Origin of the sequence: Caldisphaera sp. (assembly GCF_049974385.1) — an archaeon.
Classification (GTDB): domain Archaea; phylum Thermoproteota; class Thermoprotei_A; order Sulfolobales; family Acidilobaceae; genus Caldisphaera.
Genome location: NZ_JBMFIW010000015.1, coordinates 1 through 41,802, shown reverse-complemented (window position 1 = coordinate 41,802; position 41,802 = coordinate 1). Strand labels below are relative to the sequence as shown.

Sequence of the window (41,802 nt, the reverse complement as noted above, 5' to 3'; positions counted from 1 at the left end):
AGCTTTCTTTTATTTCTACTCCTGATTTCTTTACTGTTACATACACAGGGCATGTATTTTTTGCCATTTCGAAAATAATGTTTGCGTCCTCAATTTTTAATCCTTTGACCTTCATCATTATGTTAATATATTTAAGTCCTGTTCCCCATTCGAAGCTTCCTTCTATTTCACATGAAATTTCAGGTATTACATCGAGCATATTTTTTGATATAGCTTTAAATGTTATTGTCTCGCATGCTGCAAGACTTGATATAAAAGCTTCAAGAGGTGTTGGAAATCCAATATCACTTTAGTTTCTTTCGCCTATTTTCATGCTAAATTTGTTGTTCATTATGTTTACTATCATACCTTCTTTGCTATTACTATTTTTAATCATGGTCTCTAAAGTAAGGGTTAAAGTAAAGTCAAACTTTAACGGTAAGCTATCTAAGATAATTGCAAATAAAGGGGCAAAAGTTAAACCAGGAGATCCATTAGCAGAAATTGAGTAAATATTATAATGTTAAAAGAAGTTGGCATAATAGTAAATCCAAATTCAGGTACAGATGCAAGAAGGTTAACATCTAATGCCCAATTTATGGATAATATACAAAAACTTAGAATACTAAAAAGCATTGTTATGGGCTTAATAGGGTCAGGTATAACGCAAATAGAAATTATGCCAGACTATTTGGGTATAGCTAGTAATTTAGTAAATGACATCAAAGGAAATAGAGTAGATATTTCTATGATAGATATCGATCCTGAAGGAGATTTAAATGATACAAAGAGGGCAGTTGAACATTTTAAAAAAGATAACGTATCATTGATAATTTTGCTTGGAGGAGATGGAACCTTACGAGCTGCTGCTGAACAATTTGCAGATATACCATATTTACCAGTATCCACGGGAACTAATAATACAATTCCATATTTGGTCGAGGGGACAGTTGCTGGACTGGCTTCAGGCTATTTTGTAAACTATAAATTAAATGAAGGTTTATGTAATTTAAATAAAATTGATGTTTATATAAACAATGATCTTACAAATATAGGATTAGTTGAAGTCTCTACAACTAACTATAAATTTAAGGGAACAGGAATAATTGATTTATCTATGATAATTGATTCCGTTGTTATATTTGGAAAACCAACATCTATTGGGGTTGCATCAATTGGAAAGTTAATAAAGCAAATGGATTGCAATTCTAAGAAATTTGTTTATATTAATTTTAAGGGTAAAAACTATAAATTAAAATCAGTAGAATCTCCAGGGGTCATAAAAGATATTTATATAAATGACTATAAGATAATTGATGTTGGAAACAAAGTGAAAATGGAAAAATCATACTTTATAGAAATTGACGGTGAAAGATCAATATCTGTCGATGAAAATGATAATGTAGAAGTATACGTTAATCCTAATGGACCAAAATTATTGGATATAAACAAAATAATGGAAATAGTTTCTGAAAGGGGTTTATTTAAAGAAAATCTATAGAAAAACTTAATTAGATATAAATTATTTAATTTTATTGTGGTAAATATGAATGATGTCGTGTTATCAACCCTTAAATTAAATGAAAACATGATTTCTATGCTGAAATTAAACAATATAGACCTTATTATGCCTCCAGATAGAATAGCAAATAGAGAATGGATAGAAAAAAATATAGATAATGCAACTTCAGTTCTTTTGACATTTATTAAATTTGATAAAGAGTTAATAGATAAAGCAAACAACCTAAAAGTTATTATCGCTACAAGCAGTGGTTATGATCATATAGATGTAAAATATGCGGAAAGTAAAGGGATATGTGTAGCTAATCAACCAGAAGCTATAGCCCATTCAGTTGCTGAGCATGCAATTGGAATGACTATATCTTTAACTAAAAGGATAATTCAAGGAGATAGGTACATATGGAATAAAGAATGGAATGATTTCCCATATTTTTTAACGGGTAACTTGCTTAAGGATAAAATCATAGCTATTATTGGAATGGGTAGAATAGGCGTATTAATATCATATTATTTAAGAAACTTTAAAATAGGGAAGATCCTTTATTATTCGAGAAAAAGAAAACCAGAGCTAGAAATTTTATTAAAAGCCGAGCCGTCTAGTCTTAATAGAATATTTAGTGAAGCGGATATAATTTATTTAACTTTGCCTTACAGCGAAGAAACTCAAGGATTGATAAATAGAGATTTGCTAATGAAAATGAAGGAGGGTTCTATTCTTATCAGCTTAGGAAGAGGTAAATTATTAAAAATTGAAGATATAATTTATTTATTAAACAATAGAAAAGATATAATGTTAGGTTTGGATGTGTTTGAAAACGAACCGTTGCCTCACAACTCTCCTCTTTTAAATGATAAATTTAAGCCTCAATTACTTTTAACGCCTCACATTTCCGGACCAAGCAAAGAAACGAGTCAGATAACAATATATATGGCTTTAAAACAATTAATTAATTTTTATAAAACAGGAAGTGTGTGGAATCCAGTTAATAATTCATGTAAGGAATGTCATGATATAAAAGACTATTGGGAATTTTTTAAATAATTCTTAATATAATATGTTATGTTTTATTGTTATGTATGGTATAGTTGTATATTTTAAATTCTATATAAATTTTTTCTTTTAGTATATAATAGAATTTAGTATTTGTAAAATAAAAAATTATAATATGAAATATTAATATAAAAACTTAAACTGATAAATTAGAAGAATTTTTGGTAAGTAGATATGAGCAACGAAACTGTTAAGACAATATTAAATCATAGATCAATAAGAAAGTTTAAATCTGGAGTAAATATACCAGAGGAAGATTTAAGATTAATTATGGAATCCGCTAGAAGAGCACCTACAGATGCATCATTACATTTATGGTCAGCGATTAGAGTGACTGACAAAAATAAGAGAAAAGAAATAGCAAGTCTTATAAAACAGAAACATGTTGAAGATGCTCAGGAGTTTTTTATATTTCTAGCAGATTTATATAGAAACTCAAAAATTATGGAGTACATTAAAATCGATAGAGCAAAGGATGATTTTGTTCCTTTAATATTTTCTACTATAGATGCCGCTTTAGCCGCAGATAGAATGGCAGTTGCGGCAGAATCCATGGGTTACGGAATATGCTTTATAGGCGGTGTTCAAGATGCGTCAAAGAAAATAATAGAATTGTTTAATTTGCCAGAAAGAACTTATCCGCTTTTTGGGCTAGTAATAGGAATACCGGATGAAGATCCTCAAATAAGAAAAAGAATTCCAATAAATTACTTAATTCATGAAAATGAATATCATAATTATACAAATGACGAAATTGCTTATTTATTAAGTTATATGAAAGACATAGGTAAAGGAGGATTTGAAGGACTTCTAATGAAATATATGAGCAATAATGGTAAGTTTGGTTTAAGAAACAACGAGTTCATGGATATCATAAAAAATTTGGGTTTAAACCTAAAAATAAATTCTAAATAAAACGTAATATTAAAAAATATAAACCTTAATATATATGATAAATATAATGGGAAAGTTGATGCAAAAAATCAATCAAATTTTAACATATAATAATGGCTTCAAAGACATATTTAATCAGGTAGAAAGAGGGGGTTTAATACTAATAGCAGGTAATCCAGGAACTGGAAAAACAATAATGGCTTCAAAATTTATTTATGAAGAAATCGCTAACAATAATGGCATTGCTTTATATGTTAGCCTTACTGAAAGTAAAAGCGAATTCTTAAAAAATTTGAAAAATTTAGGTATAGATTTTGAAAAGTTTGAAAATGAAAGAAAGTTTTATTATTTAGAAGTCATAACATTAACTAAGAAAGAATATATTAATGATTTATTGGATCAAATCATATCATATGCTGAAAAATATAATGCGAGTATAGTAGTTATAGATAGTATTTCCCCAATATTTCAAGCATTTAGTAATAAAATTGAAGTCAGAGAGTTGATACATAATCTATTTTACAGATTGTCAAAATTAAGTAAAAGAAAACTTGTAATAACTGAAGAAGTCCCATACGGAACCCAAAATTTTGGTTTTGGTGTAGAGGAGTTTATCGTTGATGCAATTATTTATCTCAAAGCATTTAATATAAAAGGTAGGATAGTAAGATTAGCGGAAATTAAAAAATTTAGAGGTAGCGATTTGTCTTTAATGGATATCCCATTTAGGATTAAGCCAATAGAATTGATTTCAATGCCACGAATTATAAATTATGGCCAAAGAACATCAAAAGAATTAATAATTGTTAATTTGGGTAAACTTAAATATGAATTTTATAAAGGATCTCAAAATTTAATCCTAGTTAATCCAAGTATATGTAAAGATGCTTTAACAATTGTTGGCATGTTAGGTGCTATAGTAGGAACTCCTTATTTAAGAACCGGATCAGGAAAAACTATAATAAGAATTCAAAGTCATTTAGTTGACGATTTTAAGCAAAATATAGAAAAATGCTTTTCCAGTTTACAATTTGAAAAAAATATGATTGAAATTATATTAAGCAATATATTTATAATACCCGTTAATATAACTAAATTATCAATGGTGGATTATTTTGATGAAATAAATGAGCAAGAAGAAAAAATAAAACCCTCCATAATAATAGATCTAACTCTTGACTCTGCATATGGTTTGATTTCAGATAAAGAGATTTTCAGTTATCTTCAGCTCAATTTAATTAATAGAAGAAGTTCTAATAATATCACAGGCATATATTTGATTAATGGGTTATATAAAGATTTGTCCAAGTTTCCATTATATTTTATGTATGATAACATAGTATATGTAAGAAGTTACAAAAATAAAGGATTAATAATTAAGCCAATCAAAATTAGGTTTAGCTTGCTTCCTAAGAGCAAGTCTATATTATATGCAGATAATTTAAATGTATGTAACATATAAACCCTTCATAAATGATGAGGCATGTCACGTTGTTTTTAAGTCATGTCTATAATAATCGATTTAAATGTTTATAAATTTTAGCCATATATTATTAATGGGATAATTATGAGACTAATAGATATGCATGAGGATTTCGGATATTCAGCATCTATGGGCAAAGATCTTGTTAATGGGAATTATCAATCAGATTTAAATCAATTAAAAGCAATAGGCGATGTAACAATATTTTCTGTTGTTTTTCCTGCTCAAGAAACTTTGTCAGGATATTCAAATATGTATTTTCAATCTCTTATAAATCAAGTTAAGATTTATTATAAGCTGGATAATGAAAAAATAGTTAGTTTAGTTAGAAAAAAAGAAGACCTTGACAAACAAGGAATTAAGTTTCTCATAAGTTTAGAAGGAACTGATGTTTTAACTGATCCTTCAGATATTTATTTATTGAAAGAACTTAATTTTAAGGCTATAGGTTTAACATGGAATTATGATACAAAGTTTGCATCTTCTTGTATGTCCAAAAAAGATTATGGATTAACTGGTCAAGGAGAAGAATTAGTTAAGCTTGCTAATGATCTTGGTATAATTATTGATTTAGCTCACGCTTCTAAACAGACTGTATTAGATGTTTCTCAGATTTCAAAGAAACCTGTTATAATATCTCATACAGCATATAAAAAACTAAAGGATCATCCAAGAAATGTGGATGATGAAGAAATAGAAGCAGTAATAAAAAACAAAGGCGTTATAGGTATAATGGCATGGCATAAAGTATTACCTGAACCAACATTAGATGGTTACTTAAATGTAATTAAAGAGTTAGGAGATTCTTATGGCTGGGATTATATAGGTATAGGCACTGATTTTCTAGGTATAGAAGAAACCATTAAGGGATTTGAAAAAATATCTGAGATAAATAAAATAAAAGAAGTGTTAAACGAGAATGCGGAAAAAGTTTTGTGGAAAAATGCATATAGGGTTATAAGAGAAAATTTAAACGATTAAATTTGAAATACCTTTTATGTAAGAAAAACAATTTAATAGGACGATTTTAGGTAATATTTGTATTAAGGGGTTAAAAAGTTGGGAGAAGAAAAAATAGCTGTAAGCGAGAGCGAATATTATATTTTAAAAGCATTAAATGACAAAGGAATAAAAAAATTCAATTTGGAAGAAGGAGAAAAATTAATTGGAATTGAAAAAAGTAAACTGGCTAGTCTTCTAAAGCTATTGGAATCAAAAAATTTAATAAAAATTAATGAAAAAAGAATTAGGGTTATAAAACTCACTGATAAAGGTAGAAAGGTGCTTGAAGAAGGGTTACCAGAAGAAAAATTAATTGATATATTAAATGGTAAGGAAATAATTAATATAAAAGAGGTTAAAGAATTATTAGGTGAAGATGCTAATATAGCTATTGGGCAAGCTAAAAAATTAAAAATTATAGATATAAAAGAAGGTAAAGTACTTTTAATCATGAATTATAATGATGCAAAAAACTTGCTAAATAAAATTAAAAACATGCTCGTAAATTTGAATTTTGATTCAAATACAGAAAAGGATATGCTATCTAGAGGTTTAATAAAATACGATTATGTAACTGAAACAACAGTTATTGTCGAAGAAAATGCAATTAGTAAAGTTGAGATATTGGCATCTAGATTAACTCATGAGATATTGGCAAAAAGATTATGGAAAAATTTGAAATTAAGAGAGTATGATATAGCCTCGGAACCCCCAACTGTTTATCCTGCAAGAAAACATTATTTTATAGAATTTATTGAGGAACTTAAGGACATAATGAAGGAACTTGGATTTAAAGAAACGGATGGACCTTTAGTAGAGATAGAGCTTTTTAATTTTGATATGTTGTTTCAACCACAAGATCATCCAGCAAGAGAAATTCATGATACACTTTGGATTAAGGATCCAAGAAACTATGATATAAATGAAATGAAAGATTTGATTGACAGAGTCTCAAGAGTACATGAAAGAGGATGGAGGTATAAATTTAATCAAGAAATATCATCAAGATATGTTTTGAGAAGCCAAACAACATCAGTATCAGCAAGACTATTATTAAACAAATTTAATCCTCCAATAAGATACTTTACTATAGGTAAAGTTTATAGAAGCGATGTTATTGATGCATCTCATTTACCCGAATTTCACCAGCTAGATGGCATAATGGGAGATCATAACTATACTTTTAAGGACCTCCTAGGTATTTTAAAAGAATTTGGAGAAAGACTAGGTATTGAAATCAAGTTTAAACCTGGATATTTCCCGTTCACAGAACCAAGCGTTGAGGGATATGCTAAGATTAATAATAAATGGATAGAATTATTTGGGGCAGGTTTGTTTAGGCCAGAAGTCTTAGAAATGGCAGGCATTGATTATAGAGTAGGAGCCTGGGGTATGGGTGTAGAAAGACTAATTATGGCAAGGCTTGGCCTTAATGATATAAGACAATTATATGAAACTAACTACGATTTTTTGAGATCTTTTAAATTGAGGTGAAGCAAATGCCAGTTTTGAAATTTAAACCTGAAAGAATATTAAACTTAACAGGTTTAGGAATTAATACACTAGAAGATGCATTGTTCTCTTTAAAGTGCGAAGCATCTATAAATAATGAAAATCAACTAGAAGTTGAAATTAATCCCGATAGACCTGATATGTATATAGGAGAAGGAATAGCTAGAGCAATAAGAGGTATAACAAATAATGAATTAGGATTCAAAGAATATGATTATGAAAATTCTAAATTTAAGTTGATAAACGAGATTCCTTACATTAGGCCAATAATTTCAGCAGCAGTGATTTATAATGTTAATTTAGATAATGATTTTTTAGTAGAACTTATACAGTTCCAAGAAAAACTACATGAAGGAATAGGAAGAAAAAGAAGAAAAGTAGCTATAGGGATTCACGATTTAAATAAGGTTCCATCGAATGAGCTAAAATATAAGAATGTAAGCATTGATGATAAGATGATGCCTCTAGGATCTAATAAGTATGTTTCCATAAGGGAAATACTTAAAAATACTGATCAGGGAATAAAATATGGAAATATTAGTCTTATTAACGATTCGCATCCTGCATTTATATCCGGTGATGAAATAATATCTCTCCCTCCAGTTATCAATTCGAACATAACTAGGTTAGATGAAAATACAAGAGACTTATTGATTGATGTTACAGGTACAGATAGTTATTATGTAAACAAAACATTAGATATAATTGTTTCTAATTTAGCAGAAAGGAAAAATACTAAAATAGGCAAAGTAGAAATTATTGAAAATAATAGTAGAAAATACACTCCACTTATGGAAAAAAGCGAGGAAGTCATTGATTCTAGTTATGTTAATGAGATTCTGGGAGAAAAATTAAGTAATGATGAAATAGCTTTTCATTTGATGAGAATGAGACATAATGTTTTACTTAACGATAATGAAATAAGAGTAGTGATTCCTCCATTTAGGGCTGACATTATAAGCAATATAGATTTAGTAGAGGATATAGTTATGTCAATAGGATATAATAATATAGCGCCAAATAAGCCCAAAGTTATGCTAAGAGGTTCTTTAACAAACATTACTATACTTAAAAGAAAAATAAGGGATATAATGATTGGATTAGGTTTTACGGAAATACAATCATTAACTTTGGTCAGTTCTAGAATCTTAAAAGATTTAGACGAACAAAATTATATAGAAGTTTTAAATCCTATAACTAACGATTTCGATTCGTTAAGGCCAAATCTTTTTGTTTCTATGATAATGGCCATGAAAAATAATATTATGGCAAGCAAACCAGTAAAACTCTTTGAAATAGGGAAAATTGTTGAAAAAGTATTAGGAAAACCTGTCGATAAGGAAAGAATTTCTATCGCTATAATGGATGAGAGCCTTTCTTACGAAGATATTCAATCCGTTGTATATTCTTTGCTTAAAATGTTAAACATAGAATTTAAGGTATTAAGTTCTTCAAATAAATTTTTAATTAAAGGAAGATCAGCTGATTTAATTGTAAATAATAAGATAATTGGTTATTTTGGTGAGGTTAGCCCCTACATACTAGAGAAGTTTAGTTTGGAATATCCTATAGTATATGGAGAGCTAGATTTAGGGTGAGTATGTTGGAAATTCAGGATACTAAGCCCGATTATACAATACCAATAAATAGGGTTGGTTTTAAAGGATTATGGAGAAGAGTTTTAATAGACTCGCCTTTAGGCGTTGTACCTTTAGATTTAGAAATTAATGCATATGTAGAAATTCCTGAAAATAAGAAAGGGGCTCACTTATCAAGAAATGTTGAAGCATTACCTGAAGATATAGAATTTCCAATGGAAGCAAATAGTATTGAATATTATCTTGAAAAAGTTCATAAATCATTATTAAAGCTACATACATATGCAAAGAGTGCCAGAGTTGAAGCAAAAACTAAATATGGTGTTGAAATACAATTTAATGGATTAAAAGAATTAGAACCTGTAGAAGTTCTAGTTAGCATTGATGGAAATTCAGAAAGAAAAAGGTGGTCAATAACAGTTGGAGTTTATGGTATGACAGTTTGTCCTAGTGCGCAGAAGACAATATCTAATATAATAAGTTCTGATAATTTATCTCCAAGTCATAGCCAAAAAGTTTTGTTATATGGAACTATAGAAACAGAAGAAAACCATATAGTTAGGATAGAAGATATTGCTAGGTGTTTATCTAATGCTTTTTCGGCTCCATCATTTACCTTGCTAAAAAGAATGCAGGAAGCTAATTTAGTTATTAGCGCCCATAAAAACCCCAAATTTGTAGAAGATGTGGTAAGAGATGCTATAAGAGGTCTAAGATGTTTATCTATATCTTTACCTGAAAGTACAGTAATAAGAGCTGAAGCAATAAGCTTAGAAAGCATACACCCACATAATGTTTATGCTTATACCGAAGGGAATATAAAATCTTTCCCAGCATACAATTGTGAAGATCTTTGTAAATAAATTTATATATTTGTAAAATGAGTTATGATAAATTGAATTTCAGGCCCCTCTTTTATTTTCGATAAAACAGTTTTATTTAACTTGATAGACCATGAAAGAAGGCGTTATGAATTATTAATTGAACTATAAATTGTAATCGGATTTAATAAGATATTAAAAATAATGTTAGATTCAATGAAAAAGCTGCAAAAATTATAGTAAGAAATTAAAGTCGCCAATATCTTATATGGTATTTAACAACATAGTGACAAAATGAACGACAAGCCTCGCCCCTTCTAGGGGCAAGGTAAAGCTTTTAAATAGAGCTTTTAAACTTTGAAATTCATCAAAGCATTGTGAAAACAATAAGGTGTGTGGGGAAGCCCATAATGGGCATACCATGTGTGTAGTGTCCCCACACCCTTGCCACATATTCCTGAGTCCCTAGGATCTGGGAGCAGAGGGCAACTCCCAGTGAGGGATAGGGGTAATGGGCTGAAGGCTCAGCCATTGGTCTACCGCTGGATGAACGGAGCGGGGTGGATAATTCCCACTAGCTATGAGGTGATGAAAATGAAGGTGGTAAACCACAAACCTGTGAGCCGCCCTGGGGAACCCTCATCCTTCAGGGCGGGGAGGAGGTCAGACTCATAAAAGGGTATAATCTTTAAATTTTCAGGAGATTTCTTTTTCTTTGGGGTTAGATAAGATGAGAACAGGTTTTCTTAGTAATGGAGAAATGGCGGCTTTATACGACTCTAATTTTTACATAAAATCAATATATTATCCTTATTTAGGTCAACAATATAACCAATCTTTGAATGGAATGTTTAAAGTAGGAGTCTGGAAGGATGGATATTTTGAATGGCTGGAATCATGGGATAAAACTATAAGCATGAATGGGCTAAGCATAACCATGAAAGCCAATAAAGAAGATACATCAATAGAATTCAAAGATGTTATATCAATGTCTCATCCAGCCATAATAAGAAAGGTTAAAATAAATGGTAAAGGATTATATAGAATAATATTTTATAATGACTTCAGATTAAATGGTAATGAAGTAGGTGATACAGCTCTATATGATCCAATAACAGACTCTCTAATTCATTATAAACAAAATACTTGGTTTATCATATCGTCTTCACAGCAGTTATATGAATATACAACAGGGAGAAGAGATCAAGGGACAGTTATAAATGATTGTAACGATGGAATATTATCAAAGAATCCAATCTCTCAGGGTTCAGTGGATTCTGCATTTTCAATAGCATCTATGGAGTTCTTCGTTTATATCATAGCAGGTAATAGTTATAATGATATAGTTAAAAAACTCAATATAATAAAAAGTAAAGGTAGTGTGCAAATGGAAAGAGATACAAGATATTGGAAAGATATAATAGATCCTTTTGGTAATAAGTTAGCGAAACAAAGCGTAGCTATAATAATAGGGCATATAGGTAAAAATGGAGAAATACCAGCGTCTTTAGATACAAGTATATTAAAGTTTAACTTAGACACATATGCATATGTTTGGCCTAGAGATGCATCTCTAACGGCGCTATCTCTAGATATTGCAGGCTATTATTCTTTTACTAATAAGTATTATGATTTTCTATTTAATAGATTATTCAACGATGAAGGATATTTATATCAAAAATATAATTCTGATGGTACTTATGGTAGCACTTGGCATCCTTGGACCGTAAAAACAAAGCAATCTCTTAATATACAAGAGGATGAAACTGCTACATCGCTATTTTCTTATTATAATCATTTTATAATAACTAAAGATTATAGCTCTCTTAGAGACTACTATGATACTATTGAAAAAGCTGCAGATTTTTTAGTAAATTTTACAGATGAAAAATTAAAATTGCCTTTGATGTCATATGATTTATGGGAAGAGAAACTAGGAGTTCATACTTATACAGTTTCATCTGTAATAGCAGGTCTTAGATCAGCATCATCGCTTGCTAGGTTTTTAGGAGATTGGAATAATGAAGAAAAATGGGGGAGGATTGCAAAGGATATGACTAAATCATTAAAGGAATACATGTTTGATAAGGAAAGAAAAACATACTATAAAAGCATCGTAATCGATAATGGTAAAGTTATTGATTATGATAAGTCTATAGAATCTAGCATATTGGGTTTATCCTTATTTGATGTATTGGATGCAAACGATGAAACTTTGATGTCTAGTATTGAAAAAATAAAAGAAAAACTCTGGGTAAAAACTACAGGAGGATTAGCTAGATATGAAAATGATTATTATCAAAGAGTACAAGAAGATTATAACGATATACCGGGTAATCCATGGATTATAACAACAATGTGGTTAGCACAACACTATATTAAATCCAATAACTTAGAAGAGGCTGCCAAATTAATTAAATGGGTTGAAGGTATTTCTACTCCTACTGGTTTAATACCAGAGCAAATTAATCCCTTCGATGGCTCTCCCTTGTCTGTTACGCCATTGTTATGGAGCCATGCAGAGTTTCTTAAAACTTATATCTATTTAAGTTCTAAAAATAAAGATATTTAATTAAAAAATAAATATTAAATATATTTTAAATTCATATAAAAGGTAAGATTCCAATGTTTTGCAAAAATTTTATCATTTATTGTTTATATTAGTTTATAATCTCAGCATGACTACATATTTTTGGTGTAAAATTTGGAAATGAAGATATCAGTGATTGTTGCGATTGTAATAATAGCTGTAGTTGCATCGTTAGGCGTTTATTATTACGGAGTTATGAATAAACAAAAAACAACTTCTTTAAGTCCTTCACTATATCCTGGATATGTTTCTACAGATAAAATAAACAATATATTTGGCGGCACATGGCTCATTATAAGTAATGTCTCAGGCTATATTTCTATCAATCATAACAATAATACTATAAAGATTAGCTTTGTAAATGGTACAACAGTTGAGAATCCAGCATCTAATTATCCTAATATTTATAGTAATAGTTTCTATAATTATACGATATTAGAAAGTGTTACAGAATATTATCAAAAATCTAATTCAAGCAATATGCTAGCAATAGAAGTAGTAGAAGCAAATGTTAGTGGAGAACCTTTATTAAACCAAGATATTCAATATATAGCAAGTCTATATGGTTATTCAATTAATAGTATGGGTAACATCAGTTATGTTCAAGCTGGTAACTCAATTATAGCAATTTATAAAAACTATTTAATTTTATTAGCATCTACGCAAAATTATGGGAATAAAATGTTAATCCTGTTGAACGAAACAACAAAGACATTTAAATAAACTTTATAAAAACTATTTTTTATTAATAGATGTGGTGTAGTCATTTGTGAAATGCTTTTCAGAATTAATTAAATATATAGACAACCAGCAATGGAGACTTAATTGTAGTTCTTTTGATAGCGATTGTATTAGCAATGGAGACTTAATTTATATCAAAGAAGAAGGATGCAATGAAATATTATTTGCTCCATTATTATATAAAAGAGATAGTCTGATCTTAGCTGAAGAAAATATAGAGTTTATCAACAATTTAATTTACAATAAGGTAAAATCGTTTAATTCTGATTGTAAAACTGATATAGGGAAAATAGTTAATATTAAACCAATTACTTATGGGAACAGATCTGTAATATATGAAATTTTTAATGAATACAATAATAAATATTTATTAAAGGTAATGAAAAGATTAGAGATTGACAACATAGAAGATAAAGTTATAAAATACTTAACTAACGCAGGATATAGAAATATACCTAGGTATTATTGTTCAATAAGATATAAAGATTATTATTATGGATTAATTACAGAAATCATAGAAGGAGAACCGGCAGCAACATATTATATAAATTCAGCTGTTAGATTTATCAAAAAGTTGGGAAATTATGAATCTATTGGAAATAATATTGGCATCAGCTTGGCTAATTTACATAATATATTGAAGGAATGCAGAGAAGATTTTTGTTATACCGAAGTTGTAAGTGAAAAAGTGCTGGAAAGTTGGATGAATAGAATTCAATACAGAGAAAAATGGATAAAGAATAACCTAGATAATTTACAATATCAGGAAGACAGAAATATGGCTATAGAGGCTTTAGATTCTATAGATGAGATGTTAAATATTATAAGGCCAAATTTAAAAAATTTAATAGGAAAAAATTTGATGAGAATTCACGGAGATCTGCATTTATATCAAATTTTAGTTTCAGATAAGAACATTTATTTTACAGATTTTGAAGGAGAGCCTTACAAGTTTCCAGGAAATAAACTGGAAAAAGAAATGCCAGAAAGGGATTTGGCTGCACTCATAAGAAGTATAGATTATACTGCAATAATGGCATTGCAATTAATATATGGCTCTAGCGTAAAAGATTCTTTGGACTTGTTAAATAATGATATTCTTGAGTGGGAATATAATTCGTCAACACAGATTTTAAACGAATATATAAAGACAATTTCAGAGCCAATAAGGGAGAATATGGACCAACTAGATATATCATTATCATTTTGGTTATTAGAAAGAGCTACATATGAAACAGTATATGAAATTATTGCAAAGACAGGTTATCATACAATACCTATGAACGCGTTAATAAGAATGAAAGAAGGTAAAGACAAATTCTTTAAAACATAAGAATTTATATTCTATTTCCTTTTTCATCAAATATTTTTATTTTATCTGGCTTAACAAAAAGATTCATATCGGTTCCTGCTTCTATATGTCTTTCTGTATTAACATTAAGCTCTATAGATTCATCATCTATTGGGCTAACAACTACTTTGAACGTACCTGCAACGTAACTTGAAACTTTTATTTTTACTTTTCCTACATTAACAAAACCAGAAATCTCATTAGTCTCTGATATTTTGATATCTTCGGGTCTTATACCTATGTTAACCTCTTCTTTGTCTAATTTTCTATTTATAGGTATCAAGATATTACCAAACTTAATATAATTATCCTTTATTTGTGCTTTTACTATATTAATATCTCCTAATAGTTTGGAAACTGTTTCATTTATTGGATTATCATAAATTTCTGATGCATTACCTTTTTGTACGAGCATCCCATTAACAATTATCCCTGCCTCTTCTGTTATGGCAAATATGTCTGCAGGATCATGAGATACTACAATTGTTGTAAGCTTTAATTCTCTCTGAATCTTTCTAACTAATGCTCTTGCGCTATCTCTAATTTGAGCATCTAAATTGCTAAATGGTTCATCTAAAAGAAGGATTTTAGGATTTTTTACTAATGCTCTAGCTAAAGCAGTTCTTTGCATTTGCCCTCCTGAAACCTCTCTAGGATAATGATCAAGTATATGTTTTATATTTAATATTTCTGCAACTTCTTTAACTTTCTTATCTATATCTGATTTAGAAACTTTCATGTTTCTAAGGGGGAACGCAATGTTATCATATATGGTCATATTTGGGTAGAGAGCCCAGTTTTGGAAGACCATTGCAATACCTCTATCTGCAGGATCAACAATTATCCTGTTTGGAGCTGAAACCATTTTGTCATCAAAATATATATATCCATCAGTGGGTAATTCTAAACCTGCAATAAGTCTTAAAAGAGTAGTTTTACCTCCGCCACTTGGGCCTAATATGCCAAACGATCTTCCATCGTTAACCTCTAAGTTTATTTTGTTAGAAGCATAAATTAGGTTTTTTCCTTTTTTAAATACTTTTGTTAATTCTTTGAGTACTACTTTTGCCATAATGGTTACCTCTTTTTTGTCATTTTTTTAATATCAATTCAGGTTTAAAGACTTTAATAAAAAAATTATTTTTTAATAATTAAAGTAATTTATTAAATATTAAAAAATTTAATATAGTTTTTCTAATTTATTAAATATTAAAAAATTAATTTTCAATAATATTTGCGCCATCATTGCTTTCAACTATATTATAGAATGACTTATATTCAAATACTTTAATATATTCTTTATGTACGGATTCTGCAATTTTTTCTGCTTTATCTCTTAAAGCAAGTATTATAGCAGATCCTCCAAATCCAGCTCCTGTTAATCTTGCTCCTAAAGCGCCGTATTTCATCGAAGTTTCTACTATGAAATCTAATTCTTTACTGCTAACTTCATAGTTTTTAGCAATATCGTTATGAGATTCTATTAGAAGTTTTCCCAAAAGTTCTAAATTATTTTTCTTTAGCGCTTCTTTGGCATTAATAACTCTGTTGTTTTCTCTAATTATGTATCCCATTCTTTTTCTATATAATGGATCTAGTTTTTCCAAGTCTTTTTCTATAATTTCTTTCGAGGAATTCTTATTAAGTATTCTTAAGCTATCTTCAACAATTTTTTTCCTATCAGCATATCCAGTTTTAGCTAGTTCTCTTTTTACGCCTGTATTGTATACTATAACAGAGATATCTTTCGGAAAAGGTATGTATTCATATGATAGAGTCTCTGTATCTAGAAAAATAGCAAAACCTTTTTTCCCAAAAGTAACAGCAAATTGGTCTAATATTCCTGAAGGAACACCTACAAAATCATTTTCTGCTTTTTTCCCTATTAATGCTAGCTGTAATTTGTTTAATTTTAAATTATAGGAATTATTTAACGCAACTAATATAGCGAGTTCTAAGCTTGCGCTAGAGCTAAGACCAGAACTTATTGGTAGGTTCCCATAAATCCTACCTTTAATTCCTCCAGGTTTTAAATTTAATTCAAACAAAGCATTATAAACACCTAAAATATAATCAATCCACTTGTTTTGTTTTTTATTAATCATACTTAAATCAAGTTCTATTTCTTCATTATAAGCGTCTGAACGTAAGCTAATTTTATCATAAGGTACGTATTCCAAATAATTTCCTAAATTTATAGCCATAGGCATTACATATCCATAAGAATAATCAGTGTGTTCACCTATTATGTTTATTCTTCCAGGAGAAAAGATTTTTGACATTCTATCACCTCATTCTATGCAAATCCCTCTATAGGATTTATTAACCTTTTTGCAAACATCTTTTAACTTTTTTGCATTCTCCTCTGGAATACCATCATAAGTAAAATCCCATGTGCTCATTTCTATCCCAGCTGCGTACTTAATTTTATCTTTATCCCTTAATATCGGATAAATTTCAAGATGAATATGGAATATATTTGAAAAATTACCTTTTAATGGAGCTTGAATTAGAGCAAAAGAATATGGCATCTCTCTATCGAATAAATTATTTAGAGAATTAAGACTAAGCTTTATTGCATCAGCAAAATCTAAAATTTGATCTTTATTGAATTGTGTTATGTATTGTAAATGATTCTTTGGATATATATGTATTTCAAATGGCCAATTCGAATAATATGGAAGAAATACTACGAAGTTTTGATTTTCATATATAACTCTATCTTTGCTTTTTATTTCTTCTTTAATAATTCTACAAAAAATACATTCATTGTATCTTTTAAAGTAGTTTCTTGAATTTTGTATCATGTTTCTTATTTTTAAAGGGATAAAAGGCATGGCATAATATTGTCCATGTGGATGAGTTAAGCTAACTCCTATTTCCTCTCCTTTATTTCTGAAGATCATTAAGTATGCTATTCTCTTATCATTTATGTACTTGTTAGTCACGTTTATCCATTGCTTAATGACCTTAACTAATTGATCTATAGGTAATTCATCTAAGTCCTTTACGTCGTGAATAGGAGTCTCTATTATAACTCCGCATTCTCCCATAGATTTTGCTTTTCTATAAAATCCTTCACTTTTTACATTTTCAGAATCAAAGCTTAGTACAGCATATTTGTTTGGTAATACTAATGTATCCCAATTATATCCCGTTTCTTCACTTCCTGGGCAAAATGGGCAAAAATTTTGAGGTCTCCATCTTCTTTCTTTTCTTATCGAAGAAACCATTATCCACTGGCCTGTTAATGGATTATAGCGTAACTCTCTCATCTAAGACCGCCATTATTGTTTTATCTTATTAACCAATTATATATTAATTTTAAAAATCATTAATATATAGGGATATATTTGAGGATTGAACTTGATGGGTCTAAAATAAAGATTAACGAAAATGTATGTTGTGATATCAAATTAAGTAAAAAAGAAATAAAAGTCGAAGGAAAATTTCCATATAATGTTATTATAAAGCTCGGTTATAATGGCTATAGGATAATTCAGGATAATATTGAAGTTGGTAGAGGCAAAGGATTTAATGTTATATATAAAGGTAATTCAGTGAAACCTAATGTTAGTAAAGAACAGGTTTCATTAAACTTAATAAATGGCAAAGAAATTAATTTTATTGATAGTAATAATATGATTATTGGAAAGTTAAAGTTTGATAATGGAAAATTGATAGGGGATTTCGATGCTGACTATGCTATATTTGGAATAATTTATATGTCTTATCTTTTTGGAGTTATGAATAAAACAATTAATGCATATAGATCAGGAGAAGGTTTAAATAAGCCGCTTGTATCACTAAGAATTAGTTCATCTTACATAAAAATATCATTATTAATTTTTGTTTTATTACTTATTTCTATAGTTTTTATATCATCTTTTTCAGTTTTGCTGGCATATATTATATCTTTATTCTTATTATTGGTTCCTATTATAGCTAGGGCAGCCAGTGCTAATGAATATATAAATTTTTATGATGATCATTTAGAAATTTATAAAAGGCCATCATACAATAAAACAATAATTTTTTATTCTGATGTGAAAGAAATTAAACCAAGAAAAAGAGGATTTATAATGTCACTAAACAAGCGTATTTTAAATAAAGATTTAATATATATACCTTATGATCCTAAGATAGAAGGAAATAAGAATTTATCGAATTTTATACAAGAAAAAATAAGTAACTGATATTTTATAAAGTATATTTCATAAATCAATAGTTTTTATAATCACATAATAAAATTTTATTTAAGAGAAATATTTAAAATTATTAATAAAATTTTTGGAAATGATTATTGAGAATAAATTAAATTTTTACTAATAGCTTTCCTATGATCTCATTATTCTCCATTATTTTGTGGCCATCTATTACTTCTTCGAGGCTAAGTTTTCTTGATATATATGGCTCGATCTCATTATTCTCAACATATTTAATAGCATTTTTTAATTCTAATTTAGATGCATTATGAATACCGTAAATTCTCAGATTTTTTAAATAAAATTTTTGCCAGTTTATGGGAAAGACGTTACCTCCTAAAAATCCAAATACTATAATCTTTCCATTAGTTTTTGCAACATCTAAGGAAACTTGCATAGTTGGGTTTATAATATAATCTATTACAATATCAACGCCTTTTTTATCTGTTATTTCCATGACCCTTTCTGTTATGTTTTCTTCATTACCATTTATCACATAGTTTGCACCTATCAATTTTAAAATTTTTTCTTTTTCTTCATTTCTGGTAGTTACAATAGATTTGGCGCCGAATAACTTGGAAACTTGAATTGCAAATGTACCTACACCTCCTGAACCACCATATATTAAAACAAAATCATCTTTTTTTATTTTACCAACAGTAACTAATGCACTCCAGGATATTGATAATGATAGAGGTGTCACTCCTAGTTTTTCTCCATTACCTTTCACTTTTATTAGTGTTTTCGATGGAACCTTAACAAGCTCTGCATGGGATCCGTTTATATGAAATCCAATCATTTTCCATAGATTGCACATATTTTCTTTTCCTGATAAACAAAATTCACAATGGCCGCAACCAAATACTGTGTTTGCAACTACATAATCTCCAGGATTTATTTCGTCATTATTGTCGACATCTATAACTCTACCATATAGATCTATTCCAGGTATATGTGGTAATGGTATATTAATGCCCGGATATCCTTTTCTTATAAGCAAGTCTATTCTATTTATTGATGAATATTTTACTTCTATTAGTGCTTCCCCTCTATTAATTTTAGGCTCGTCAACATCACCATATTTTAAAACATCAATGCCCCCATGAGAATTAAAATAAATTGCTTTCATTTTTATCTCCTATTTTTATCACTATATAGTGGTTAAAAATTTTAAGCGTTTCTCCTTAGAATTTTACCATTAATAAACATATATTTTAGATACGTAAGATAGGGTTCTGGAATCATTAGATCCTCTAAATCCTTAACAACTTTTTCTATATTATATTTAATTCTTCTTAATTCTATTGTTTTGTTTTCTGTATTAATTATTGCATAGGCAGCCCTATTATCTCCATCCCTGGGTTCTCCTGCACTACCAGGATTTATTAATAAGCTATTATTTATTTTCTTCATGAATTGAAAATGCGTATGACCTACTATATATAAATCATATTCCAATTTGATATTTTTTGTCTCGTTTAATCTTACCTCTCTGTTTAACATATTTATTGTCTTCTCTTCATCTAACCAAGGATATATATATCCATAAAGAGGACTAGATGGCGATCCATGAATTATTAATGTTTTTCCAAATCCTTCTATTTCAGTTTTGATTTTATTTTTAAACTCTTTGAGAAAATCTAAATGGGTTTTATTTAAAAGTTTTTTAGTAAAATTTTCTCTAAAATAAACGCTTATCCAATGAGTCTCTTCGCCACACATACAATCTACATTATATAATATAGCATTATCATGATTTCCTAATACAGAGTTAGCTCCTATTTCTTTTAATTTTTCAACAACTTCAGCAGGCCGTGGACCATAATCAACAGCGTCTCCAATAAAATAAGCATAATCAAAGTTTTCCTTATTTATAATTTCTTTTAAAGACTCGATATTTCCATGAATATCACTTAACAGCAGTATTTTCATTTTGCCACCAATTTTATATAATTGGTTTATGAATTATTAAATATATGTCTATATCTTTTATGCAATATAATTAACATATAGCAATAATAGGAACTAAAGCTTAAAATATTAAATATCTAGGATTATATAGGTGTAAATTAAATGAAATGGGACGAAGAAAGATTAAAGATTCTAGAAGAATTAAGATCCAAAGGTATAAACCCCTATCCTCCAAAATTTGATTTTACACATACTATTAAACAGATAAGAGATGAAGTAAATAAACTTAATAAAAAGAGTCATGAACCATTTATGCATAATATATCAACCGTAGGTAGAATAGGTAATATTAGGAGGCATGGAAAAGCAGCTTTTATAGATATATTTGATGAGGGGGAAAGACTACAATTATATGCTAGAGTAAACGAGTTGGGAGAAGAAAAGTATAATGAGTTTATTCATATAATTGGAAGAGGAGATATAATAGGGGTTAAAGGAGATTTATTCTATACTATGAAAGGAGAATTAACCTTAAGAATTAATGATTATGCATTATTATCTAAAGCTCTCATCGAACCTCCTGATTGGTCAAAATTATCACCTGAGTTCAGATATGCACATAGATATGTCGATTTCTTATACAATGCAAATGCAAGAGAACTGATGATAACTAGATTTAACATAATTCAACAAATAAGGACATATTTATATAATCAAGGGTTTATTGAGGTAGAAACACCCATTTTGCAACCTGTATATGGCGGAGCCTTAGCAAAACCTTTTAAATCCCATGTTAATGCGCTAAATGAAGATTGGTACTTAAGGATATCTTTAGAGTTATATTTAAAAAGATACATAGTAGGTGGATTTAACAAAGTTTTTGAAGTTGGGAAGGTATTTAGAAATGAAGATATCGATGTAACTCATAACCCAGAATATACGCTGTTGGAACTTTATTGGGCGTATGCAGACTATAAAGACATAATGAATTTGACAGAAAACCTAATAAGAGAAGTTGCTAAAAAAGCGTTAAAAGAACCTAAAATTAAAAAAGTTATTAATGGAAAAGAATATGAAATAGATTTAGAAAAACCATTTAATAAGATAACGATGTTTGACGCATTATCAAATGCTATTGGCAAAAATATAGAATCGGTTAGCGATGATGAATTAAAAAGAATGTTAGATGAAATTAATCAAAAACCAAGAGGTAATCTATATATAAGAGGCTTTATGATAGAGAAATTATTTGATAAGCTTGTTGCTGACAATATAGTAGAACCAACATTTATTCTCGATTATCCTATTGAAACAACGCCTTTATGTAAACCCCATAGAAATAAACCAGGCCTAGTAGAAAGGTTTGAACTGTACGCAGCTGGTATGGAACTTGCTAATGCCTATTCGGAGTTAAATGATCCAATTTTACAAGATGAGTTATTCAAAAAAGAAATGGAAATGATGAAAAGAGGGGATGAGGAAGCGCATCCATATGATTTTGATTTTGTTAGGGCTTTAAGCTATGGTATGCCCCCTACAGGAGGTGTAGGTATAGGCATAGACAGAGTTGTTATGCTTTTGACAGGTGTTTATAGTATAAAGGAAATAATACCATATCCAATGATAAGTTATAAATTAGTTGAAGAAGAGTAAAAATTTTAATATATAAATAAAAACTTATTTTCGTTCAATACATTAGATCTTGGTGAATAATATTGAATCATAAAATAAAAGTTGTTTTCCATATCGACAAAGATGAGGACGAAATACTTAGGCTTTCCCTAAATAATATAAAAAATTTTATCGATGAGTCCTTGTTAGAAAATTATTTATATGAAATAGCTCTTGTTGCAAATTATAAAGCCCCTTTGTTATTTTTGAAGAGTAGTATTAATGAAGATAAATTAAGATTTATAAAAGAATTAAATGAAAGAGGTGTCAAAATTTATATATGCGAAAGATCTATGAAAGCCTTGAACATAAGAAAAGAAGATCTAATAGACTATTGCAAAACAACTCCTTCAGGAGTATTTAAGATTGCAGAACTCGAAAAAGAGGGTTTTGCTTACATTAAACCTTGATGGAACTATTTTTTATAATTAGCAGTCAGTTACTATTATATTATTGTTAACTCCCCGGTTAACAATAGAAAATTCTTTACATAAAGTTTTGAATGAAAAATATAAATATTATAAATATTTTATGATTTTAAATAATGTGAACTAGTTAATAATAGTGCTATACTTAGTATTGATGATATTAATAAATATATTCCACTCAACAATACTCCCTTTCCTAAAATTATGGAAAAGACTTCCCCTCCAAGAATACCTGCTATGGCTTTTCCGGTATATAAAATCCCATTATTTGCAGTTGAATATTTTGTTCCGAATAAATCTCCGACTAAAGAGAAATATAATGGTATCAGAGCTCCTCCGAATAAACCTATAATTATGGCAGATAAGAATATTTGATTTATTATCAACAAAATATTTCCAATAATAACCAAACAAATTGAAATAAACAGTGTTTTAAATCTACCTAATTTGTCTGATATGAATCCTATTATTGGTCTACCTAAGCCACTCATTAAAGCAAATGTGCTTATTAAAATAGCCAATATTTTTATTTCAGATTGATGAGATACAAATGAAAGGGCGCTAGACATAGATAGTAGTGGGACTACCGAAAAAACATATGAAAAATAAATTAACCACCATTTTCTTGTTACTATAATTTTAGTTGGTCTTATACCAGAAATTTCTTTTTTAGGATAATCTGAAAAGTAAAGAAGTATTGGTAATAGTATTAACTCTATAATTCCTATAATTAAAGAAGGTTCTCTAAATGATTTAGATTCAATAATGAAGGGATTTGCAATAGTTGCTCCCAAACCAAATCCAAATGAAACTAGACCTGTAGCAAATCCTCTTTTTTCATAATACCATTTTACAGCTAAATTAGATGCAATCATATATAGGATTCCTTCACCAGCGCTTCCTATTGACCAGAAAGCATAAAACGAAAGTAGATTTTTGCTAGTATAGGTGCCTAAGAAACCAATTGATGATAATATTGATGATAAAATACCTATAATTTTTGGGCCATAAATGTCTGCTATATAACCTCCAATTACTTGAAAAATAGTTGAAAATATTGCAAATAGCGAAAATGCTAGTGATATTTGACTTAAGCTAGCATTAAATCCTGATGATAATAGAGGTGCAAAGGCATTCCATGAATATTGATATATAGAATTGAATGACATTACTATGATTCCTATGATTAGCATACTACTTTTTCTCAATTGGGATCTCCTTCAATCATTTAAAATAAAATATTAACATTAAAAAGGGTATTGGTAATGCAAACAAAAACAGACTTTTTATAGTAAACATATTTATTATACCTAGTGCGAATATAGGAGATAAAAACTCGGCAATTCCAGAAGAAGCAGAAAATAATAAATTACCAGCAATTATGTTATTCTTGTTTAACGATTTATAAGCATTATAAAGAAAAGTTGGATATAAAATTGAATGCGGAATGGCAAATAGGAGTAATGCAAGTATATTAATATATATATTATGAATGTTTAAAAGAATAAATGAAATTGGAAGAACTAAAATTGCTACAGTTTCTTGTCTCACAAGATTTTTTTCGCTAGATTTTATTGATTTGAACCTTATTATGGAAGAGGTTAAGAATAATAAAAATAGAGAGAGCATAACAACATTTGATTTTAATTTAACTGAATTTTCTTCATAAATTCCCCAATATGATATTATTAATGGTAACGTAAAAGAATAGATAAAATTTAAAATAAAATATTTAGAAAATTTTTTATTTCTCATGATTGAAAAAATAATGTTAAATTTTAATATTAACTTGAAATCATGACGATTAAACTTGTATTTTAAAGCTAAACTTATTGGAATAATCAATAAAATAACTGTGAAAATAAATATATAGAAAAATGAGAGGTATGAAAGTATAATTGATGAAAATAATGTTCCAAGTATTAAACCTAAAGACAAAGCAAAAGAATATAGGCCTATGCCTTCGAATCCTTTATTATCAGTATGCATTGAAGGCGCCAATAGAATAGATATAGATCCTAATCCTAATCCTACAAGACTTACTGAAATAATTAAGTAAAAGAAGTTTTTTGAAAAAATTATTAAAATAAATCCTATTAGAGTAATTAAAAAACTCATTACGATAAAGTTATTAACTTTTTTTGAAACATTAATTAATAGCGAACCAATTCCATTAAAAACCCATAAAATTGCAATTATTATAGAAATATAAAAAGGGGTTATATTAAGTGAAAACGCATATAAAGGCAAAACCGATTGGGCTATAATAGAAGAAAACCTAACTATCGATGTAGATACAAATAGAACCCTATTACTTAAGGTTCTATTCATAAAATTATAACCCTGATAAAACGTTTTCATAAACTTTTGTAAGTTCAATACCAACTGTTTCTGGATTATGTCTTTCCTTAATTAGTGAAATGCTGTTTTCAGAAAACGATTTCCTAACATACTCGTCCGAAATTAATATTGACAGATATTTTTCATAGTCGTATTCATTTTTGCCCACAAATCCATTGTGTCCATGAATTACAGATTCTCTTATAGAATTAATATCTGACGAAACTACTGGAACGCCGTAGGACATAGACTCTAAGATCGTTAATGCATAAGCATCGTATCTAGTAGGTAAAAATGTAATATCTGATGCAGGTATTATTTTTTTATAGAGAACGTTATCATCGGGGTTACTGAAATGATATATATTTTTATAACTGCTGATTAATTTCTTTATATTATTTGGTATTGAGCCAACATAAAATAAGTTCAAATCATTAAACTCTTTTGATAATTTAATAAAAACTTTTAATACTATATCTCCCCCTTTTCTAATAAAATCTCTGCCTATAAATAATATATTGATTCCTTTGTGCTCAATTTTGTTACTTGCTTTGATCGGCATTGGAGGAGGAATTAAAACAACTTTTGATGAATCGACACCGTCTTTTATAAAACCTTTTCTAGCCCAATCAGACCATGTTATTATTGCTCTGCAAGGAGAAGAGTTAAGATAATAAACTAGAAAATCTAGTGCAATATTATAAGTAAATCCTTTTCCACCATAGTATTGATCTAAAAATTGGCTAGGACTTTCATCATTTTCATGTATCCATGGTCTTGAATATAAATAAAAATTCCAAAAGAATGAGTGTATAATTTTTTCATCCTTAGGAATTGGTTGTGATAATCCCTTTAATATTAATCTGGAAAGAGTTGATATAACATTATCTTTATTAAATTCGTAATTTGATGAATTCTTAAATAAAGGGATAACATCGTTAAATACAGTATATTGAACACCTTTTGGAGGATATTTATATCTTAAATATGACCCTCTTCTTAATTTTTTTGTTTTACCATCGATCTCAGAAACTAACATAACTTTCATTAATTTTCACCTATCCTTTCCTCAATAACTGGGCCAAAGTACTTCATAATTTCATTTTTGCTTAATACTCTCATATATTCTTCTGGCATCGGGAATAAATCTGATCTCATGTGTTTTAAGTTTCTCCACTTTACCGTTGGGTATATGAGTTCTTTAAGGCTCATAGCTCTGTTTTTGTATTGTATTACTGTTTCAAATATTTCTCTAATTACGTCTTTGATATCTTTTTTCCTTGAAAATCCAAGGGACGGCAGGATTTTATGCTCTACGCTATAATAATGTTCTTCTGCCTCTACTCTAGGATTATCTATGTACTTTACATTCGGTTTGAATCCAAATTCGTTTGCTATCTCTAATACTTTGTTAGCGAGCTCTAATGTATTATAGATCTCATCTAGCTGATTAACAACTCTATATTCTCCTTCTTTAGGTGGATTCTCTAATAATAGAGTTAAGGCATTAATACTATCATATAATGATAAGAATCCTCTTGTTTGTTTCCCTTTTCCATAAATTAACAGTTCATTTAAAATTACAGCTTGGACTACATATTTGTTTATAACAGTTCCCCAATTGGAATCAAAATCAAATCTTGTTTCTAGTGATTCATTAACTATTTCGTCAATTTTAGTTCCATACACTACTCCTTGCATAACATCAGTTGCTTTGATTCCATGAAGTTTATTTGCTAAAAGCAAATTATACGTATCGAAAATTTTTGTAAGATGGTAGTAGCTTTGTCCAAACCTAGGAAACATAACTTTTGTTTTCCTATTTTTATATTCTATTTCTATATCTCCTTCAGTGATTTCTATATTAGGTGTTCCATATTCTCCCATAGTGCCCATTTTAAGCAAATGAGCTCCTGGAGAGTGCCTTATTAATGAAAACATTATATTTATGTTTGAAATAACATTGTTAATTTCTGTATAAAGCACATGTTCTTGGTCAATCATACTAAAAGGAGCACTCCTTTGTTGTGCGAGATGTACAACAGCCTCAGGTTTATATTTTGAAATTAAATGATCAACTTGCTCAGGGTCTCTTGCATCAATTGGTTCAAATATTAGATTGTCTTTTCCAAAGGTTTCTTTATAAGCTATTAGCCTTTCTGACATAGACTTTATTGGTGTTAGCGAATCAGATTTTACTGATTTAACTAATGCTCTTGTCGAAAAATTGTCAACCATTATTATTGGTATGTCATATTTGACACCTAAATGTATTGATAACGGCCAGCCTATATAACCGTCAGCGCCAAATATTATTATTGGTCCTTTCATTTTATCCCCCAAAAAGAAACGAAAATTGTGATAAATATATACTAGCAAGTACAGACAGTATAGACAAACCGTCTATAAGCTTAGACCAAATCCCCTTAGAAACGAATCAATCTTTTTGAGTTCTTTTACAAACTCTTTACCTTTGTTTGTTAAGATATAATATCTATTGTCTCCATCATTTATCTCATTTATTATTTCTTTTTGTTTTAATTCATCTATATATTTTAATAATCTATCATAGGGAATATTCGCGTTATACATAATCCTTGTTAATCTTGCTTTATCTTCTTTTTCTATGGTTTCTAATATATCTAGGTATATCTTTACTCTTGATCTATTTTTCTTTTGTTCTACCAATATGACCACTCCTTATTAAAAATATTAATAACGAAAGGAAACCCAAAAATTGTATTATGTTTGCTATGAAATAGTAATTTACTGAAAATGATAGAGATGACAGCAAATAAACTATATGAGAAATTAGCATTAATGAGAAAGCTATTAAAACGAGCAATGAGAAAGTATTTTTATTTTTCATATGAATTAAATAGCCTGAAAATACTATAAGTCCTAATAAAAATATTAATATTATTTGAACCGCGTCAAATACGTATGCGCCTAATAAAAAATATTCTCTCTTCTTTGTTAAAATTATTGTAATGAGCAATGGTTCTACATTGCTCCAATATGCTTCCCTAGTATATCCTATAGTAATTATAGTATATGCTATTAATTGTAAAAATAAATATATTAGAGAAGAAATATAAGTTGCTCTTAAGTCTTCTGATATTCTTGCTATATTGAAAGATAATAATATCATTAATGAACCTTGTATAATAAGTCCTAAACCTAATAAGGCAAATCCTAAACTAATATAATTTAATACATTTTCCTTAATTATTTTATTATATTTAAATGAAACAAGGCTAACTGATAAGGCAACGATACCACTTACTACATATAGTATAGCATTTACATTTAGATATATTACTTGATTTCCATAGACAATTATCAAATTTTTTCTCCTAAAATATATTAAGTATATACGTTGTTTTAAGCTTTAATCGTTAAAATCATTTATGAGTTAAAAATCCTATTAATGGATCTATATTGTCTATTATTATAAAGCCAAATCTCAAAAATTGGAGTCTAGAACCTTTGTTGTAATTATTAATGTAATTTTCTACAACTCCCTTATGATCTTTAAATTGAAGTCCATAGGGTTCCCTAATTAAAATCTCTTTAAATTCTTTATGAGGAACCCATTGGATTATTTGTAGTTTTTCTTTTCTAGCATAACTAATATCCTTGTTAATAAAATTTAATGATCCATTTTTGTATTCATAATTACCTAATTCCATGAGTCTAAATCTTTTTAAGTTTAGATCTTTTTCATCTACATAAATTTCATCACCATTGCAAATACTTATAGACCTTTTCCTGTTTGGCGCATCAGGATGTAATGGTATTTCTGCATTTAAGCATGTAGGTTGTTCTACACTTACCTTAACTGGGTTTTCTACAAACATTAATCTGTCTGCTATCGGGTCTAATTTCTTTCTATTAACTGAGGCTAAATTAATCCAACTTAATTTAGCATCTCCGCTTTTTATGCCAACTTCTAATATAACCTCTTTTATAGATTCAGGTAAAATGCCTCTTCTTCTCAGTCCTGAAATTGTACCAAATCTTGGATCATCGTAACCTAAGAACTCTTTTGGATTCTCAGACATGATTTTCCTAATATAACTTTTGCTCATTATAAATCCTTCTAACTTCAATCTGCCAAAGTGAATATAAATAGGCATTTTCCACTTCAGACATTTATATATATATTCCTGTTTCATTGTGTTAAGTTCATGCTCTTTCCCTCTTAATACATGCGTTATGCCTAATAGATGATCATCAACGCTGACAGCAAAATTATATGTAGGCCACGTTACATATTTATCTCCTACAAGCGGATGCGGATAAGACGACGTATCGATAATTCTAAATGCAATCCAATCTCTAATGCTTGGATTAGGATGGGTAACATCAGTTTTTATTCTTAATATAGCTTCTCCTTCCTTATAATAATTGTTTATCATTTTGTCAAATTCTTCTAGGTTTTTTTCTGGAGAAGTATTTCTATCAGGTGGTTCCATCTGTTTAGATAAAAGCTTTTTGCCTTCATCACCTGATTTGTCAACGTAAGCGCACCCGTTTTTTATAATTTCTTTCGCAACCTCATAAAATAAGTTCATTCTTAAACTTTGTATATATTCTTCATCAGGTATGACTCCAAGCCATTTCAAATCTTCTCTTATTAGGTTATATGCTTCTTTTATTGGAGTTTTTGTTCTTGGATCAGTATCTTCAAATCTTAAAATCATCTTCCCTTTATATATCTTTGAATACTCATAGCTTAATATCGCTGGTCTTGCATTTCCGATGTGTATTACGAAATCAGGATTCGGTGCAAACCTGGTTACAACTTTACCTATTTCAGCATTTGGCAAAGGAGGAAGTGTTTTTCCTTCTTCTTTTCCTTCTTTTTTAGATTCTATCTTTATTCCAAGCTTTTCTATTTCCTTTTTCTGGTCATCAATACTCATTGCATTAACTTTTTCAACTAAATTACTGACTATTTTGGAAATTTCTCTAGCTTTCTGCCTAAGATCACTTCTCTCTCCTAATATCATAGACATTACACTGTTTGTTTGAGCTTTCCCCCCATGTTCAAATGCATTTAACAAAGTGTATTTCCAAACTATGCTTTCTAAATCCTCGCTCAACCTTATCCCCTATTTGTCCCTATTTATTGAAAATTCGGCTAGTTCTTTAAGAGACTTAAATGATTCTTCGTCCTTTATTAAACCCATTTTTTCAATAGAATCAAGTCTGTCTAAAGCGTTGTTGTAATAATTTTTGGCTAGCATTTCTGCATAGTTTAACGATCCAGATTCTTTAATAATGTCAACAGCTTCTTTAATGTTTTCATCAGATTGATTGCCAGAAAAAAGTTTAATAAAGAATTCTTTCCACTCGCTCTTCCTTTTAGATGCATACAATACTAAAATAGTTTTCTTTCCTCTTCTCAAGTCATTATATATAGGCTTTCCTGTCTTTGCTGGATCACCGAATATTCCTAATATATCATCTCTTATTTGAAATGCAAGTCCTACAAACCTTCCAAATTGACCCAAAAGCTCTGTTATTTCGTCATCGGAATTAGATGCTATACCTCCTAATTTTGAAGAGGTCTCTATTAATGCACCTGTCTTTAAGTAAATCATTTTTAGATAATCTTTTTCGTCAACGTCCCATGTTTTTTCAAACATAATATCGTATCCTTGACCCTCTGCAATCTTCCTTGACCCGTCTCCAATAACTTCAACAGCTTTTGCAATTTCCTTATAATCTGCGCCAGCTCTAATAGCTAGATATGGCGTTAAAAATGCGTAAGAAAACATCAGATCTCCAGCTAAAATGGCCCAATTAACTCCATATATTTTATGTACGGTAGGTATACCTCTTCTAAAATCATCATTATCCATTATATCATCATGCACTAAGCTGAAATTATGGAGAATCTCTACCGCGGCTGCATAATAAACTGCTTTTGTCTCTGAAGGAGCACCTCCAAGAGCTTTTGATGCTGCAAGAGTTATCATAGGCCTTAATCTTTTTCCTCCAGCCTTAATCAAATGCATGGCAGCTTTATAAAGATCCTCCGGTTCCCCCCTTAATATGTCTGAAATATAAGAGTCTATAAGTGACGCATATTTTTCTCCGACTTTGTTTAAAGTTTCATATGACATGATCTTTCATCCTCCATAATAATGCTTGTATTCTCTTGTTCAAATATTCATTTGGTTCAATACCTCTAATTAAAAGCTCATCTCCTAGCCTACCCCATATTGTTATTTTCGATTTCCATAATGAATAGACATTTTTACCTCCAGAAAGAAATATAATAGTTTTTAGTTGGTATATCATTTTCTTTATATAGTTTTCCAATCCCTTTTCACCCTCTATTTTTAAAATTTTTAAAATAGGAAAAGCCATTCCTGCTATATCAGAGCCTAATGCTATTGCCTTAGCTGCATCTAAGCCATCTCTAATTCCACCGCTTCCTATAATGTAGGAGTCCATAGCGCCCATTCTCGCTTCTATTATACTTAAAGCTGTAGGATTTCCCCAAAAATCGGCCAACTTGCCTGGTTCTTTTAAAGGATATCCATGTTTTTTCCTAGATCTTATGCTTTCTGTTTTTATCCAATTTGTTCCACCTAACCCTGCTACATCAAAGCATTTTATGTTAATAGACCTTAGAACTTTTATAAGTTCTTCGTTCAATCCATTACCAACTTCTTTTATTATGATAGGTACACTTATTTTTTCATTTATTTCTTCAATTTTTGAAATTAAATTTAAAAAATTTGTATCTCCCTCATCCTGATAAGCCTCTTGTCCAGGATTTACATGGATTGCAATAGCGTTAGCCTTAATCATATCTATTGCTTTTTCCAGCTCTTTTATACTATAACCTTTATTCAATTGGGCAACTCCTATATTAGCAATCAAAAATGCATGAGGCGCATTTTCTCTAACTATGCTAAATGAATGAATTAATTTAGGATTTTCTATGGCTGCTCTTTGACTTCCTACTCCCATTGCTATATTAAATTTGTTTACTACTTTTGAGATGCTATCATTTATTTTTTCCGCTTCTGGATGTCCTCCTGTAATACCTGTTATTACAAGAGGTGCATCTAGACTACTGCCACAAAAATCTTTACTTAAGTCTATTGAATCTAAATCATTTTCAGGCAAAGGATTGTGAACAAATCTAACGTAATCCAATAGATTACTTTCTTTTGACTGTACATTTTCATTAACTACTATATCGATATGTTCTAGTTTCCTTTCTTCAGTGCTCAAAATCAACCCCTTCCGTTTTTACAAGTTATGTTTATGATTTATTAATGTTTATAAAAATAAGATAGCTACATTTTATAAATCAATTTACAAATATATTATCTTCGTTGAAATTAAAGCTTTTATAGTTATCATTTTTAATTAGACCTAAGCCATTCAATATTTGTTTGGATTAAAAAGGTAAAAATATTTGTTGTTAATTTTAAGAGATGAAGTTGTTTTATTCCAACAGTGCAAAGAAACTAAAGAGAACATGAATGAAGGAGCAGAATCCATTAAGTGATGTAACCTAATACTCAAGGTATCCTTTATACTTTAGAGCGAAGTGAATCCGATTATATAGTCAATGATTATAAAAATTATTTTGAATAATTATGTGTTTAAAGGACAAAGAATAAATAAAATAATTTTAAAATATGCGCATCAAAATTACTTCTATTTAAAGAATATTGTTTATTTTAATTTTTTAAAATAGCTAGAATTTATTAAGGTAAAATATAATCCAATAATTGTAGGAGCAAATATGGTTAGAATAAGCTATTATAAAGGATTGATAGTTTCCGATACTTATACACCACAAATGAAGTACGACGAAAAAATGAAGAAGTATATATCATTAGCTTATAAATATAAAGAAATAATTGACTATTTTAAAGAGTCGGGTATAAGCGTTAAAGATTCTGTTTTAGATCCGCTCCCTTTTCCCATTATTAATGACAGAATAAAGTTAAGAACTTATCAAGAAAAGGCATTAAGCTTATGGTTAAAGGTTAAGAGAGGAATCATTGTATTGCCTACAGGAGCTGGAAAGACGCATATAGCATTAAAGGCAATCTCCAATTTAAAATCTTCTTCATTAATTATAGTCCCTACAATAGATTTGCTTGAGCAATGGTATAGGGCAGTAATTAAAGAATTAAGTGTTACACCAGGTAGGATTGGTGGAGGGTATGATGAAGTTCACGGAATTACTGTAACTACTTATGATAGTGCATACTCTAAAATTGATGAATTAGGGGACAAATTTTTATTTTTAATTTTTGATGAGGTTCATCATTTACCATCTGAAGGTTATATGGAAATAGCACAATTAAGCCCTGCTCCATATAGAATGGGATTAACTGCAACTCCCGAAAGAGAAGATGGTAGGCATACATTCTTGCTTGATTTGGTAGGACCTGTTATATATAAGATAAATCCTGAAACATTATCTGGAAAGTATTTAGCTGAATACGATGTTGAAAGAATTTATGTTAACTTAGAAGAAGATGAAGAGATCAGATATAAAGAAATGAGAAGGAAGATGAAAGAAATTTTAAATAGATTAAATATAGAATTAAAAAGTATTAATGATTTTAAAAGATTTCTCTATTATGCAGGTAAAAATAAGGAAGCTAGAGAAGCTTTACAACTTTGGTATGAATCGACTAATATTGCTATAAATTCAAATTCAAAAATAAAAAAGTTAAAAGAACTATTAAATCTTTATAAAGATAATAAAATTATTATTTTTACAAGAGATACTACTATGGCTTATAGGATATCAAAAGAATTTTTGATTCCTGTTGTAACATATAAGACACCGAAAGATGAAAGGAAGGAAATTATGGATAATTTTAGAAATAGTAAATATAGGGTTATTGTAGCATCAAATGTCTTTGATGAAGGAGTTGATATACCTGATGCATCAATTGCTATTATAGTGGGAGGTTATGGAACTAGAAGGCAATTCATACAGAGATTAGGTAGAATACTTAGAGTCAAAGAGGGAAAGAGAGCAAAACTTATTGAAATAGTAACGAAAGGAACATCTGATTATAGTCTTAGTTTGAGGAGAAGAAAAGGTGTTTAGCACTGATTTATTAAGAGTAAAATACAAAAAAGATAAAGTATATCTTGAATATATAGGAAATAATGAGAAAGATTTAATAGAAGAAATGGCTTCGTTGCTAAAAGAAAATTTATCTATAGGAGAATTCAAAAATGAGATAAAATATTTAAAAAAGGCTTATGATCCAAAATTGGTTGAAGGAATATCAACATTATTACTTAGAAAATCTGTCGTAGAAAATAAATCCCCAATAGATCCAAGAATTATTAGAAATAGGATTTATTCCTACGGGCCTGTTATTGATGATTCTGAAAAAGAAAAAATCTTGAAAAAAGTTAAAGAAGAAATAGGTGTTGATCCATTAAAATACATTTTTGCTGATTTAGAGGAAGAAATGATAATAAAAAAAGTGCCAGAATTGATCCCTGAAAATCTATTAAGGGAATATAATTTTGAATTGCTTCAAACAGCACTAATGAAAACTTTAAGAGTTGATGTTTTTATTAGCAATAAATGGAAGGATTTGCTGTTTACTGCAAAGAGATTAGGTTTAATGTATGATGCATATAATGATCCACTTAGGGTTGAATTTTATGGTCCGGCTTCAATGTTAAGACTAACAGAAAGATATGGTAGGTCAATATCTATGCTGTTGCCTCAAATAGTTTCAAATAAAGTGTGGAAGATTAAGGCAGAATTTGTGGGAAAATATAATAGGACTTATATATTGGAAACGAAAAATGATGATGCGGAATTTCCTCTAGAAGAAATATATAGCGAAATAACTTTTGATAGCAATATAGAAAAAGATTTCTATTCTAAAATGAAAATTATTGCGAAGGATTGGGAAATAATAAGGGAACCTCAACCTCTAATAGTTAACAATACAATATTTATTCCAGATTTTATGCTATCAAAAAATAACATTAACATATACGTTGAAATAGTTGGTTTTTGGACAAAAGAATATTTAAGAAGAAAATCAGAAAAAGTTAGAGAAATTAAATTACCTTTAATACTTGTTGTTGATGAATCATTAGGGTACGAAGATTTTAATAATGAAAATATAATAAAGTTTAAAAAAACGATCAACATAGCTGCTGTATATTATTTAATAAATAAAATATATAACAATTTAATCAATAAGATTGAAAGTAAAGATAATAAAACTATTAATTTAAAAGAAAATGTAATTTCATACAATGACGTATCTAAAAGATTTGGAGTACCTAAGGAAAACATTAAAGAAGGTAATTACAATATAGTAGGTTATACTAGGTTAAAGAATTATTTAATTAAAAATGAATTTTTAGAAGAAATTAAAAAGGAAGATTTTAATAACAAGAAGATTTCTGAACTAGTTGATAGATACGGCGAATGGATAATGGAAGTTTTAGACTATTTGGGTTATCAAATTAAATGGGTTAATATTACAGAAGCAATAGTAAAAAAGATTCAATGATTATGGTTTTGCTTAATGCTGTCCACGATTTCAGCATACAGGAAACCAATTATTATCCATCCCATAAATAAATTCTCAATTATTTTGTTCACTGTACCTAATGAATAAATTAATACTATCAGAGAAAATAATGCAGCAACTAAACCTATAATTATATCTCCAATTTTGGTTTAAATAAAATTAATAATTTTTCTTATTGCATAATTGCTTATAATAGATGCCCTCCTTTTAAGTTCTCTTATTGATGAAAATATAAGAGAAAAATTCGCAGATAAATGTACAAACACATTTGCTAATCCTGCTAGTGCTCCCAGTTCTAAGAAGAGATAAAAAGGATTTTTTATTGTAGCCAAACCCAAGAATGAGATAATCCCATATATAAATGCTGTTAAAATAGATGCCATGATTTGTTCATTATTTCTTAACCATGTAAACACGCTTGGTAGCATATCCTTTTGTGACATTGCATACACAGTTCTTGATGTACCTAACATGAAAGAAAGCGAAGCAAGTATACCATCACTAATAGCGGCATAAACCATAATAAACAAACCAACTATACCAAAGTTAGTCTTTAATAACGAAAGAACTGGTGCTGTGCTTGATAATATAGTGGATAATTGTGATTTAAATAAACCTACATCTATAATACCATATATGGCAAGGCTTGTTATTAACCCTCCAATAATAATGACCAAAAGTACTACTCTTCCAATGTTTTTACTATTTATGCTTTCTTCTGATAAGGGAGTTATGGATCCATAGCCTGTTGGAATACCTATAGCAAATAACAAAGATATTGCTATTTGGCCTAGTGGAGGTATCTTTTGTATAGGATTGAAAAAGTGGAAATTAGATAAATAGATACTAATAACGAAAATAGCTGCTATAACTATAATTTCTATTATTCCTGATAGTTCAGCATATTTAGCTGATGGCTTAATTCCTATAATTAAAAAAGTTGATGCTGGAATAAATACAATTAAAGCAGATAATAATGGATTTAAATTAAAAACAAAGTGTAGGACAAAACTTGATCCAATTATATACGCAGCCCCATAAAAAGATGAGTAAAAAATGTACATCCAACCTGTTTCCAAGCCTAGCCTTCTAGTTAGGCTATACATTGCATATATATAATAACCTCCACCTTCTTCATATTTTTTTGATAGTTTAGAAACAACTATACCATTTATTAAAACTAATAACATACCGAACACTATAATTATTGGCGAAAAAAGAAATGAATATAATATAACGCTTGTTGCATAAGTTAATAACGATAGAAATGGGGCTTGTCCACCTAGTGATAAGAAAAGTAGATCCTTAAAAGAGAGCCCTTTTTTTAGCTTGCTTGATTTTCTAAGTCTTAAGTATTCAGTTTTAGATTCAAAATTGCTACTATCAGCTACATTGTCTTTGTTCATGAACAGCACCGTTTCTTAGCTCATTATATTTTGTTTGATAAGGTATTCTTATTTATATTTTGTTGAGATATATATTAAAAATTTGGAATTTATTTTAAATATTATTCAATATTCTGTTTAATGCATCTTCACTTCCTTTCTTAAAATGATTAGTTTCCCAATGAGAGATCAATTTAAATAAGCCGCTAAATCTTATATCCCACTCGTTGATTAATTTGTTGTTATCTATCCTTAATTTTGAAATTCCTTTGAATGGACCATCTAAATAATAGGCTACTACTTCTTTTTTCTCATAATTAATTTCATACCTAACTTTTGCTACTGAAGGGAAGACAAACTTTACAAGAGCCTCAATACTTTTCTTATCATTTTTCACTATATTTATCTCTCTATGTCCATGCCAGTATTTAGGTATGTCAGGGATGTTTGAAATTATTTTCCAAACCTTTTCTTCGTCTCCTTTAAATTCTTTTTCTAGCTTAAAGTACGTCATTTTTATCAATCTTATAATGAAGATTAACTACTTATATTCTTTTTTATATATTTTAAAGTGTGATTAGGATGATAGAGATAAGGAATTTTGCGTCAAAGGCGATTATTAATGAAGTAGGCGCGTATGTGGAAAAAATAGTTATAAACAGTAAAGATATTTTATTACACGGTAATATAAATAATCCCACTCATAGCGGTATGGCAATTTTAGTTCCTTTTGCTAATAGAATTAAAGGAGGAGAGTATGAATTTAATGGTAAAAAATATTTTCTCAATAAGAACAGTGAAGGTAACGCCATACATGGTTTAGTAGTAAATAAAAGATTTGAGGTTATTAATAAAAGCAGCAATTCTATAACTTTATCCTATAATCTTAAAGATAATGGTTATCCATCAGAATTAAATATAAATATTAAATATGTTATAAACAGAGAGAGTTTTGATGTAGAATTTCTTATAAAAAATGTTGGTAGTAATGAAGCCCCATTAACTGTTGGAGCTCATCCATATTTTATTATAGAAGATTCCTGGAAGATTAATCCGACTCAAGTAAAAAAGTGTGTTAGTATAAACAAAATTCCAACAGGGGAACTAATAGATTATGAAATAGAAGGAAATAAAGAATATGACGATTGTTTCTATATAGGTAATCAAGTTAAATTAGATTCTAAATACTCAACTATTATTATAAAAACTATTAAAATGCCATATTTTCAAATCTATACAGGCATTAAAGGAGCAGTAGCTTTAGAGCCTATGAGTGGAGCACCTGATGCTTATCACAATTATATCGGATTAGATTTAATTAAGTCTGGAGAAATTAAAAATTATGGTTTTACAATCTACTCATAGATTTGCATTACGACATCATGCTAATGAAGAAAGATTCTCATCATAAAAAACTTTAATCTTTTCTAATTCATTCAATATGTTATTCCTAAAATCTAATATATAAGATCTAGGAAGTTTTGGTTCGGCTTTCTTTAAAACAATTTCTTCAACAACGTAGTATTTTTTATATGTTTCATTTAACTTACGCCATTCGATTTCTTTAAGAGCATCTTCAACGTTTTGATCCCTACTTAGTAACCCAGTTAGCATCATAACTGATATTATGGGATAGCCAATGTATCCTCTTAATTTTGTCCCATTATCGTCACTATAAACAATATAATCATCATTAGCCTTTTTTATGATAACTTTATAAGTTTTGTCTTTTTCACTGCTTATAACCTTAGCAATAATTGTTTCATCATTAGCCTTCTCTATAGTAATTCTTCCGTCAGCAATTGCACCAGCTGCTTCTAAAATTTTAATTTTTGGAGGCATTTTCAGTTTGATCAACAACATCACCTGAATTAATTTGTAATCATACATTCTTATATATTTTTAAAATATTTACATTAAATAATTGCTAATTATTATAACTGCTGTATTGGCGTGCTATAGAGAAAGATTTAAATAGTTGTTACACTTTAATAAATTTGTAAAGGTGTATCAAATGTGGGAGAATTAATTCCACTAGTTTCAGAATCAAATAATCAAGATGATTTGGAATTTAAAGCAAAATTAATATATAGCTATCTATTAAAAATTAAATTAAGTCACATAAATGATTACAACATTTGTGATTCAATAGATTTTTATTCTGTTAATTGTTCTAGTTTAAAAAACGTTTTAAAATTTATATCATGCAAGAGCGCTATAAAAATGAATCTTATGTCTTCTTATGTAAACATTAATAATAAAATAATAGAAAAAAATATTAGTTTAGTTATGGAAAGATGTAATAATGATTTTATAAGAGAGTCTTTACAAAAGATAAAAGATAGCTTAACATGAGAAAATAAATGATAAAATGAACAACAAATCTCTCATTTATAAGGCATAGGTAAAAGTTTTTGACTTTAACAGGTATTTAGATGCTACGTTGAAATCCATTGATCAATTAAAAATCGCGGGGTGAGTTGATTATTTTTACAATAACAAAAGAAGGAAGAAGAGCAGAACTCATAAAGGAGGTAACCCTTAAGATCTTAAAAACTTTCACTATAATTTAGGGATTCTTGTCATTTAGGATGAAGATGATTATTTATAAAATTTTGTTGTATGCTAGATTGGAGAGTTGAAATGTAAAAGGATGAGATGTTACCCCAGAACGGCTCACAGATTTGTCTAGCCTTCACTACCTTTGAAGGGAAATAAATTATACAATAAATTATATTAAATTTAAATTCTTATTTTATAATAGCTTAGCGTGATCTAAGATGAAAATATCAAATTTGCCATATTATGAAAAATGGTTTATATATGGTATTATAATAGGTGTAATAATAGGTATAGCGGATTTATCTTTATATTACTTAAATATCTTCGTTATAGAACACATGATTTTAAGAAATATAATTGGAATTTCTTTACCTCATCCAGGACAATCATTTTATATGAATTATTGGGCCTCTTTTAAAAAATTACTATTCCTGCCTTTAGTAATAGGTGTTGCCACATTTTTATCAGTTATAATAGCTTTGTTTATGAAAACAAAAGAGGTAGGAAGTGATGTAGCTATTAGAGCGTTTCATAGAGGTCTTAGGATAAGGTTTATAGAAATTCCAGCATCGATACTTTCATCTTCACTGACTATAGGTTTAGGTGGTAGTGCAGGTAGAGAAGGTCCTGCTTCCCACTCTGGAGCTGGCATAGGACAAACTATAATAGATTTATTAGGAGGTACTCCAGAAGATAGAAGAATAGCAACAGCGGTAGGTATGGGTTCTGCAATTGGTGTTATCTTTAAAACTCCGTTTGCTGGTTCCCTTCTGGCAGCAGAACTACTCTATAAGAGAGATTTAGAACCTAATGTAATATATCCTTCATTAATTTCATCGAGTATAGGTTATGTTATATTTTCTTCTATAACTGGTTTTTCTCCTATATTTGGAACTTATTCCTTACCATTTAATCCTGAGAGATTACCTCTTTATGTACTGCTTGGTTTAATAGCAGGAGGTATGGCAATTTTATATCCATATTTAATGTTTGAAACAAAAAAATTTTTGGATTTAAGATTTAAAAATATAATTGAGAAAGCTTTAGTTGGTGGGATAATAGCTGGATTAATTGCTATCTTTTTCCCTGAAGTTATGGGAGAAGGATATGGATGGCTTTGGTACATTTCAAACTTCAATGCAGTGCCATCTATGTTTCCCCTAATTATAGCTTTGTTTTTATTACCATTAGCAAAGATTATTGCTACATCATTCACTATAGGCTCTGGAGCTAAAGGAGGCGTGTTTGCTCCAGGAATTGTTATTGGTGGTTATACTGGTTTAGCGGTTGGTTATGCATTTCATTTATTGTTTCCTAGCCTTGTAACTACACCAATGCCTTTTATGATAGTAGGAATGCTTTCTACTTTTGGTATTGCAGGCTCAGTACCTATAAGTGTTACAATGATGGTAGTTGAGATGACAGGTGGATTACAATTACTTCCAGCAGAAATGGCTGCTTTGGCTTCAGCTTACCTTGTTGCAAGAAATTCTAGAGGAATTTTTAATGAACAACCCTTAAATAGGCAAGAATCACCAGCTCACGCATATGAGTTTTCAATGCCATTATTAACAAAAATAAAGGTTTCTGATGCAAAAATTTTAAAGATTTTTGTTAAACCTACTGATAATATAAAAAAAGCAATTGATCTAATGAATTCTTTAAATTTATTCTCGTTACCAATAGTTGATGAACTGAATAATTTACATGGAATTGTTAGGTTAACTGATATAATAAAAGCAAAAGAAGACGAATTAGTTATAAAATATTCATTGCCAGCATCGACATATGTACGACCTAATTCTTCCTTATATGATGCCTTTGATGTAATGAAAAGCTCTAGATATGCCATTGTTATGGAAAACAAGAAGTTTTTGGGCATTCTATTACTTGATGATATTGTAAAGACTTACAAAGAATTTTTGGATAAAAATAATAAAATAGAATAGTTTATAATAGTGTTATATAGTGTTTTTGATTTTAAATACTAAGTGATGTTAACGGGCCCGGCGGGATTTGAACCCGCGCCCTTCAGCTCCGGAGGCTGACACTCTATCCTGGCTGAGCTACGGGCCCATTCTATTGTTATATTTGAAATTAATAATATATTAAAAGCCGTCGTCAACAGTTTCCGATAAACCGTGAAGTTTATATACTTTGTATGTGAATTTAATTATGGTACTGAACGA

The 41,802-nt window shown here is 29.1% G+C and carries 38 protein-coding genes, 1 tRNA gene and 1 pseudogene; 21 read left to right on the top strand and 19 right to left on the bottom strand.

From position 1 onward, the window contains the following. Positions 1-226 (bottom strand): hypothetical protein (locus ACP5GV_RS05195; protein ID WP_428102680.1); only part of this gene is annotated, 226 nt, incomplete at its 3' end. A 148-nt stretch (positions 227-374) separates the two neighbouring features. Here ACP5GV_RS05195 and ACP5GV_RS05190 point away from each other — a divergent pair. The 13 genes and pseudogenes from ACP5GV_RS05190 to ACP5GV_RS05130 all read left to right on the top strand — a co-directional run bounded on the left by ACP5GV_RS05190 (position 375) and on the right by ACP5GV_RS05130 (position 14,525). After that, complete coding sequence (locus ACP5GV_RS05190) at positions 375-491, top strand: biotin/lipoyl-containing protein (protein WP_428068393.1); 117 nt, start codon at positions 375-377, stop codon at positions 489-491. 8 nt (positions 492-499) lie between these two features. Further along, positions 500-1,480, top strand: coding sequence for an NAD(+)/NADH kinase (locus ACP5GV_RS05185; RefSeq protein WP_428102678.1), 981 nt, complete (start codon positions 500-502; stop codon positions 1,478-1,480). A gap of 45 nt (positions 1,481-1,525) precedes the next feature. Next, positions 1,526-2,542, top strand: coding sequence for a 2-hydroxyacid dehydrogenase (locus ACP5GV_RS05180; RefSeq protein WP_428068397.1), 1,017 nt, complete (start codon positions 1,526-1,528; stop codon positions 2,540-2,542). A 183-nt stretch (positions 2,543-2,725) separates the two neighbouring features. Beyond that, positions 2,726-3,466 carry a nitroreductase family protein gene (locus ACP5GV_RS05175; RefSeq protein WP_428068399.1) on the top strand — a complete coding sequence of 247 codons (741 nt, stop codon included), beginning with the start codon at positions 2,726-2,728 and terminating at the stop codon, positions 3,464-3,466. Between the two features lie 58 nt (positions 3,467-3,524). Continuing rightward, positions 3,525-4,907 (top strand): RAD55 family ATPase, encoded by a 1,383-nt coding sequence (locus ACP5GV_RS05170; protein ID WP_428102675.1) that lies wholly within the window; start codon positions 3,525-3,527, stop codon positions 4,905-4,907. A 105-nt stretch (positions 4,908-5,012) separates the two neighbouring features. Next, complete coding sequence (locus ACP5GV_RS05165) at positions 5,013-5,909, top strand: dipeptidase (RefSeq protein ID WP_428068402.1); 897 nt, start codon at positions 5,013-5,015, stop codon at positions 5,907-5,909. A 78-nt stretch (positions 5,910-5,987) separates the two neighbouring features. Further along, complete coding sequence (locus ACP5GV_RS05160; RefSeq protein WP_428102672.1) at positions 5,988-7,424, top strand: phenylalanine--tRNA ligase subunit alpha; 1,437 nt, start codon at positions 5,988-5,990, stop codon at positions 7,422-7,424. A gap of 5 nt (positions 7,425-7,429) precedes the next feature. Further along, entirely contained in the window at positions 7,430-9,040 is a 1,611-nt protein-coding gene (gene pheT, locus ACP5GV_RS05155; RefSeq protein WP_428068406.1) for a phenylalanine--tRNA ligase subunit beta, read from the top strand. 5 nt (positions 9,041-9,045) lie between these two features. Then, positions 9,046-9,903, top strand: a complete 858-nt coding sequence (locus ACP5GV_RS05150; protein ID WP_428068408.1) for a GTP cyclohydrolase I FolE2 — start codon at positions 9,046-9,048, stop codon at positions 9,901-9,903. Between the two features lie 408 nt (positions 9,904-10,311). Beyond that, positions 10,312-10,553: pseudogene (locus tag ACP5GV_RS05145) on the top strand (RNA-guided endonuclease TnpB family protein); the annotation flags it as partial. Positions 10,554-10,591: 38 nt separating this feature from the next. Next, a complete protein-coding gene (locus ACP5GV_RS05140) occupies positions 10,592-12,433 on the top strand; it encodes a glycoside hydrolase family 15 protein (protein ID WP_428102669.1) in 1,842 nt (613 codons plus the stop codon). Between the two features lie 132 nt (positions 12,434-12,565). Next, positions 12,566-13,174 (top strand): hypothetical protein, encoded by a 609-nt coding sequence (locus ACP5GV_RS05135; protein ID WP_428102667.1) that lies wholly within the window; start codon positions 12,566-12,568, stop codon positions 13,172-13,174. Between the two features lie 46 nt (positions 13,175-13,220). Continuing rightward, the gene (locus tag ACP5GV_RS05130) at positions 13,221-14,525 is read left to right on the top strand and encodes a hypothetical protein (RefSeq protein WP_428068468.1); all 1,305 of its coding nucleotides are present in this window, start codon (positions 13,221-13,223) and stop codon (positions 14,523-14,525) included. 4 nt (positions 14,526-14,529) lie between these two features. Here the strand turns inward: ACP5GV_RS05130 and glcV are convergent, their stop codons facing one another. The 3 genes from glcV to galT all read right to left on the bottom strand — a co-directional run bounded on the left by glcV (position 14,530) and on the right by galT (position 17,818). Continuing rightward, entirely contained in the window at positions 14,530-15,615 is a 1,086-nt protein-coding gene (glcV, locus tag ACP5GV_RS05125; RefSeq protein WP_428102664.1) for an ABC transporter ATP-binding protein, read from the bottom strand. Between the two features lie 145 nt (positions 15,616-15,760). After that, positions 15,761-16,825 (bottom strand): galactokinase, encoded by a 1,065-nt coding sequence (locus tag ACP5GV_RS05120; RefSeq protein ID WP_428102661.1) that lies wholly within the window; start codon positions 16,823-16,825, stop codon positions 15,761-15,763. Positions 16,826-16,834: 9 nt separating this feature from the next. Further along, positions 16,835-17,818, bottom strand: a complete 984-nt coding sequence (gene galT, locus ACP5GV_RS05115) for a galactose-1-phosphate uridylyltransferase (protein ID WP_428068471.1) — start codon at positions 17,816-17,818, stop codon at positions 16,835-16,837. 78 nt (positions 17,819-17,896) lie between these two features. Between galT and ACP5GV_RS05110 the strand changes: the two genes are divergently transcribed. Then, positions 17,897-18,739, top strand: a complete 843-nt coding sequence (locus ACP5GV_RS05110; protein WP_292319712.1) for a hypothetical protein — start codon at positions 17,897-17,899, stop codon at positions 18,737-18,739. Positions 18,740-18,857: 118 nt separating this feature from the next. On the opposite strand, the gene ACP5GV_RS05105 is transcribed toward ACP5GV_RS05110, so the two are convergent. Next, positions 18,858-19,877, bottom strand: a complete 1,020-nt coding sequence (locus tag ACP5GV_RS05105; RefSeq protein ID WP_428068473.1) for a zinc-binding dehydrogenase — start codon at positions 19,875-19,877, stop codon at positions 18,858-18,860. A 41-nt stretch (positions 19,878-19,918) separates the two neighbouring features. Continuing rightward, positions 19,919-20,680 (bottom strand): metallophosphoesterase family protein, encoded by a 762-nt coding sequence (locus ACP5GV_RS05100; RefSeq protein WP_428068475.1) that lies wholly within the window; start codon positions 20,678-20,680, stop codon positions 19,919-19,921. Positions 20,681-20,821: 141 nt separating this feature from the next. Between ACP5GV_RS05100 and lysS the strand changes: the two genes are divergently transcribed. Both lysS and ACP5GV_RS05090 read left to right on the top strand, forming a co-directional pair. Beyond that, entirely contained in the window at positions 20,822-22,312 is a 1,491-nt protein-coding gene (gene lysS, locus ACP5GV_RS05095) for a lysine--tRNA ligase (RefSeq protein ID WP_428068477.1), read from the top strand. A gap of 62 nt (positions 22,313-22,374) precedes the next feature. Next, positions 22,375-22,740 carry a DsrE family protein gene (locus ACP5GV_RS05090; RefSeq protein WP_428068479.1) on the top strand — a complete coding sequence of 122 codons (366 nt, stop codon included), beginning with the start codon at positions 22,375-22,377 and terminating at the stop codon, positions 22,738-22,740. A gap of 119 nt (positions 22,741-22,859) precedes the next feature. Here the strand turns inward: ACP5GV_RS05090 and ACP5GV_RS05085 are convergent, their stop codons facing one another. The 9 genes from ACP5GV_RS05085 to fni all read right to left on the bottom strand — a co-directional run bounded on the left by ACP5GV_RS05085 (position 22,860) and on the right by fni (position 32,355). Next, on the bottom strand, positions 22,860-23,966 hold the full coding sequence (locus ACP5GV_RS05085) for an MFS transporter (protein WP_428102659.1): 1,107 nt from the start codon (positions 23,964-23,966) through the stop codon (positions 22,860-22,862). A 16-nt stretch (positions 23,967-23,982) separates the two neighbouring features. Beyond that, a complete protein-coding gene (locus ACP5GV_RS05080) occupies positions 23,983-25,089 on the bottom strand; it encodes an MFS transporter (RefSeq protein ID WP_428102655.1) in 1,107 nt (368 codons plus the stop codon). A gap of 4 nt (positions 25,090-25,093) precedes the next feature. Further along, the gene (locus ACP5GV_RS05075) at positions 25,094-26,146 is read right to left on the bottom strand and encodes a glycosyltransferase (protein ID WP_428102652.1); all 1,053 of its coding nucleotides are present in this window, start codon (positions 26,144-26,146) and stop codon (positions 25,094-25,096) included. After that, positions 26,146-27,429 carry an NAD-dependent epimerase/dehydratase family protein gene (locus tag ACP5GV_RS05070; protein WP_428102650.1) on the bottom strand — a complete coding sequence of 428 codons (1,284 nt, stop codon included), beginning with the start codon at positions 27,427-27,429 and terminating at the stop codon, positions 26,146-26,148. The genes ACP5GV_RS05075 and ACP5GV_RS05070 overlap by 1 nt, the downstream gene beginning before the upstream one ends. Before the next feature lie 72 nt (positions 27,430-27,501). Then, positions 27,502-27,786 (bottom strand): winged helix-turn-helix domain-containing protein, encoded by a 285-nt coding sequence (locus ACP5GV_RS05065; protein WP_292319703.1) that lies wholly within the window; start codon positions 27,784-27,786, stop codon positions 27,502-27,504. Next, positions 27,764-28,444, bottom strand: a complete 681-nt coding sequence (locus ACP5GV_RS05060; RefSeq protein ID WP_428102647.1) for a hypothetical protein — start codon at positions 28,442-28,444, stop codon at positions 27,764-27,766. The genes ACP5GV_RS05065 and ACP5GV_RS05060 overlap by 23 nt, the downstream gene beginning before the upstream one ends. 58 nt (positions 28,445-28,502) lie before the next feature. Continuing rightward, on the bottom strand, positions 28,503-30,206 hold the full coding sequence (locus ACP5GV_RS05055) for a glutamate--tRNA ligase (protein WP_428102645.1): 1,704 nt from the start codon (positions 30,204-30,206) through the stop codon (positions 28,503-28,505). 9 nt (positions 30,207-30,215) lie between these two features. Further along, on the bottom strand, positions 30,216-31,232 hold the full coding sequence (locus tag ACP5GV_RS05050) for a polyprenyl synthetase family protein (protein ID WP_428068491.1): 1,017 nt from the start codon (positions 31,230-31,232) through the stop codon (positions 30,216-30,218). Beyond that, positions 31,222-32,355, bottom strand: a complete 1,134-nt coding sequence (gene fni / locus ACP5GV_RS05045) for an isopentenyl-diphosphate delta-isomerase (protein WP_428102643.1) — start codon at positions 32,353-32,355, stop codon at positions 31,222-31,224. Before fni ends, ACP5GV_RS05050 begins: the two co-directional genes overlap by 11 nt. 520 nt (positions 32,356-32,875) lie before the next feature. Here fni and ACP5GV_RS05040 point away from each other — a divergent pair. Both ACP5GV_RS05040 and ACP5GV_RS05035 read left to right on the top strand, forming a co-directional pair. Next, positions 32,876-34,204, top strand: coding sequence for a DEAD/DEAH box helicase family protein (locus ACP5GV_RS05040; protein WP_292319698.1), 1,329 nt, complete (start codon positions 32,876-32,878; stop codon positions 34,202-34,204). After that, complete coding sequence (locus ACP5GV_RS05035) at positions 34,197-35,645, top strand: DUF790 family protein (RefSeq protein ID WP_428068497.1); 1,449 nt, start codon at positions 34,197-34,199, stop codon at positions 35,643-35,645. The genes ACP5GV_RS05040 and ACP5GV_RS05035 overlap by 8 nt, the downstream gene beginning before the upstream one ends. A 170-nt stretch (positions 35,646-35,815) precedes the next feature. Here the strand turns inward: ACP5GV_RS05035 and ACP5GV_RS05030 are convergent, their stop codons facing one another. Next, positions 35,816-37,072, bottom strand: coding sequence for an APC family permease (locus ACP5GV_RS05030; protein WP_428102640.1), 1,257 nt, complete (start codon positions 37,070-37,072; stop codon positions 35,816-35,818). A 94-nt stretch (positions 37,073-37,166) separates the two neighbouring features. Continuing rightward, on the bottom strand, positions 37,167-37,565 hold the full coding sequence (locus ACP5GV_RS05025; protein WP_428068500.1) for an SRPBCC family protein: 399 nt from the start codon (positions 37,563-37,565) through the stop codon (positions 37,167-37,169). A 68-nt stretch (positions 37,566-37,633) separates the two neighbouring features. Between ACP5GV_RS05025 and ACP5GV_RS05020 the strand changes: the two genes are divergently transcribed. Then, positions 37,634-38,416, top strand: a complete 783-nt coding sequence (locus ACP5GV_RS05020) for an aldose 1-epimerase (RefSeq protein ID WP_428068501.1) — start codon at positions 37,634-37,636, stop codon at positions 38,414-38,416. Positions 38,417-38,431: 15 nt separating this feature from the next. Here ACP5GV_RS05020 and ACP5GV_RS05015 read toward each other — a convergent pair whose 3' ends face one another. Further along, positions 38,432-38,908 (bottom strand): hypothetical protein, encoded by a 477-nt coding sequence (locus tag ACP5GV_RS05015; RefSeq protein WP_428102637.1) that lies wholly within the window; start codon positions 38,906-38,908, stop codon positions 38,432-38,434. Between the two features lie 159 nt (positions 38,909-39,067). Here ACP5GV_RS05015 and ACP5GV_RS05010 point away from each other — a divergent pair, with 159 nt between their 5' ends. After that, positions 39,068-39,406, top strand: a complete 339-nt coding sequence (locus tag ACP5GV_RS05010; RefSeq protein ID WP_428068505.1) for a hypothetical protein — start codon at positions 39,068-39,070, stop codon at positions 39,404-39,406. 425 nt (positions 39,407-39,831) lie between these two features. Further along, positions 39,832-41,562: a chloride channel protein gene (locus tag ACP5GV_RS05005; protein WP_428102635.1), complete on the top strand. Its 1,731-nt coding sequence runs from the start codon at positions 39,832-39,834 to the stop codon at positions 41,560-41,562. 52 nt (positions 41,563-41,614) lie between these two features. Here the strand turns inward: ACP5GV_RS05005 and ACP5GV_RS05000 are convergent. Then, positions 41,615-41,689 (bottom strand) — tRNA-Arg (locus ACP5GV_RS05000). Between the last annotated feature and the right edge of the window lie 113 nt (positions 41,690-41,802).

Excerpts from the sequence above, each read along its gene's own strand:
- ACP5GV_RS05190 (WP_428068393.1), top strand. The coding sequence starts at position 375 with ATGGTCTCTAAAGTAAGGGTTAAAGTAAAGTCAAACTTTAACGGTAAG.
- ACP5GV_RS05185 (WP_428102678.1), top strand. The coding sequence starts at position 500 with ATGTTAAAAGAAGTTGGCATAATAGTAAATCCAAATTCAGGTACAGAT.
- ACP5GV_RS05180 (WP_428068397.1), top strand. The coding sequence starts at position 1,526 with ATGAATGATGTCGTGTTATCAACCCTTAAATTAAATGAAAACATGATT.
- ACP5GV_RS05175 (WP_428068399.1), top strand. The coding sequence starts at position 2,726 with ATGAGCAACGAAACTGTTAAGACAATATTAAATCATAGATCAATAAGA.
- ACP5GV_RS05170 (WP_428102675.1), top strand. The coding sequence starts at position 3,525 with ATGCAAAAAATCAATCAAATTTTAACATATAATAATGGCTTCAAAGAC.
- ACP5GV_RS05165 (WP_428068402.1), top strand. The coding sequence starts at position 5,013 with ATGAGACTAATAGATATGCATGAGGATTTCGGATATTCAGCATCTATG.
- pheT (WP_428068406.1), top strand. The coding sequence starts at position 7,430 with ATGCCAGTTTTGAAATTTAAACCTGAAAGAATATTAAACTTAACAGGT.
- ACP5GV_RS05140 (WP_428102669.1), top strand. The coding sequence starts at position 10,592 with ATGAGAACAGGTTTTCTTAGTAATGGAGAAATGGCGGCTTTATACGAC.
- glcV (WP_428102664.1), bottom strand. The coding sequence starts at position 15,615 with ATGGCAAAAGTAGTACTCAAAGAATTAACAAAAGTATTTAAAAAAGGA.
- ACP5GV_RS05120 (WP_428102661.1), bottom strand. The coding sequence starts at position 16,825 with ATGTCAAAAATCTTTTCTCCTGGAAGAATAAACATAATAGGTGAACAC.
- galT (WP_428068471.1), bottom strand. The coding sequence starts at position 17,818 with ATGAGAGAGTTACGCTATAATCCATTAACAGGCCAGTGGATAATGGTT.
- ACP5GV_RS05105 (WP_428068473.1), bottom strand. The coding sequence starts at position 19,877 with ATGAAAGCAATTTATTTTAATTCTCATGGGGGCATTGATGTTTTAAAA.
- ACP5GV_RS05100 (WP_428068475.1), bottom strand. The coding sequence starts at position 20,680 with ATGAAAATACTGCTGTTAAGTGATATTCATGGAAATATCGAGTCTTTA.
- lysS (WP_428068477.1), top strand. The coding sequence starts at position 20,822 with ATGAAATGGGACGAAGAAAGATTAAAGATTCTAGAAGAATTAAGATCC.
- ACP5GV_RS05080 (WP_428102655.1), bottom strand. The coding sequence starts at position 25,089 with ATGAATAGAACCTTAAGTAATAGGGTTCTATTTGTATCTACATCGATA.
- ACP5GV_RS05075 (WP_428102652.1), bottom strand. The coding sequence starts at position 26,146 with ATGAAAGTTATGTTAGTTTCTGAGATCGATGGTAAAACAAAAAAATTA.
- ACP5GV_RS05070 (WP_428102650.1), bottom strand. The coding sequence starts at position 27,429 with ATGAAAGGACCAATAATAATATTTGGCGCTGACGGTTATATAGGCTGG.
- ACP5GV_RS05050 (WP_428068491.1), bottom strand. The coding sequence starts at position 31,232 with ATGTCATATGAAACTTTAAACAAAGTCGGAGAAAAATATGCGTCACTT.
- ACP5GV_RS05040 (WP_292319698.1), top strand. The coding sequence starts at position 32,876 with ATGGTTAGAATAAGCTATTATAAAGGATTGATAGTTTCCGATACTTAT.
- ACP5GV_RS05030 (WP_428102640.1), bottom strand. The coding sequence starts at position 37,072 with ATGAACAAAGACAATGTAGCTGATAGTAGCAATTTTGAATCTAAAACT.
- ACP5GV_RS05025 (WP_428068500.1), bottom strand. The coding sequence starts at position 37,565 with ATGACGTACTTTAAGCTAGAAAAAGAATTTAAAGGAGACGAAGAAAAG.
- ACP5GV_RS05020 (WP_428068501.1), top strand. The coding sequence starts at position 37,634 with ATGATAGAGATAAGGAATTTTGCGTCAAAGGCGATTATTAATGAAGTA.
- ACP5GV_RS05005 (WP_428102635.1), top strand. The coding sequence starts at position 39,832 with ATGAAAATATCAAATTTGCCATATTATGAAAAATGGTTTATATATGGT.